Here is a 56,983-nt window from a genome sequence, read left to right as displayed (position 1 = left end):
GGCGAGCAACCCGGCCTGGGCCGTGCTCAACCCGAACTCGGCTTTGATCGAACCCAACAGGAAAGTCATCATCGCCAGGTCCATGGAGTCGAAGAAAAACGCCAGGGCAATGATGATGAAAATGATCCGGTGGTAACCGCTGATGGGCAACCGTTCCAGCCGTTCCGCTGCGCTATAGCCTTGCATACCCATGCCGCACCCCCTGTGTGAATTTTCCCCAGAGCGAGTGTGCGGCATCGTTTTGCGCGGTTATTGCTGGATGCGACCTGACTGAAACCGTGAACGACGCTGTCCTGGCTAAGCCTGCGCCGGCGCGGCCAGCCGGTTGATTTCCGCCAGCCCCGCCTCGGTCACCTGCAGCGCACGCGACTCATTGATCACGCTGATCCAGCCCGATTGCAAAAACAGTTGCAGCAACCCCGCGCCCAACGCACCGCCCAGGTGCGGCTGTTGCTGGCTCCAGTCGAAACAATCGCATACCAGCGGCGACGCCAGCGCCTGGGTAAAAATCCCCAGGCGCGCCAGGTGCCGCGCACCGCTGAGCGTGATATCGGTACGCTGCTCGCCACGCTCGAGCCAACCGCAGCCGACCATGCGCTGGTACAACCCGGCCGCCAGCTCACCGCCCAGGTGACCGTGGCACAACCGGGCGCAACGTAACGGCTGCGGCGCTGCCAGCGCGGGCGGTGAAACATCCGGCGAGCAACGCACCGCACTGGCCACGGTGGTGACAGCCAGCGCATCGATGGCGGCACTGACGTCAGTCGCCGCCACACGGAACAACCGCTTGCCGCGCCGCGCTTCGGTGCGCAACAAACCGCCGCCGGTCAGCCGCGCCAAATGCGCATTGGCCGAGGCCGACGACAGCCCCGTCAGCGTGGCCAGCTCTTCGCAGGACTTCGCCGACCCGTCCATCAAGGCCCAGAGCATGGCGGTGCGTTTGGGTTCGGCGAGCAAGTTGGCGATCTGGCTGATGCAAGGTGCTGCTTCCATGTATTCACTCCCTGTTGATCATTTGTCTGATGCGGTGTGCACCAAAGTATAGGGGCGCAAACGGCCGGTTCCGCGGCGTCTGACAGCGAGAACAGGGACAGGACCTGAGTGAAATTTCCGGCTTTTATGGAAGTTATTGCGGCGTGGGCATTCGCTCCGGCCAAAGCGCGGTCAACGTCGCACAACGGGACACGAGCATTTCCCGCAGCAGGTTGACGGGTTTACTCAGCTGCGCACGGTGCGCGCAGAGCAAATTGAGCGGTGTGCGCTCACCGCGCAGTTCCGGCAGGATCACCTGCAGGCGGCCCGCCAGCACGTCGGCACTCACATCCAGCCAGGACTTGTAGGCGATGCCCACACCGGCCACCGCCCAGCGCCGCACCACGTCGGCGTCGTCACTGAAACGGTCGCCCGTGACCGTGAGGCTGACCTCGCGTTTGCCGTCGTGAAAGCTCCAATGGTCATGCACCCGGCTGCCGAGCATGTACAGCAGGCAGTTGTGCTGGGCCAGTTGCTCCAGATGGCGCGGCTCGCCGTGTCGGGCGAGATAATCGGGAGCGGCGCACAACACGCGCAGATTGTCCGGGGCAATGGGCAGGGCGATCAGGCTGGAATCCTCCGGCTCGCCGTAGCGCAGGGCGATGTCCACGGGCTGGCGGAACAAGTCGGCGATCCGGTCGCCCAGCAGCAGGCGCACGCTCAACTGCGGGTGTTCATGCTGGAACTCATCCAGCCAGGGCAGCAGTTGGTTACGCCCGAAATCCGACGGCGCCGAGAGCTGCAACACACCGCTGACATGGTCCTGACCACTGGCCAACAGGCGCCGCCCTTCATCCAGCGAACTCAACGCGGCGCGGGCGTATTCCAGAAAGCCATCGCCTTCGGCGGTCAAACGCAGGCTGCGGGTGGAACGCGCCAGCAAACGCGTGCCCAGCTGTTGTTCGATGCGCTTGAGCGCCGCACTGGCCACAGCCGGCGACAGGTCCATCACCCGCGCGGCTGCCGACAAACTGCCCAGGTCGGCCGCGCGTACAAACAGCTGTAAATCGTCAAAACGCAGCACGTTGAACACCCATTATCAAAATTTTATTGAAACAGACCTCTGTTTTAGCCGGTTTTATCTTCGCGGGAAATAGCCAATCATCTGCCCATCCCGTTCATCACGTGTCAGGAGTTGAATATGTCCACTGCCTTTAACGTCATCGCCACGCTGATCGCCAAACCTGGCCAACAGGCCACCCTGGAAACCCTGCTGCGCGGCCTGCTGGAACCCACCCGCCTCGAAGCCGGTTGCGAGCAATACGACCTGCACCAGGACCTGCAACACCCCGAAACCTTCTACATGCTCGAACGCTGGAGCGACAACGCGGCCCTGGCCGACCACGACGCAAGCGCGCACATCCAGAGTTTCCGCGCCAAGGCCGCTGACGTACTCGAACACTTCGAACTCAAGCGCCTGAAGTTTCTCGCCTGATCAACGTCCTTTTTCCGGAGTTACCATGAAAGCCATTGCCTACTACGCCTCACTGCCGATCAACGATCCAAAATCCCTGCAGGACATCGAGCTGCCGGCACCGGTCGCCGGCCCGCGCGACTTGCTGGTGGAAGTCAAAGCCATCTCGGTCAACCCGGTGGACACCAAGGTGCGCCAGAACGTCGCCCCGGAAAACGGCGCCGCCAAAGTGCTGGGCTGGGACGTGGCCGGTGTGGTCAAGGCGGTTGGCAGCGACGTGACCCTGTTCAAGGCCGGTGACAATGTGTTCTACGCCGGCTCTCTCGTGCGCCCGGGCGGCAACAGCGAGTTGCACACCGTGGACGAACGCATCGTCGGCCATATGCCCAAAAGCCTGAGCTTCGCCGAAGCTGCCGCGTTGCCGCTGACGGCGATCACCGCGTGGGAACTGCTGTTCGAGCGCCTGCAAGTGCGTGAAGGCCAGGAAGAGGAAGGCCAGAGCCTGCTGATCGTCGGCGCTGCGGGTGGTGTGGGTTCGATCCTGACCCAACTGGCGAGCCGGCTCACCGCGCTGAAAGTCATCGGCACCGCTTCACGCCCGGAAACACAGGCATGGGCCAAGGCGCTGGGCGCCGACCTGGTGATCGACCACAGCCAGCCGTTGAGCGAAGCACTGAAAGCCGCCGGCCACGGCCAGGTGACCCACGTCGCCAGCCTGACCCAGACCGACCATCATCTGGACCAATTGGTCGAAGCCCTGCAGCCTCAAGGCAAGCTGGCGTTGATCGACGACCCCAAGGCACTGGACGTGAGCAAACTCAAGCGCAAGAGCCTGTCGCTGCACTGGGAGTTCATGTACACCCGCTCGATGTTCGAGACGCCGGACATGATCGAGCAGCACAACCTGCTCAACCGCGTGGCCGAACTGATCGACGCGGGCACCTTGAAAACCACCGTGGGCGAACACTTTGGCGTGATAAACGCCGAGAACCTGCGCCGCGCCCACACCCTGCTGGAAAGCGGCAAGGCCAAGGGCAAGATCGTGCTCGAAGGGTTCTGACAGACCAGGAACCGCCACGTCCCCTGTGGCGAGCGGGCTTGCCCCGCGTTGGGCTGCGCAGCGGCCCTAAAACCAGACGCCGCGTTCTTTCAGAAAGAATGCGGCGTTTTTATTGGGGCTGCTGCGCAGCCCAACGCGGGGCAAGCCCGCTCGCCACAGATACTGCTTTACACCCCCGAGTGCCATTAGTCCGACAATTGATCTTTGTCATATTTATAAGCGTATTCGGGTTTATATTGGCCGCCTTTGCCACGATTCTTTTACATGAGGAAGTCAGCAATGAAGATCCTGATAAAAGCGTTAGCAAAATCTCCAGGCCACAAATGGCAGGTCAGCCTCGACGGCGACGCCTTCACGTTTCGCAGTGAAGCCGAGGCCCGCGCCTTCGCCGATACCCTGCAAGCCCGCATCCAGGCACCGCACCGTTTTCCGCTCAGCCAGCAACGCTCCGCCGCCGGCTGATCCGCCTTTCAGACCTGCGCCTGCGCGGCCCTTGCTCGTTGCAGGCGTTGGGTCGACACCGCCACCGTCACCGCCAAAACACCGCACAAGCTGATGACCATGGCCATCGGCATTGCCGTGCCGTCGTGCAGCACGCCGACCAACGAGGCCGCCCCTGCCGCCACGCCGAACTGAATGCAGCCGAGCAGCGCCGACGCACTGCCCGCGCGGGCGCCCTGCCCGGCCATGGCGCAGGCCGAGGTGTTGGGCAAAATGCAGCCCAGGCTGGCGATGCAAATAAACAGCGGCACCAGCAGCGGCCACAGCGCATCCGTATGCAAGGCGGTAATGCCCAACAGCGTCAGCGCCGCCAGCACATAAACCCACACAGTGCGCGACAGCAGGAATGCCGGGCCGCGCTTGGACAGCAACCGCGCATTGAGCTGCGCCACCAGAATGAAGCCCGCCGCGTTGGAGCCGAACAGCCAGCCGTAATGCTCCGGCGCCACACCATAGAGTTTGATAAAGACGAACGGTGAACCGGCGATGTAGGCAAACATCCCGGCTATCGAGATGCCGCCCGTCAGGGCGTAGCCGAGGTAGACACGATCCGACAACAAACTGCCGTACCGGCGCACTGAACCGGACAACGGTTGGCGCGGCTTGTCGACCGGGAAGGTTTCCGGCAACCACAGCGCCACCGCGATGGCCGCCATCACGCTGAATGCCGACAGCGCGAGGAAGATCGACTGCCACCCCCACACGCCCACCATCACCCCACCCGCCAACGGCGCGAGGATCGGCGCCAGGCCGGTCACCAGCATCAATTGCGAATACACCTTGGCCGAGCCCACGGCATCACATTTGTCGCTGACCACCGCGCGGGAAATCACCATGCCTGCGCAACCGCCCAGGGCCTGCACAAAGCGCGCGCCGATCAGCCATTCAAGGGACGGCGCGTAGGCGCAAGCGAAGGAAGCCAGGGTAAACAGGGTCACCCCGCTGAGCAGCGGCCCGCGCCGACCGAAGCGGTCCGCCAGCGGGCCATAGATCAATTGGCCGATGGCCAGGCCTGCAAAGTACACGGCCAGGGTTAGCTGGATATGTTTTTCGTCGGTGGCAAACGCCGTGGCCATGGCCGGAAAGCCTGGCAGGTAAAAGTCGATCGCCAACGGCGCGAAGGCGCTCAAGGCGCCCAGAATCAGGATTATGCGGAGGTTCATCAGACACCCAAGTGAGACGGCAGCCCGACAGTCTAGCCGCGCTTGGGTGCCATGAACATTACGATAGCTCGCTAACTATCGGAAATGTCACGCGAGACGGGCGCTGTAGCCTTCTTCGGTGATCAGGCTGATGACCTGCTCGGCCGACAGGCGGCTTTGCACACCGACTTCCTTGGCCGCCAGGTCGACCTTCACGCTGGCCGCCGGGTCCTGGCTCTGCACTGCTTGGGTCACCGCGCGGACGCAATGGCCGCAGGTCATTCCTTCAACGCTGAATACTTGCATGTCATGACTCCTGTTGATGAGGTTGAGGCCAGTGTCGACCTTGCCATCATGGCAAGGTCAAGTTCTGAAAACATCGGCCGGGCTGGTATTCGGCCGCCGCCTCGGCCAAGCTTCATCCACCTCGATTTTTGAACCACGGAGCATTCGCCATGCGCTGGTCGTTTTTTGGCCTTGTCGGCCTGATGAGCTTGTCTGCCGTTGCGCCCCAGGCCAGTGCCGCCGAAGACTACGCGGTGCTGATCATCTCCCGTGAGCGCCTGGAGGTGCCCACCACCTGCGAGATTGGCGTGTACCTGAATGACCAGTTGGCCGACCGGGTGTTCCAGGAACAGTCCGTCTCCTTCAACCTGCCACCGGGCAATGTGTCGGTACGCCTCAAACTTCTGCCGGGTCAATCCCCTGGCTGCCAACCGGGAATGCTCGCGCCACCGGCCCAGAACATCAAGTTGAGGGCAAGCAGTGTGAACAAATATCGAATCGCTCTCGGGCAGGACGGCATCTATCTGAAACCGGCCGCGCTGGGGTACCCGTAAAGGCGCTTGACCTTACCCACAGGTCAAGGTTGATCCTAGGGGCAACTTCTCCTGGAGGACTGCCCCATGAACGGATCCACCACCTTTGACCTGCCCATCAGCGGCATGACCTGCGCCAGCTGTGCCGGCCGCGTCGAGCGTGCGCTGGGCAAGGTGCCGGGGGTGCAAAGCGTCAGCGTCAACCTGGCCAACGAGCGCGCCCATGTCGAAGTACAGGGCCAGATGGACCCCGGCGTGCTGATCGCCGCCGTCGACAAAGCCGGTTACACCGCCACCCTGCCGCAAAGCGAAACCACCACTGCCGCCAACCAGACCGAGCGCCTGCACCGCGAGCGCTGGGCGTTGCTGCTGGCAATCGCCTTGGCGTTGCCGCTGGTGCTGCCGATGCTGGTGGAGCCTTTCGGCCTGCACTGGATGCTGCCTGCCTGGGTGCAGTTCGCCCTGGCCACGCCCGTGCAATTCATCTTCGGCGCGCGTTTCTACATAGCCGCCTGGAAAGCCGTACGGGCCGGTGCGGGCAATATGGATTTGCTGGTCGCCATCGGCACCAGCGCTGGCTACGGCTTGAGTATCTATGAATGGCTGACCGCGCCGGTGGGCAGCATGCCGCATCTGTATTTCGAAGCGTCGGCGGTGGTAATTGCGCTGGTGTTGCTCGGCAAATACCTGGAAAGCCGCGCCAAACGCCAGACCGCCAGCGCCATTCGCGCCCTTGAAGCACTGCGCCCGGAGCGGGCGATTCGGGTGGTTGAGGGCCGTGAAGAAGACGTCGCCATCGCCGCCTTGAAGCTTGATGATCTGGTGCTGGTCAAACCCGGCGAGCGCTTCCCGGTCGACGGTGAAGTGGTGGACGGCCAAAGCCACGCCGACGAAGCCCTGATCAGCGGCGAAAGCCTGCCGGTGCCCAAACAGCCCGGCGACAAGGTCACCGGCGGTGCCATCAATGGCGAAGGCCGTTTGCTGCTGCGCACCCAGGCCCTCGGTGCTGAAAGCGTGCTGGCGCGGATCATCCGCCTGGTCGAAGACGCCCAGGCCGCCAAGGCGCCGATCCAGAAACTGGTGGATAAGGTCAGCCAGGTCTTCGTGCCGGCGGTGCTGGTGCTGGCATTGATCACACTGGTGGGTTGGTGGGTGTATGGCGCACCGCTGGAAACCGCGATCATCAACGCCGTCGCCGTGCTGGTGATTGCCTGCCCGTGCGCACTGGGGCTGGCCACACCCACCGCGATCATGGCCGGTACCGGCGTCGCCGCGCGCTACGGCATTCTGATCAAGGACGCTGAAGCCCTCGAGCGCGCCCATGAAGTGAGTGCCGTGGTGTTCGACAAGACCGGCACCCTCACCTCCGGCGCGCCAAAAATTGCGCACTTGGCGGCAGTGGACGGCAATGAAGCCCTGCTGCTGCAACAAGCCGGCGCGTTGCAACGTGGCAGCGAGCACCCGTTGGCCAGGGCCGTGCTTGATACATGTAGCGAACGCGGGTTGACCGTCGCGCAGGTGAGCGCCAGCCAATCCCTGACCGGGCGCGGCATCGCGGGCACGCTGGACGGTCGGCAACTGGCCCTGGGCAACCGGCGCATGCTGGAAGAAAGCGGCCTGAATGCGGGCGACCTCGCAGACTTGGCCACGGCTTGGGAAGCCGAAGGCCGCACGCTGTCCTGGCTGATCGAGAGCGGCTCGCAGCCGCGCGTGCTGGGATTGTTCGCCTTTGGCGACACCCTCAAGCCCGGCGCATTGCAGGCCGTGGAGCAGCTCAAGGCACAGCACATCAGCAGCCACTTGCTGACCGGTGACAATCGCGGCAGCGCCCGCGTGGTGGCTCAAGCGCTGGGTATCGACGACGTGCATGCCGAAGTGCTGCCCGCCGACAAAGCCGCTACCGTCGCCGAGCTTAAGAAAACCGGCGTGGTGGCCATGGTCGGCGACGGCATCAACGACGCGCCGGCGCTGGCCGCAGCAGACATCGGCATCGCCATGGGCGGCGGCACCGACGTGGCGATGCACGCGGCCGGTATCACCCTGATGCGCGGCGACCCGCGGCTGGTGCCGGCGGCGCTGGAGATCAGCCGCAAGACTTACGCGAAAATTCGCCAGAATCTGTTCTGGGCCTTTGTGTATAACTTGATCGGCATTCCACTGGCAGCTTTCGGCTTGCTCAACCCGGTACTGGCGGGCGCGGCGATGGCGCTGTCCAGCGTCAGTGTGGTGAGCAACGCCTTGTTGCTGAAAACCTGGAAACCCGAGGATTTGGAGGATCAACGCCCATGAACATCGGTCAGGCCGCCCGCCAGAGCGGGCTGAGCGCCAAGATGATTCGCTATTACGAATCCATCGGTTTGCTCAAAGCTGCGCACCGCACCGACAGCGGCTATCGCGTGTATGGCAGTGACGATTTGCACACGCTGGCGTTTATCAAGCGCTCGCGGGACCTGGGGTTTTCATTGGAGGAAGTCGGCAAGCTGCTGACTCTGTGGCAGGACCGGCAACGGGCCAGCGCCGACGTGAAAGCCCTGGCGCGCCAGCATATCGAGGAACTGAACCAGAAGATTCTGGAGCTGGGGCAGTTGCGCGATACGTTGCAGGACCTGGTGGAGCATTGCCAAGGTGATCACCGGCCGGACTGCCCGATTCTCAAGGAGTTGGCTGCCGGTAGCTGTTGCGCCTGAACCACTGTGGGAGCTGGCCAGCTCCCACAGGGTTACTGCATCCAGGGCGGCGGTGGTGGCTCGTCCGGTACTTTGCTCTGTGGCGCTTCATCCGCCGCACGAATTGCCTGACGACGCTCTTCATCCAGCCGCGCCGCTTCGATTTCGCGCATCACGCCGCCCACGTCCGCTAGTTCTTCCGGCTCGTCGAACTCGCCGGTCAATACACTGGCCGGGTGCAAGGTGCCGGCTTCGTAAAGCGCCCACATTTCCTTGGCGTACTTGGTTTTCTTCAACTCCGGGGCAAAGCGCCCGAAGTAGGAAGCCATGTTGCCCACGTCGCGCTCCAGCATGTTGAACGCGTGGTTGTTACCCGCCGCATCCACCGCCTGGGGCAGGTCGATAATCACCGGGCCGGTCGGGGTCAACAGTACGTTGAACTCGGACAAGTCACCGTGCACCAGGCCGGTACACAGCATCAGCACGATCTGGGAAATCAGGAAGGCGTGGTATTCGCGCGCCTGATCCGGCTCCAGCACCACGTCGTTCAAACGCGGCGCCGCATCGCCGTACTCGTCGGCCACCAACTCCATCAGCAGCACGCCCTCAAGGAAATCGTACGGCTGCGGCACGCGTACACCTGCACCGGCCAGGCGGAACAACGCCGCCACTTCGGCGTTCTGCCAGGCATCTTCGGTTTCTTTCTTGCCGAACTTGGAGCCCTTGGCCATGGCGCGGGCCTGGCGGCTGTTACGGACCTTACGGCCTTCCTGGTACTCGGACGCCTGACGAAAACTTCGTTTATTTGCCTCCTTGTAAACCTTGGCGCAACGCAATTCATTGCCGCAGCGCACCACATAAACAGCTGCTTCTTTACCACTCATCAGTGGGCGCAGCACTTCGTCGACCAGACCATCTTCGATCAGGGGTTCAATGCGTTTAGGAGTCTTCATCAGCTTTTATTGTGGGTCCTGTATTACCAAACACGCGTGTGGCACTCGTTATACGGCAATCGGCTCGCCGGTGGGAGGGGCTGCCGACCGCTGATCACTTAAGAATGCATCCAATATGCCAGTTTCACCGCTCGACAATCGCTGTAACGCCTTGCCCGCCAGCGGCGCAGATCGAAATCAGCCCCCGGCCCTTGCCCGCCGCATCCAGCAATTTCGCCAGATTGGCCACGATGCGCCCGCCGGTGGCGGCAAACGGGTGGCCCGCCGCCAGCGAGCTGCCTTTGACATTCAACCGGCTGCGGTCGATGGAACCCAACGGTGCGTCCAGCCCCAGACGCGTCTTGCAATAGTCGGCGTCTTCCCAGGCCTTGAGCGTGCACAACACTTGGGCAGCGAAGGCTTCGTGGATCTCGTAGTAGTCAAAATCCTGCAGCGTCAGGCCATTTCTGGCCAGCAAGCGCGGCACGGCATACACCGGCGCCATCAACAGTTCTTCGGCACCGTTGACGAAATCTACAGCCGCCGCCTCGCCATCGCGCAAATATGCCAGGATCGGCAAGCCGCGCTCCTTGGCCCAGGCTTCACTGCCCAGCAGCACCAATGACGCACCGTCGGTAAGCGGCGTGGAGTTGCCGGCGGTCAGGGTGCCCTTTTCGCTGCGCTCGAATACCGGTTTGAGGCTGGCAAGTTTTTCCAGGGTCAGGTCGGGGCGCAGGTTGTTGTCGCGGGTCAGGCCAAGGAACGGCGTGAGCAAATCGTTGTGCCAGCCTTCGGCGTAGGACGCGGCCATTTTCTGATGGCTTTCCAGGGCGAGTTGATCCTGCTCGGCACGGGGAATCTGCCAGGTTTGCGCCATCAGCTCGCAATGCTGACCCATGGATAACCCGGTGCGTGGCTCGCCGTTGCGCGGCAGCTCGGGCTTGAGGTGATGAGGACGAAGTTGTAACAGGACTTTTAATTTATCCGCCATGGATTTGCTGCGGTTGGCCTGCAGCAAGATTTTGCGCAGGCCCTCGTTCACACCGATTGGCGCGTCGGACGTGGTGTCCACGCCGCCGGCAACCCCGCATTCAATCTGGCCCATGGCTATCTTGTTGGCCACCAGCAGCGCGGCCTCAAGGCCGGTGCCACAGGCTTGCTGGATATCGTAGGCCGGGGTTTGCGGCGACAGGCGCGAGCCGAGCACGCATTCGCGGGTGAGGTTGAAGTCGCGCGAGTGCTTGAGCACTGCGCCGGCGGCCACTTCGCCCAGGCGCAGGCCGTGCAGGTTGTAGCGTTCGATCAAGCCTTCCAGGGCTGCGGTGAGCATGGCCTGGTTGCTCGCCGTGGCGTAAGGGCCATTGGAGCGGGCGAAAGGAATGCGGTTACCGCCAATGATCGCTACACGGCGCAATTGAGTCATGGAAAGCTCCCTGTCAGATGTGGGCTGGATCTCTCAGCCTAGCCTAGGCTGATCGAACGACTACCGCCCCGGGGTGGTCAACCTTTTGAACCCCAGCCTTCGGAGAGCGTTCCATGTCTGACCGTTATATCGACTTCGCCAACTCAAGCCTCGGCCATCGCCTGGTCGCCGCCATTGGCCTGCCGTCACCGGTACGCCTGGAACGCTGGCAAGCCGGGCGCCTGCGCCCGGTCGAAGGGGCGCTGCTGCTCGGCGGCGGCGCGCTCACCGCCAACGTGCAGGCCTTTGCCCACAAACTCACCGACGCGACTTACAGTTACGGCACCGAAAACTCGACATGGATTCCCGGCCACGGCCCCAAGCTCAAGGCGGTGGTGTTCGATGCCAGTGAGTTGCAGCACACCGACCAGCTCAAGCAACTGCGCGAGTTCTTTCAGCCGCTGCTGAAAAACCTGGATAACAGCGCGCACCTGGTGATTCTGGGCCGCGCACCGGAAAGCCTTACGGACCCGTTTGCCGCCAGTGCGCAACGTGCACTTGAAGGTTTCAGCCGCTCCCTCGCCAAAGAATTGCGCAATGGCGGCGTGCTGCAACTGCTCTACGTCGGCGACGGCGCTGAAGACCAGTTGGAGGGCGCGCTGCGGTTTTTCCTGTCGCCCAAAAGCGCCTATATCTCCGGCCAGGTCATTCGTCTTGAAGCCTGCGACACGCCGGTCGAGGATTGGACGCGCCCGCTCGCCGGGCGCAAGGCGCTGGTCACCGGGGCCGCCCGCGGCATTGGCGCGTCCATCGCCGAAACCCTCGCCCGCGACGGCGCCGAGGTGATCCTGCTCGACGTGCCCCAGGCCAAGGCCGACCTTGAAGCCCTCGCCGCGCGCCTGGGTGCGCGTACCGTGGTGCTGGATATCTGCGCCGAAGACGCGGCCACGCAGTTGATCGAAAACCTGCCGGGCGGCCTCGACATTCTGGTGCACAACGCCGGTATCACCCGCGACAAAACCCTGGCCAACATGACCCCGGAATACTGGGACGCGGTGCTGGCGGTGAACCTCAATGCGCCGCAAGTGCTGACCAAGGCCCTGCTCGACAGCGGCACCCTGCACGACAACGCCCGCGTGGTGTTGCTGGCGTCCATCAGTGGTATCGCCGGCAACCGTGGGCAAACCAATTACGCCGCGAGCAAGGCCGGGTTGATCGGCCTCGCGCAAGCCTGGGCGCCGCTGCTCAAGGCGCGTGGCATCAGCATCAATGCCGTGGCGCCGGGGTTTATCGAAACCCAAATGACCGCGCATATTCCCTTTGCCCTGCGTGAAGCCGGGCGGCGCATGAGTTCGCTGGGCCAGGGTGGCCTGCCGCAAGACGTCGCCGAAGCCGTGGCGTGGCTCGGCCAACCCGGCACCGGCGCGGTCAGCGGCCAGGCGCTGCGCGTGTGCGGGCAAAGCCTGCTGGGAGCGTAAACATGGAATGGACAACCTTAGGCAACGCGCCGTTTTTGCCGCCGTTGTACTGGCGCGCGGCGCTCAAGCGCAAGATCACCGGTAGCACCTTGCCCGAACAGGGGTTGCGCTGCCGGGTCCGAGTTAACCCCAAGGAGGTGGCGGCCTATCGGAAGGTGTGTGGTTTTGCCGAGAGCCCGATGCTGCCGGCGACTTATCCGCATATCCTGGCGTTCGGGTTGCAGATGCAGTTGCTGACCGCAAAGCGTTTCCCGTTTCCGCTGTTGGGGTTGATTCACCTGAGCAACCGTATCCGCATCCACCGGCCAATGGGTGCAGTCAGCGACCTGAGCGTGGCGGTGCACACACACAACCTCAAGCCCCACGCCAAGGGTGCAACCTTTGATTTGGTGACCACCGTCGAGGATTCTCTCGGCCTGCTCTGGGAAGCCGAAAGCCGGATGCTCTGCCGGGGCGTGAAACTCGAAGGCGAGCCGGTGGATGAGGCAATGCCCGGCCCCACCCAGGTCAGCGAACTGACCCGCTGGAAAGCCCCCGCCGACATCGGCCGCCGTTACGCGCGGGTGTCGGGCGATTACAACCCGATCCACTTGAGCGCGCTGACCGCCAAGCTGTTCGGCTTCCCCCAGGCCATCGCCCACGGTCTGTGGAACAAGGCGCATACCCTCGCCGCCCTGGGCGAACACCTGCCGGCCGCCAATATCGAGATCGTGGTGGAGTTCAAGAAGCCGGTTCGCCTGCCCGGTGAAGTGATCCTGTTAACCAGCGCTGCCGGCTCCAGCGGCGAGTTGCAGTTAAAAGGCACGGGCGACATTGAAAACATGGTCGGCAAGTGGCAGCCGATTGCCTGAATACACTGATAAATTGTATATATACAACTTAAGTTATAGCGGGCGTTAATTAGCCCGCTATCTTGTTTAACCACATGATTTTTCTAACATATATTTCTTGATACACCTTCTCCTCCCTCCCTTGGTATTAGTCGCTAAGCAGTGATACCCCTCCAGTATATAAATCGTTAATACCAAGTTGAGCATTGTGAGAAAGAGCACCCGGGTCTGTGATGACAACACGGACAAACGTATCGCTATCCCTAGAAATAACGAGCGTTTGAAAACAACAGACGTTGTACAGGTGCAAGGGAACTCAATCATGAAAACTCAAACTCAAGTAGTGCTTTGGAAGGCAAGTACCGCACTGGCCCTGATCATGGCGATGAGCCTCGGTGGCTGCAGCAGCGGTGGCGGCGGACATCACAGCAGCGTGGCGGCTTCATCCCCTGATGCAGGCGCGGGTGGCGGTACTGGCGGTGGCACCGGTGGCGGCACAGGTGGCGGAACCGATGGTGGTACTGGCGGCGGCACAGGTGGCGGCACTGGCGGCGGAACCGGTGGTGGCACTGGCGGCGGCACAGGTGGCGGAACCGGCGGTGGCACTGGTGGCGGAACCGGCGGTGGTACTGGCGGTGGCACAGGCGGCGGAACCGGCGGTGGCACTGGCGGTGGCACAGGCGGCGGAACCGGCGGTGGCACTGGCGGTGGCACCGGGTCGACCACTACACCACTGGTCACCGGCCAAATCGCCGGCACTCTGGGCACTACCGTCGGCAACGTAGGTGCGGCTGTCGGTGATCTGGGCTCGGCCTTGAACGGAGTTCCAGTGGTCGGGACGACCGCTGGCGGCCTGGTCACCTCCACCGGCAACGCGGTCACCAGCATTGGCAGCGGCGTCACCAACGGCCTGGGCTCGCTGGGAACCAACAGCAACTCCCTGGGCATCACGGTGGCCGGTGTAGGCGATGGCGTCTCGGACCTGGGCACCGGCGTATCGAACACCGGGAAATCCCTGGGCACTACCCTGGGCGGCATCCCGGTAGTCGGCGGCTTGACCGGCGGTGTTGGCGGCGCAGCGGGCGGCCTGGTGGATAAAGTCGGCCAAACCGTAACCATGCTCGGCGATACACTCAGCACCGCCAGCACCACCGGCCCGCTGGGTTCGCTGACCAACACGGTTGGCGGCAAAGTCCTGGTACCTGTGGTGTCGCTGGTTGAAAACACCACCGGCAACCTGGGCAAGGCTACCGGCCTGGGCAACCCGGTCAATGGCCTGCTGGATCAAGTCGGCTCCACCGTGAAAGGCCTTGGCGGTCAAGTCGCCAGTGCCGGCGGCAGCGGCAACCCAGTGACCACCGTGGTCGGGGGTGCGCTGACCGGAGTCGGCGGCGTGCTCGACAAATCCGGCGGCTACGTCGCACCTGCCGGTGGCGCTTCTGCGCCTGGCCTGCCTGAGTTGGTAGGGGGTCTGGTCGCTAACGTGGGCAACGGCCTGAACGCCGGCAACACCAACGGCACGGTCAGCGCAGCCGGTGTTACAGGTGGCGCACTGGGCAATACGGTTGCGTCCCTGGGCACCGTGATCGGCGGCACCGGCGTGGCCAACACCGCGGCGACTGCCCCGGTAGCAGGCCTGGCCACCAACGTCGGCGCAGCCCTTAACCCTGTGACCACCGGCGTGGCCACATTGACCCAAAACATAGGCACCACCACCGGGCTCGGCGCCCCCGTCAATGGCCTGGTGACTCAAGTCGGTGGCGCCGTCGCCGGCCTGGGTACCAACCTGACTGCGGCTAACGCCAACCCGATCACCAACGCCGTCGGCACCACCGTCACCACGGTGGGCAATACCGTAGGCTCGGTGGGTGGCCTGGTGACCGGCGGCACCACAGGCGGTGGCGGCTTGCTCGGTGGCTTGACGGTAGGCGCAGGTGCCAGCGCCTCGGCAAACGGCAGTGCCAGCACTGGCACAAGCGGCGGTCTGGGAGGTTTGCTCAACGGCCTGACCGGCAAAAAATAGAATTGCACCTGGCCGATTAGACGGCCTCCCCTACAGCGCCTACGCTTGGTTGAGACGAGAGACCCTTAATAAGTCTCTCGTCTTTTTTATGGGCGGGCCTGTATCAACAAGGCCTGGCTCTCCCGAACCGCGTCCCAGAACCCGGCGGGCCCGAAACGCTGCTGCAGTTTGACCATGGAGTGTCCTATGCGCGTGTTGACGCCGTTGTTATTGCTCACCCTCAGTGCCTACGTCCAGGCCGAGACCCTTCCCAGCTTCCTCAACAGCAACGACACCATCCGCACCCTGCCGGTGCCCAACCTGCCGGCGGACGCGTACCGCCCTGTCACGCCCCAGACCCAGGTGCCGGAAACCTCGCCCACACAAGGCCAACCCCTGTTGATGGACACCAAAGTCACCATCCGCAAATTGCAGATCGAGGGCGGCACCGTCTACCCGCTGGATGAGACCGCCAAGGCATTCGCGCCGCTGATTGGGCATGAGACCAACCTTGCGCAGCTGATCGAGGCAACCCGCAGCATCACCCGCCGCTACCAGGAAGACGGCTACCTGTTGTCCTACGCGTTTTTGCCACAGCAGAACTTCGAAAACGGCCTGGTGCGCGTGGTACTGGTAGAGGGTTACATCAAGGATTACCAACAGAACGGCGACATCGGATCGGTCTCCGCCTACGTCGACAAACTGGCGAACAAATTGCTCGGTGAACGCCCGCTCACACGCAAGACGTTCGAGCGCTACACCACCTTGATGGGGCGCATTCCGGGCGTGACCCTGCAAGCGCAAGTGCCGCCACCCGGCACCACCGACGGCGCCACGCACATGGTCATCCAGGCCAGCCGCAAACCGTTCACCACCAGCATGAGCCTGGTCGACGAAAACCGTGGCGGCCTGCAGGCCTTGCTCACGGCCACCAGCAATTCCCAGACGTCCGTGGGTGAACAGATCAACGTCAGTGGCCTGTTTCCGCCGGGCGACGACAAAGAGCATTACTACCGCGTAGGCTACAGCCAGTTCATCAATGCCGAAGGCACCCAGCTGGTGCTCGGTGCCGAGCGTTATCGCGCCGACCCCAGAAGCAACATCCAGCTCGACGGCGGCTTCGAGCTCAAACCGCACCAGTCCATCGACCGCTACACCCTCGGCCTCAGCCACCCCTTGATTGCCTCACCCAATGAGTCGCTGACCCTGGGCACGCGCCTGTATGCGGTGGACCAGACCACCCGTTATCAACTGGTCGGCTATCAGCCACGCTTCGACATCGAAACCAATCTGCGCGCGCTCGCCTTCGAAGGCGACTGGCGCAAATCCGACGCCCGTCAATTGCGCATTCTCAGTGCCGGCCTGTACCAGGGCATCAACGGCCTGGGCGCCAGAACCCACAGCGACCTCGGCACCGCAGAGCCTGACCTGGACTTCTTCCGTCTGCGCCTCTCCGGCGTGCAGAGCGACAAGTTCTTCGACAATTGGCAGGGCGTGTTGTCAGGCGCGTTTTACTGGAGCAACAACACCCTGCCCGACAGCGAACGCGCCACCTTCGGCGGGCAGAACTTCGGACGCGGCTACCCGGACGACCAGGGCTCGGGCGACAAGGGTTGGGGCGTGGCGTATGAGGTCAACTACAGCTTCAATCGCGCCGGCGACTGGGTGAAGGTGCTGCAGCCTTACGTGGTGCTCGACCGCGCCAAGACGTGGTTCAACGAGCTGCCGGTCAAGGGCAATGACATGTCATCGGCCGCCGTGGGCCTGCGCTTTGGCGACAACAAGTACTACAACATTGCACTGGAAGCGGCCAAGCCGATGTCGGACATCGCCCTGGACAGTTTCAACCGGCGGCCACGGTATACGCTGAGTTTCAGTTATCAGTTGTGAATAGGTCAGCAACCGAATGTGGGAGCTGGCTTGCCTGCGATAGCGGTATGGCAGACAACATCTGTATTGGCTGTGAGTCAGCTATCGCAGGCAAGCCAGCTCCCACATTTGGGCCCTGTTCTTGACCCGGGCTACGCGTACTACAGAGGGGTTTTACGCAGGGGAAACAGGCTGTTGAGGGTATCGATCAACCGCACCAGGTAGATGGGCTTGCGAAACAGATCCAGCACCTGCAAGCGCAGCATGTCGCTCACATCATCCATCTCGGCATGGCCCGACATCACGATCACCGGCAGGTGTTGGCGGTCGGTGTGTTCGCGCAGGCGTTTGATCAAAGAGATACCACTCTCCTCGGGCATGCGCAGGTCGGTGATGACCAGGGCAATGTCGGGGTTGAGGGTGAGTTCCTGCAACGCGAAGGTCACAGAGGAAGCGGTAAAACAAACGAAGCCCTCGTTCTCCAGCGACTCCGCCAGTTCAACGAGGGCATCTTCTTCGTCATCCACCAACAGGATTTGTTGGCGGTAAGGGGATGCAGCAGCATTCATGGGTACTACCTGGTGGTGCCGATCAATAACGAGAGTACTCACAGAGTGCCGATTGATGGTCAAGTTGGGGTAATGGCGGTGGTTATTTTGGTAAACAACGCACTGATCTGTGGCGACAGTGTAGTCCCGGCAGCCAGTATCACCAGCGCTACAATCGCAACCAGAATGAGGTATTCAATCGCCGTTGCGCCGTCTTTACGCCGAAAGAGCAACTGGAGTTGAACATGAAGTTTCATCAAGAGATCAAGGATCATGGTACTGCTCCTCGGCGACTCGGCGCCCGGCTATTCAGGTAGATACCGTCACACACTCACGTCGGGGTAATGGCAGTGGTGATTTTGGTGAAAAAGGCGGTGATCTGAGGCTTCAGGGTCGTCCCGGCGGCAAGTATCACCAACGCTACAATGGCCACAAGAATGAGGTACTCAATCGCCGTCGCGCCTTCTTTGCGATGAAAAAGCAACTGCAGTTGAACGTGAAGTTTTATCAAGAAATCAAGAATCATCGTACTTCTCCTCAGACGCCACGGCGCCCTGTTCCCGGTGTCGCACAATAATTGCGATGTGCCATCTGAGCATTGTCAACAAACCCTGCCCTCACAACTGTAAGAACGGATTAATCACAAAGTAGTGGGTGCTTTGCTGACGCCGTAAATCCGTGATTTCAAAGGTCGCTGCCTATATAGGAAAGAAATCTTTCTGTCAGTAATGGCATTTTGTCCTAGCTGAACTACCTTCAAATAGCGAAATAGTTAGTGAAATGTTCATAGCAGCCAGGTTGCGAATTTAGCCTGTTCGGATAGATGGGTATTGGTGCAACAGGAAAGGGAGAGCCGTCATGAACACGCGTCTCAGCATGGTATTGGCCGCAGTGTTATTGGTCGGCGCGCTGTTTGCCGGTTATTGGGGGTTAGTGCTCAGCCGCGACCCCGCACCGGCGCCACCGCCGCCGCCACAGGCTGCTCCTGTCGAAAAAGCCGTCGCCGCGGTGGAAGACCAGACCCGCCAACCGGTGGTCGTGCTGGCGCATGATGTCCCGCCCTTTGTCGCCCTGACCGCCGCCGACCTCACTGTGGAAAAACTGCGCACCGTCCCCGCCGGCAGCATGACCAGCGTCGACCAGGCCATCGGCCGCACGCCGTGGCGCGCCCTGAGTGCAGGCAGTTGGTTAAATGAAGAAAGTTTCACCCCGGGTGGTCCACTGGCGCGAATGATCCGTCCGGACGAGCGCGCCCTGGCCGTCGCCGTCGATGAAGTGATCGGCGCTGCCGGGCAATTGAGCCCCGGCGATTACGTCGACGTGCTGCTGTACCTGCGCCAGGACACCGCCAACCTCGAACAATCGGCCCAAGTGGTGATTCCCGCCCTGCGCCTGCTCAGTGTCGGCGACCAAATGGGCCTGACCAACGACGGCTCGCCCGCCTCCCCGCCGGCGATGACCGCCGAAGAAAAAGCCCAGCGTCGCGCCCCGTCTCGCACCGTGGTGCTTGCCGTGCCCGAGCCGCTGCTCAGCCGCCTGATGCTGGCCACCCAGGCCGGCACCTTGCGCCTGGCCGTGCGCAGCAGCGACGAACGCCTGCTCAGCCACTATTGGGCCGGTGAAAGCGACGCGCCGGCCAAAGTGCAAAGCGCCAACCGCGACCTCTACCAGTTCACTCAACTCGCCTTCGCCCCAGCCCCGAAAAAAATCGCCCAGGGCAGCCCGCGCCGCACGGGTGTCGAGGTGATACGCGGCAATCAAGCAACTCAACAAACGCCCGACTGAACAAGGATGCTGTGCATGAGCCGACGTTTCGTACCGGTGTTCACGCTGAAAATCGCCTGCGCCCTGCTGCTCTCAAACCTGTCTGTGGGCCTGGCGTTGGCCGCCACAGGCAATTGCGCCAGCCTGGGCCAACTGCCCGCCGCCCTTTCGGTGGGCGAAGGCCTGCAACAGGAACTGCAGTCGCCGGTGGCCATCACGCGCCTGGCGATTGGTGACCCCAAAGTGGCCGATGTGCACCTCAACGGTGACCGTGGCTTCCTGTTGACCGGCATCGCCTCCGGCACCACCACCCTGATGGTGTGGACCTCGTGCTCGACCACACCGCGCCAGAGCATGGTGTTCGTCAAGGGCAAGGCCACCTCGGCGCTGACCAGCCTGTCGCTGGCCCCGGCGGACGACCCTTCGCTGCCAAGCCAGGTGCAGACCGACATCCGCTTTGTGGAGGTCAGCCGCACCAAGCTCAAGGAAGCCAGTACCAAGATTCTGGGCATGGGTAAAAACTTTTTCGTCGGCAGCCCCAACCTGGTGTTCCCCACCCCCACCACCTTCAAGCTGCCGGTGAGCTCCGACAACTTCAACATCGGCTTCGGCGGCGGCCGGGTTGCGGCGATGATCAACGCCCTGGAAAGCAGCGGCTTTGCCTACACCCTGGCGCGCCCGAGCCTGGTGGCCATGAGTGGGCAAAGTGCGACCTTCCTGGCGGGTGGCGAAATTCCCATCCCGGTGCCCAGCAGCGGCAGCAACACCATCTCCATCGAATACAAGGAATTCGGGATTCGCCTGACGCTCACGCCGACGGTGATCGACCGCAACCGCATTTCCCTCAAGGTAGCGCCGGAGGTCAGCGAGCTGGATTACACCAACGCGCTGGTCATCGAAAGCATCAAGGTGCCCGCCCTGACCATCCGCCGCACCGACACCAGTGTGTCGCTGGCCGATGGCGAAAGCTTCGTGATCAGCGGCCTGATCAGCAGCAACAACACCACCAATATCAGCAAGTTTCCGGGCCTGGGTGACATTCCGATTCTGGGCGCGTTCTTCCGTGATTCCTCGGTCAACCGCCAGGACAAGGAACTGCTGATGATCGTCACGCCGCACCTGGTGCAGCCGCTGGCGGCCAACGCCCAGTTGCCGACGCTGCCGGGCGAAAACTATCGCAACTATGACCCGAACTGGTACCGCCTGTACTTCCTCGAAAACGGCAATTTCGACCGACTCAACGGGTTGTCACAATGAGCGATAGTCTGAGCCAGACCTTCCTGGCAATTACCCGCAACACGACCGACCTGGAGTGGCTCCAGGGCGCGCTGGCCCCCCTTGGCCAAGTGGTCAGCGCCGGCAGCGGCACCCTTGACGAGCTGCTGGCGCTGGTGGATGTGACCTTCGCCAACCTGGTATTTGTCGGCCTGGACCGCGAGCACGTGGTGGCTCAAAGCGCGCTGATCGAAGGCGCGCTGGAGGCCAAACCGATGCTGGCGATCGTCGCCCTCGGCGACGGCATGGACAACCAGTTGGTGCTGAACGCCATGCGTGCCGGGGCGCGGGATTTCGTCGCCTATGGCTCACGCTCCAGCGAAGTGGCCGGGCTGGTGCGACGCCTGAGCAAACGCCTGCCGCCCGTCACCACCAGCACCCAACTGGGCGGCCTGACGGTGCTGTACGGCACACAAGGCAATGCCGACGGCGCACTGCTGACCAGCCATCTGGCATTGGTGGTACAGAAGAGCGGCCAGCAAACCCTGCTGCTGGACCTGGGCCTGCCCCGTGGCGACAGCCTGGCGTTGCTGGGCCTGGAAAGCTCGTTCAATTTCGGCGATGCCCTGCGCCACCTGCGGCGGCTGGACAGCACGTTGATCAACAGCGCGTTCACTTCGGCTGAAGACGGCCTGCGCATTCTCGCCTACGCCCCCGGTGACGAACCGCTGGAACGCACCAGTGCCGCCGAGCTGTACATGTTGCTCAGCGCTCTGCGCCATCACTTCCAGCACATTGTGGTGAACCTCGCCGGCCAGCCGGACAGCGAAGCCCTGCGCACCTTTGTCAGCCACTGTGACAAGTTGTTGTGGTGCACCGACCAGAGCGTGCTGGACTGCCGTCGCAACCTCGCCGTGCTGAACCAGTGGCGCGAAAAGGGCATGAAACTCGAACACGCCAAGCTGTTGGTCGACCGTTTTATCAAAGGCTGCGCCCCCGATGCCGAGGCCCTGAGCAAAAGCTTTGGCCTGGAAGTGGTCGCCGTATTGCCGCTCAGCCCGGAAGTGCGCCTGAACGCGAAAAACCAGGGGCAAACCCTGTTCTCCCTGGCCCCGCGTGAAAACCTCACCCAAGGGTTGAAGACCCTCGGCGAGCGCCTGGCAAAACGTTCGGAAGGCATGACAAAACCCTCCTACAACTGGCTTGAACGCCTGCTGGGGACCAGCAAATGAACGGCGAAAAACTCTTCGGCGCACCCGCCCGCGGGCTCGGTGGCAACACCGACCACGACGGGCTGAAACTGGTGCTGCATCGCTACATCATCGATGCCATCGAAGAGTCGGGAAAGAACCTGCTGGAAGGTTCACGCCAACTGCTGGCGCAGTTTGTCATCGACAAAGTCGCCGAATACATCAACCGCATGCACCTGGCGATTTCCCGTTATGAAATGGAGCGCCTGGCTGAAGAAATCGTCGACGAACTGACCGGTTTCGGCCCGCTGGAAGTGCTGCTGCGAGACCCTTCCGTGACGGAAATCCTGGTCAACGGCCCGCACCGGGTGTTTATCGAGCGCGACGGTTTGCTGCACCAGAGTGACCTGCGATTTATCGACTCTCACCACGTGGAGCGCGTGATGCAACGCATCCTCGCGCCGCTGGGCAGGCGCTTGGACGAGTCGTCGCCGATGGTGGATGCACGCCTGCCCGATGGCAGCCGAGTCAACGCGATCATCCCGCCCATTGCGCTGGATGGGCCATGCCTGTCGATTCGAAAGTTTCGCAAGGACATGCTCAAGAGCAGTGACCTGGTGGCGATGCAGACCATCGACCAGAACATTTTCGACTTCTTCCAGGAAGCCGTGGGCAAGCGCTGCAACATCCTCATCAGCGGCGGTACCGGCACCGGCAAAACCACGCTGCTGAACATTCTCAGCCAGTTGATCAACCCCCACGAGCGCTTGGTGACCATCGAAGACGTGGCCGAATTGCAGCTGGGCCACCCCCACGTGGTACGCCTGGAAACCCGCCCGCCGAATGCCGAGGGCCATGGTGAGGTAAAGGCCAGCGACCTGATCCGCAACGCTCTGCGGATGCGCCCCGACCGCATCATTCTCGGCGAGATCCGCGGCGTGGAAGTGCTCGATGTACTCACCGCCATGAACACCGGCCACGACGGCTCCATGAGTACCGTGCACGCCAACAACGCCGCCGACGCCCTGCTGCGCCTGGAGACCCTGGTGGGCCTGACCGGCCGCGTGGTGGCGGAAAAAACCCTGCGCCAGATGATCTGCGCGGCCCTCGACGTGGTGATCCAGTTGACCCGCCTGCCCGACGGCCGCCGTTGCGTCAGCGAAGTGGTCGAAGTGGTGGGCATACGCGAAGACGTGTACGTGACCAACACCCTGTTCCGCCACGACCGGCGCACCGGGTTCGGCTTCCTGCGTGAAGCGGTCAACCCTGCCGGCGAGAAACTGCGCCGCGAACCGGCCTAGCCTTGAAAGGAACGCGACCATGACCGGGGCCATTCTGTTACTGATTTGTCTGATCCTGATCGGCCTGTCGATCCGCTCCTTTCAGAACGGCTTGCGTCGCGCCCAGACCGAGCGCGTGCTGGGCCGCCTCGCCGAAGGCCAGCCCCAGCTCACCGAAGAAGCCAGCCAATGGAGCGGCGTGGAGCGCATGTTCCTGCGCGCAGGCCTGGGCAAACCGAGCGACAACCTAGGCCTGTGGCTGGCCATGTGGGCACTGGGCGCCGTGCTTGGACTGCTGGTGGCCGGCTGGGTCGGTTTGCTGGTGATGCTGGCGCTGCCGCCTTTACTGCTGCGCCTGTACATTGCCTGGCGCTATCAGCGGCGCATCCGGCGCATGATCGAACAACTGCCGCAACTGCTCGACCACACCGTGCGCAGCCTCAAGGCCGGACGCACCCTCGCCGACGCCGTGCTGGGTGGCATCGACGTGGTCGAAGACCCGCTCAAGCAAGCCATGGGGCGTGTGCAACGCAACGTACAGTTGGGCGTCAGCCTGCCGGAGTCCGCCCACGACTTTGCCGAGTTCTATGAGCGCGACGAGTTTCGCCTGTTCGCCTTGGGTTTGAAGGTCAACCATCGCTACGGCGGCAACGCCAGCGAACTACTGGAAAACCTGATCAAAATGATCCGCGAGCGTGAACAGGCGGCCCGCCAACTGCGCGCCCTGACCGGGGAAACCCGGGTGACCGCCTATGTTCTGACCGCCCTGCCGATCTCAATGGTCGGCTACTTCCTGGCCGTGAACCCCCAATACTTGGGGACCATGTGGAACGACGGCACCGGCCGCATTCTGTTGTTCGTAGCGCTGGCCATGCAGCTAATGGGCTGCTTCACCCTGTGGCGCATGTTTCGGAGCGTATGAGATGGGTATCGCCCTGCTGATCAGCGCTGTGTTGTTCCTTGCCGCCCTGGGCCTGGTGGTCGCCAACCTGCTCAAGCATCGGCGTGGCCAGCGCCTGGTTGCCCAGCGCCTGCAAGGCCAGATGGGCCGCGAGAACACGTTCGGCACGGTGATGCGGCAATTGGGCAACAGCCCGATCGCGCAGCGCTCGGTCAGCCTGGACAACGAAACCCAACTGCTGCTCAACCGGGTCGGCTGGCGCAAATCCAGCCAACGTTCCATGTTCGCCGCCTTCCAGATCGGCACGCCGCTGGTACTCGGCGCGGTGGTACTGCTCACCCAGCAAGTGCTGTTTCCCAATACCGGCGCACCATGGCTGATGCCCTTGATCGGGCTGGGCATCGGCTACCTGTTGCCCAAACGCATCCTGGCCAGGGCCGCCAAGGCGCGCCAGCAGCAGATCTCCCGCGAGGTATCGACCTTCATTCCGCTGCTGCGCATCCTGTTCGAGTCGGGCATGGCCGTCGAACAGGCCCTGCGCGTGATGAGCATTGAAGCGCAGCGCCTGCTGCCGGCCCTCACCCATGAACTGCGCCTGATCCTGGCGCGGGTCGATTCGGGCCTGGAGCTGAGCGAAGAGCTGGGCAAGACCTCCACACTGCTGGCGGTGGACGAATTCACCGACACCTGCATCATCCTGCAGCAACTGGTTCAGCAAGGCGGCGGCGCGATGAAATCGCTGCTGTCGCTCAAGCAATTGCTGGATGACCGGCGCCTGACGCGCATCCAGGAGTTCGTCTCCAAGATGTCGGCGAAGATGTCGGTGGTGATGATGGTGTTTTTGTTTCCTGCCCTTTTGATCGTGCTCGGGGGGCCGGCATTTATCGGTATCACCCGCGCCCTGAGTAACCTGTGAGGAATGCCCGATGAAAGCCTTGATAGCCGGTTTGAGCCTGTTGCTGCTCGGGGGGTGCGCCACCAATGGCCAGACCCCGTGGGGCGCCCTCACCGCCGGCGGCAGCTGCCCCAAACCCGGCTCCGACCAGGAACTGGCACTGAACCTGGCCGATGAAATGGCCAACGACGGCAAGCTGCACGCCAGCCTCGCCAACCTGCAAAGCCTGCCGACGAATTTGCCGCAAGTGCGCCTGCGCCAGGCCAAGGCCTATCGACTGCTCGGGCGCAGCGAGGCGGAGCCGTTGTACCGCAGCCTGATCGGCAGCTGCATGGCGGCCGAAGGCGAACACGGGCTGGGGCAACTGGCCTCGGCCAAAGGTGACAACGGCCTGGCCATGGCTCACCTGCAACGCGCGGCACGCCTGGCGCCGACCGATGAAAAGATCCGCAATGACTTGGGCGTGGTGTACCTCAACCAGTTGCGCATGGAAGACGCCCGTTTCGAATTCATGACCGCCATGGAGCTCAAACAAAGCGACCCGCTGGCGGCGATCAACCTGGTGACCTTGCTGATTTATCAAGATAACTGGAAACAGGCGGCCCAGGTGGTCAGCCAGATCGGCCTCACCCCCGAGCAAGTCACTGAAGCCCAGGCACGCGCCGAAAAACTCAAGGGTTCCGTCACTCCGGCCACCAAGGCCAAAGACCAGATAGCCACGGTCAGCGACGTACCCGGCACTCCGAGGAATTGATGATGAAAGCAGCGTATCTCGCAAGCCTGGCAGTGCTGGCACTGCCTTTGAGTGTCATGGCCATCGAGCCTGGCCCGTCGTCGCCGCAACAGGCCGTCACCGAGAGCTGGCTGACGCTGCAACCGAGCGGCAAGGCCTCGTCAACCACCCAACAGAAAGCCGCCGCGGCCGAGCGCGATCAAGCCAACCAGCGCTGGCTGGAAAGCTTCAAGCACCCGATTCCGGAGTATTTTGACCAGAAGGTCGGCGGGAAAACCCAGGGCAGCAACTGAGAAATTAATGTGGGAGCTGGCTTGCCTGCGATGCAGACACCTCGGTCTTTCAGGAGCCTGCGGTGGATGCCATCGCAGGCAGGCCAGCTCCCACAGGTTTGGCCGCCATCAATGCGCGGTCACCCGCTGACGCAACGCCGAATTATTCGGCGACAACGCCAGCGCCAACTGCGTGCGGTTATGCATGTGGGTCAGGCGCAACACCTGCGACACATACAGCTTCACCGTGTTTTCAGTGATGCCCAATTCGCAGGCGATCTGATAATTGGTCTGGCCCTTGCCCACCAGCCGCGCGACGTCCAATTGGCGAGGTGACAGCTGGTTGAAGATCGCCGGAATTTCCAGCGGCCCCGCGTCCTCGGCCGTCGCCTCTTCACTGTCCTGCACGGGCGGGCTGCGGCGTACCTTGTCGAGGTCCTGGTACAGGTCGTTGATCGACTCGGAAAGGAACTGCAATTTCTGGTTCAGATTGCCCAGTTGCAGGTCTTTTTTGCGCTCTTCCAGGGCAGCTTCCTGACGCTGCAGGCCCTCGAGCAGTTCTTCCAGGTTGATCGGCTTCTGGTAATAGTCCGCAATCCCGGCGCGCAGGGCCTTGATCACGTCCTGCTTGTCAGCGCGGCCGGTCAGCATGATGGCTTCGAAAGCGCGTTGTTTGCCGGCCACTTTCTGCAGTGCCTGGACCAGCTCGATACCGTCCATGTCCGGCATATGCAGATCACACAGCACCAGGCCGATCTCGGCGTCTTCAGTGAAACGCTTCAACGCCTGCTGGCTGGACTCACACGGGACACAGCGGAAGCCACTGCTTTCAAGAAACTCACAGAGCTCTTCCACGATGAGGGGCTGGTCATCGACGACGATCACCTTTACTGCTGAGGTAAGCTTGTTCACATGCAACTCCATGCCCTGGAAAGCCAAAAGATTGACCCATTCCCTACGACGAATATTCCTGTACAACTTCTTATTAAACGTAGACCTACTTTCCGACTATGTACATAGCGTTAATCACCTCGGACGATTAATGGATCCAAAACCGGATAACCACGAATCCCACCAATAAAAACGGGGCGAACGGTAGTTTTCTTGACGGATCAGGCGCCAAGAAACCCATAGCTTTTTTAAGTCGTTGACTCATAAGCGGCCATAGTTTTGGCGCGAGCAAAACCCACAGCACATTGGCGGCCGCAGCGCCAATAAATGCCCCCAGCAAGTGATGTGAATCCGAAACCAGTGCGAAGGCGGCCAGCAGCTTTACATCCCCCGCGCCCAGGCGGCCCAGGGCGTAGCCGGGCAACGTCAGCAATAATGAAAGACAAAAGGCCCAAAGCCCCTCCCCGGCCGTGGCGCCGAGCCAGGTGGTGCCCGTCCACAGCAGATAAATCAACGCCAACAGGGCTACGCCGAGCGTCAGGCGATTGGCGAGCAACCGCTGCCGCACGTCCTGCACCGCACACGCCACCAACCACACCAAAACAACTGCACCGTGGATCACTAAAAAACATCCCTTTTCGCCGATTGATTCTATGCTGATATCAAGTAGTAGCCGTCAGGGTAGACGCGGTGATGAAAACAGGCCTCCCCGGAAAACAAAAAGGCACGGCAGCGATCGAGTTCATTGGCGTGTTCGTGATTTTTTTCGCCGTGTTCTACGGGATGGTCAGCTATAGCCTGCCGTTGCTGTTAATGCAGTCGTTCACCCAGGCAACCGCCGAAGCCGTGCGCCAGAGCGTGGGGCTTGACCCGAGCATGCCGGGGTACAACGCCGCTGTGCAAAACACCGCGAAAACGGCGGTGGCTCAACGGTTGGGGTGGATCCCCGCGCTCTATAAGTTCGACGCGGCTACCCAGGTCACCACCACTTTCACTCCTGCCGGCCTGCTCTCGGTAAAAATCAGTTACCCCTCGGCCAACCTTCAGTCGGTAATGCCGTTCATCGTGTTGCCCGGGATCGGCACCGTGCCGCAGTTGCCGGTGACGCTGCAGGCCCAGTCGAGCCTGCAATTTTGACCTCCGGCGACAAACTCCTCGGGCGCCTGCTCGGCCGCAGCAGCGCGTTGGCTATCGAGCCCGCCGCGCCACCTGTCGCGGGCCTGCACGTGCTTATGGATGCCCAGGGCCGCGTACTTGAGGTCAGCGGCACGCTGCTTTCGCAACTGGCCAAGCACGCGCCGTCACCTCAATTGCATGAATTGCTCTGTGCCCACAGCGTGGTGGCGGTTGAAGGCGTGCCTGCCGACTGGCAGCGCCACAGCCTCGACCTCGACTTCCAGGGCATCGCCGGGCAAACCCTGCACACCCGCGGCACCCTGGAACCCCACGATAACGGCTGGCTGCTGCACGCCGTGGACATCGGCGACCTGCTCGGCGGCCGGCAATTGGCCGAGCAACGCGAACAGAACCAACAGCTGGCGAGCCTGGTCAGCGAGCAATTGCGCGTGTGCAGCCTCAGCCGGTTGCCCGACGTGTTCAACGAACAACTCAGCAGCGTGGCGCAGCGCTGGCGCATTCCGTGCGTGGCCCTTGCCTTGCTGGATCAGGAAGACCAGAGCTGGTCGATCTACAGCCAGTACGCCAACCACGACGCCCCGCTGTTCTGGCACACCGGGCAGCGCCTCGGCACCTGCCTGGACAGCCTCGACGGCACCACCCCGCTGAGCCTGAAAGCACCGTACGGGCGCGGTGACCACCCGCGCTTGCACAGCGTATTCGGCAACGCCGATGGCTTCCTCGTGCCCTATCGCGACGGCCAGGGCGTGGCCGCATGGTTGCTGTGCGGCGCCTACAGCGGCCAACCCCATACCCGCGACCGCGACTGGCTGAACCTCACCGCCGCCCTTGCCGCGCCGTTGCTCAGTCGCCTGCGCGAGCATCGCCACCACCAGCAACTCGAACGCCTGGAAGCCCTGCAGGGCCTGCTCGGCACCGGTTGGTGGGAACTGCTGCCCGCCAGCGGGGAAATCCAGCTCGCGCCCCAATTGCTGCGCAACCTCGACCCCGAGGACGGCCCGACTCGCCAGGCGCTCGACACCTGGCTGAACCTGATCCACCCCGCCGATCGCCAGGAGCTGCACAGCCGCCTGCGTGACCTGCAAACCCTCGGCAAGCCCCTGCTGGCCAGCGTGCGCCTCAACCGCGGCGACCCCCATCAGGCGCCGATCTGGTACCGCGTGCAGGGCCAGGTGCTCGGCGCGGGTGAACAACGGCGCTGCATCGGTTTCATGCTCGACATCAGCGACATCAAAAACCAGCAACTGGAAGCCGCCGCCGCCCACGCGCGTCTGGACAATGTGATCGCCAGCTCACCGGCGGTGATCTACGTGCAGCGCTATGTGAACGGCGCCTTGCAGCCGGTGTTTTTCAGCGACAGTTTGTTGCCCCTGCTCGGCCGCACCCTCGCCGAATGCACCCACGACAGCCTGGTGCAATGGGTACACCCCGATGACCGTGATTTGTATTTCCAGCGTACCCGCCAACTGCTGCGCGAAGGCAGCACCCGCAGCCGGTATCGCGTGCAGGACACACACGGCGATTACCACTGGTTGCTCGATGAAGCCAAGTTGCTGCGCGATGACCTTGGCGTGCCGGTAGAAGCCGTCGGCCTGTGGCTGGACGTCACCGACGCAACCCTGGCCGCGCAGCAAATCAAGGACAGCGAAGAGCGCTACCGCATTCTGGTGGAAGACTCCCCGGCGATGATCTGCCGCTACCGGCCGGACCTGACCCTGACCTTCGGTAACACGCCGCTGGCCAATTACCTGGAATGCCTGCCGGGCCAATTGCGCGGGGTAAACCTTGGGGATTGGTTGTCGGCCGAACAGCGCGAGGCGTTTGTGCAGCGCATCCGGCAACTGACGCCGGAGTTTCCGGTGAGCACTGCCGAAATCAGCCTGCAGTTGCCCGGCCGCGAACATGCCTGGTGGGTGTGGTCGGACCGCGGGGTGTTCGATGAGCAAGGTGCGTTGGTGGAAGTGCAGGCCGTGGGCCGCGACAACACGGAAGTGCGCCGCTCCCAGCAACAACTGACCCAAAGCGCGAAAATGGCCACCCTCGGCGAAATGGCCACGGGCCTGGCCCACGAGATCAACCAGCCGCTGAACGTGATGCGCATGGCCATCGTCAACGTGCTTAAACGCCTGGACAGCGGCACTGTACAAATCGACTACCTCACCGAAAAGCTCCAGCGCATCGACGCCCAGGTGCAGCGCGCCGCGCGGGTGGTGGACCATATGCGCGTGTTCGGCCGCCGCTCGGAAGTCGAACAACAACCCTTCGACCCGGCGCAGGCGGTCGAGGGCACGCTGTCTTTGCTCAGCGAAGGCTTGCGCGGCAAAGGTGTGGAGGTGCGCCTGACCCAGGAAGAGATTCCGGTGCAGGTCAAAGGCTATGTCGACCAGCTGGAGCAAGTGCTGATCAACCTGATGGTCAATGCCCGCGACGCCTTGCTGAGCCAGCGCGAGAAAAACCCGGAGCTGCGCCCGTGGATTGCCGTGCACACCGAACATGACAGCCGCCATGTACGGATCTGGGTCGAAGACAACGGCGGCGGTATTGACCCACGCTTGCTGGAGCGGATTTTCGAGCCGTTCTTCACCACCAAGCCGATTGGCGTGGGCACCGGGCTGGGCCTGTCGGTGAGCTACGGCATTGTGGAAAACATGGGTGGGCGTCTGAGCGTCAGCAACGGCGAGCATGGCGCACGGTTCTGCGTGGAGCTGCCCAGGGCCACCGACGCTTAAATCACCAGGTAGGCTTCGCCGGTCTGGCCGCACGTCAGGTTGGCGCCGACGTTCACATTCGCCAGGCTGATGCCCAGCATGTTCAGCAGGTTGTTGAGGATCGGGTTGAGCAACGGGCCGAGCAGATTGTCCACCACAGGGGTGACGATGTTGCTGACGCCGCCGATCAGCGCTGCAACGGTCGGCGCCAATATGCCCAATGGGTTATTGCCCACCGGTTGATAAGCCGTGATGCTCACGCCGTTCAGTGCCGTGGAGAGCCCGCTGATCAGGTTGGTGGCCGGCGCCGCGGGTTGGTAGGTCGGCGCAAGCCCTACGTTGGGCGGCGTTGCAAATGGTGTGGAGCTGGAAAACACCAGGTTCTGCGTGCTGTTGCTTCCCGCGATAGTGCTTTGCACCTGGATTGCAATACCGCCAGCGCCAAACGGCACGCGAGGATCACACGAGCCGATGCCCAGAATTTTGTGACAGGTCTTGATACCGAGGTCAATCAGAGGCAGAGGCGCCACCGTCATCGGTTGCGTGGTGGAAAACGCATTGGTGATTTTGCCCACATTCAGCGAAGCCAATGAAGTGGTGGTAAACGCCGTCAGGCTTTTGGTCCCTGCTCCGCCTGTGGGGCAACTGAACGCGGTGACATAACTGCTGGCGCCGCCGGCATCCAGCACGATATTGAGCGGCAGGTTGCCCGGCAGCACCAGCAGGTCCAGTTGCTGGCAGCCCGCGCCCAGCAGGCAGAATGCCGAGTTGATGGTGTCGACTAGGTTCAGGCTCAACAGGCTGCCGAGCACGGGTGTCAGCGGCCCGACCAGGTTGTTCACGGCCGTGCTCAACCCCGACAGGCTGCTCAACACCGGCAGACTGATGGTGACCTCGGTGCGCACCTGGGCGGTACGCACGTAGATTTTGTTCGGCCCCAACGGGTTGGCCACCGCCAGCACCGGGTTGCCGATGGCCGACAATTGCGGCGGTTCGATAATCTTCACCTGCGTCGTAATGTTCGCAAGGCCCAACAGGCTTATCGGCAACGTTGCCGCTGCAGCGGCTTGGTTACCGGCCAGTTGCACCACCCCCTGAATCAGCTGAAACACCTGAAGATTGGCATTGAGCGCCGCCGCGGTCGTCCCCGTCTGCAATTGCAGGATTTTGCCGACTGTCAGGGGAGTATTGTTGATCGCGGCAACTTTCAGGCTGCCCAGAGCGGTCAGCACATCCGCCGTCGCGCCGTTGTTGGAAAGCACCGTGATCGCGGCCTGAATCAGCTGCGAGGCGGTGACGTTGGTCGCCAGTAACTGGGTGTAGTTACCGGCCGTTACATTCAGGTCAATCGCGAGCTGGTTGAGGTAACTGAGCAAGTTGATATTGGTGTTGATCAAGCCGTTCCAGCCCGCGAGCGTAAGGTTGACATTGCCGCCTAGAAACGCGGAGAACACCGGGCCGAGCAGGCTGGCGCTGGCGCTGTCGACGCTGGCCAGGGTGCTGTTGATGGTCAGCTGAGCCAAGGTGGGCGTGGGCATCGCCGCCACCGCCGTCGCGCTCAATACCGTGTTTAAACTGACCTTGCCGCCGGACACCAGCGCCCACACCCCACCGGCAAAGCTGGTGGTCACGGTTTTGTTAACCACTACCTGAATTGCCGACGACACCGCCGGGTTCGCCGTGAACACCCGACGCCCCGAAGCCGCCGTGGTGACCGCGCCGCAGGTGGTTACCAACGTATTGCCGTTACCCACCACAAAACTGTTACGCGCCACGCTTTGCCCGGCATAAGCGGCCGCCGTCAGCCCGGCCAGGCAGGTGCCATTGCGGCTGACAGCCTCCAGCGCGGCCGTGTCCGCCACGCCTTGCAGCTTGCGTTTTTCCAGGTACAAGCGGCCGCTGTCGACCACCAGCAGCGTGCACATCAGGACAAACGCCAGCACGCCAACGGCCATCAAGCCAATGGCGCCGCGTTGCTGGTGAAAAAAGTGGGGAGACATCGAGCACTCCTGTGCCGGCCAGTTGCCGAGCGCTTACTCTCCTTGGGTATTGAAGAGTGTAGACAAGCGCTGATGATGTCGAAGATCAAATAATGTGGGAGCGGGCTTGCCCGCGATGGGGGTGAATCAGTCAATAAATCAGCGACTGTCAGACCGCTATCGCGGGCAAGCCCGCTCCCACAGGGGTTCTATGGTGTGTTTTAGCGGGGCGGGTAGTTGCTGAGGATCTTGGTCACGGTGGTGCGAATGGCGGTGTCACGGTCCTGAGGGTTCGGCGAGCTGGCCATCATTTGCTCATCACTGCCGCGCCACACCAGTTTGCCGTCCTTGCCGTCGAGCAGGTCGATCTGGATGGTCGCCACTTTGTAGGTGATGTTGCGCGTTTCGTTGTACATCGGCGCGCCCCAATAGCCATTCCACGGGCCGCCCCAGGCGCCGCCGTAGTTGGTCGTCACTTGTTGCTGGCGGTCTTCGACGATCAGGTAGGCCTGCACATTCAGGTCAGCCTTGGCCCCCGGCGCGGCCGGGCGCAGGCCGCGTTGGTCGAGTTGCTCACCCACTGCCTGGCGAATGCGCTGCTCGGTGAGGTCACTCTTGATGCGCGGATCATCCGGGCGGTATTGCAGCGCCGGGTCTTTCCAGGCCCAGTTGCGATAGGCGCCAAAATCGCGGCTGGCGTCAAAGTCGTGGTTGACCTGACTGGTCTGGCAGCCGCCCAGCAATACAACAACAGCAAGTGCAGCAATGCGACGAAGCATGGTGTTTCTCCAAAAAGGACGAACCGTTCTTCAGATGAGAATAGCTGTTAACTGGGCGGGTAGGCCGTCATGGCTTTCTGCATCGCCTCGCGCAAGGCATCGGCCTTTTCGCTCAGGCTGCCCTGGCTGGCGGTCTCGGCGCTGGTGCTCCAGACCGGCTGGCGGGTACGGCCATCGAACAGGCTGATGCGCGCCACGGCGACCGTCACTTCATAGGTGCGTACCACCGGCACCGTGTTGTACATGCCGTAGCCGTTGCCATAGCGGTTATAGCCGCCATAGCCGTAGCCATAGTCGTCCTGGACCTGGCGCAGGCGTTTTTCCAGGCGCACATCGGCGCTGACCAGCAGGTCGGGGGCACGGTTGTCATGCAACGGGCGCAAGCCACGCTGGTCCAGCGCGCCACTGACCGCCTCGGCAATCTGCGCCGAATCGGCCCAGGCCGAACCTGCCGGTAGCTGGCCGTTGAGCCAGCCCCAACTGCGATAGGCGCCGTAGTCACGCACCGGCGCGGGATAGGCGCTGGCATCAAAGGTGTTCGCCGCCCGGGCCGGAGCCGGCGGCATCGGGGCCGAAGCGGCCACGTAAGGATTGGGCGTGGAGCACGCACCCAAGCCGAGGGACAACAGGATCAAACAGAGACGGCGCATTTCGACCTCCGCAGACTGGGCCGCTTAAACCGGACGGCAAATCCAGTGCAAATAACGCCCAAGTCCGGCAAAGCTTGGGTGACGACGGTGAGCGAGTTCCATCTCCAACAGGTCCTGTAAATCGGCGCGGGCCTGGAATTCCACCGGCATATAGTCGTGGAACACCCGCACGCCACTTTGGCTTTCGACCTGCCAAAGCCCCTCTAGTTGCGCCGCCAGCTCACGTGGGTCGAGCGGTTGTTGCGGCGTGAGGCTCTGTTTTTCGCCGGCCATGTCGTTCTTGCGCATTTTGCGGAAGTGGCCTTTGAGCAGGTTGCGGTAAATCAGTGCGTCGCGGTTGTAAAACGCCAGCGACAACAGGCCGCCGGGCACCGTGAGCGGGTGCAGCACCGGCAGGATCGCATGGGGTTCGGCCAGCCATTCCAGCACGGCGTGGCACAGCACCAGGTCGTAAGGTTCGGTGAGCTGGCCGGGCAGGTCCTGCCACGGCGCATGAATGAAGGTGGCGGTCTGGCCGGCGTCGGCAAAGCGCTGGCGGGCGCCCTCGAGCATCGGCTCGGCGGGCTCGGCGAGGGTCACCTGATGGCCTTGCTCGGCCAGCCACAACGACATATGGCCCAGGCCCGCGCCGATATCCAGCACGCGCAAAGGGCGTTGCGGCAGCGCTTCGGTCAGGTCGGCCTGCAGCACCGCCAGGCGAATCGCGCCCTTGGCGCCACCGTAGATTTTCTCTGCAAAACGCGTGGCCAACTGGTCGAAATGACGATCACTCATGGGCGAACCGCCGTTCGCTGTCGGCCAGCTTGGCGCGCACAACTTCGTTCATGTCCAGCCCCAACTCACTGCACAGCAACAGCAGGTACAACACGATATCACCGACTTCCTGCCCGGCATGGGCGAGTGTGTCGGCGGGCAACTGGCGCGACTGGTCTTCGGTCAGCCACTGGAAAATTTCCACCAGTTCGGCCATTTCCACACTGGCGGCCATGGCCAGGTTTTTCGGGCTGTGGAACTGCTTCCAGTCATTGGTATCGCGGATGCGGTGCAGGCGTTCGGTGAGGTGTTCAAGGTTCATGCGGGGGCTCCTGAAGGTGTATAGCTTCGGGGGGATCAGCCTTGAAGGCAAGTGAACCTTTAGGCCGCTATCGCGGGCAAGCCCGCTCCCACACGTTGATGCGTGACTACCTGAAAATGTGGGAGCGGGCTTGCCCGCGATAACGGTCTAATCGACGACGCTGAACTCCAGCCGTGCCGTTTGACCCGCCTCATCCAAGACACTCAACTCATAGCGACCCAGCCGCTCAAAGCTGGCATTAATGAAATCCTGATTGGCACTGTCACCCAACGGCGCACCATTGAGAAACCACCAACGCCGGCCACTGCCGCCCAGCGCGGAGAGTTTGAGGCGCAACGCCTGTTGGCTGCCCGCCGGCAGGCGCAACTGATCACCCTCGCGTACGCCGACAATCGATAACGGCGACGCCGCCGCCAACGCCGGTGGCGGGCAGTCCGGGTCCGCCGGCGGGATCCGCGCCTCACGGCGCTCCACTCGCGGCAGCCACGGCTCCAGCGGCGCGGGCCACAGCGCGATATGTTTGGCGACCGCGCCCGGGCAGTGGGCATCAACCCGCAAGCCCTCGGCATTGACCCACACGCTTTCCATCAAACCGACGCTCAAGGGTTGATCCAATGCCTGCAAGGTCGGCGGCGTGGTGTTGTCCAGCGTCCAGGCAAAACGCTGGCGGCGACAATTGGGATCCACGCGACTCATGGGCTGGCCCAGCGGCCAACAGATCGCCGCCACGCCGACATTGGCCGGCACCGGTTTGACCGGCGCGCTGATGCCGCGCTGGCTGTCGCGGTTGGTCAGCACGTCGTGCACTTGCAGCATCAGCGGCGCCGCTGACGCCAGGCCGAACTGGCCCGGGACCGGCGTGCCGTCGGGGCGGCCGATCCACACGCCGATCAAGTACCGCGGCCCCACGCCGATCGCCCAGGCATCGCGAAAGCCGTAGCTGGTGCCGGTTTTCCAGGCCAGTACCGGGCGCTGCACCAGCTCGGCACGCGGGTCGCGGTCCGGCCGCGCCTGACCACTGAGGATGCGGCGCACAATCCAGGCGGCGCCTGGCGACAGCAAGGGTCGCTCTCTGAGTACGTCATCCGGTTGCAGTCGAATAGTGGCGCTGCGGCCATCGCGGGCGAAGGCACTGTAGCCGCTGACCAGGTCCTCCAGGCGGCTGCCAGCGCCGCCCAGAATCAGTGCCAGGTTGGGTTCGGCCAACGCCGGCAAGGCCAGAGGCACGCCGCCGATGCGCATCTGCGCAGCAAACCGCTTCGGCCCGTAAGCCTCGAGCAATTGCACGGCGGGCAAGTTGAGTGAACTGGACAGCGCCGTACTCGCCGGCACCGCGCCGGTAAAGCCCATGGAGAAGTTGCCCGGGCGGTAATCGCCATAGCGCCGGGGCACGTCCTGCAACAGGGATTCGGAATGGATCAACCCGTCATCGAGGGCCATGCCGTAGAGGAAAGGTTTCAAGGTAGAACCCGGTGAACGCAACGCGCTGACCATGTCCACATGGCCAAAGCGCTTGGCGTCATTGATATCCACCGAGCCGAGGTAGGCGCGCACGGCCATGCTTTCTTCTTCCACCACCAGAATCGCGGCAGACGTGTGTTCCGGCAGGCGTGCGCGCCAGCCGAGCAGCAAGTCTTCGAGACGCCGTTGCAGGGTCGCGTCCAGCGTGGTGCGGATCAGTGGCGGGCTGTCGGGGCGGTTCAGGCGCCGTGCCAGCAACGGCGCCAGGCTCGGTTCCAGACGCGGCGCGAGCAGCAGCGGTTCTTCGAGGGCTTCATCGACGGCCGATTGCGGCCACATCTGGAACTCGGCGAGGCGGTGCAGCACCTTGTCGCGGGCTTCCTGGGCACGCTGCGGGTGGCGGTCCGGGCGCAAGCGGCTCGGCGCCTGGGGCAATACCGCGAGCAAGGCCGCTTCGGCATGGGTCAATTGCGCCGGGGATTTGCCCAGGTACGCCCAGCTGGCTGCCGCCACGCCTTGCAACGTGCCGCCGAATGGCGCGCGGTTCAGGTACAGGTTGAGGATTTCCTCCTTGGACAGGTGCCACTCCAGCTGCGCGGTGCGCCACAACTGGCGCAATTTGCCGTGGAAGGTGCGCGAATGTGGATCCAGCAAACGCGCTACCTGCATCGACAAGGTGCTGCCACCCGACACCACCCGCGCGCCCGTGAGGTTCTGCCATGTCGCCCGCACCAGCGCCAGGGGGTTCACCCCAGGGTGCTGATAAAACCAGCGGTCTTCGTAGGTGAGCAGCGCGTCGAGGTAATACGGCGAGACGTCATTCGTTTGAATTGGGTAGCGCCACACGCCGTTGGCATCGGCAAAGCGCCAGAGGGGTGTGCCGTCTTCGGCGAGGACGACGCGTGCCAGATCATCCTTGGGCAACGGCAGTGGCCAGAGCCGATCAGCCAACCACAACAGCGCCAACAGCAACACCACAAACTCCAGGCTCCAACGCAATAACTGTGGGAGCTGGCTTGCCGGCGATAGTGGTGGATCAGTCAGCATGTTTTTCACAGACCCACCGCGATCGCCGGAAAGCCGGCTCCCACATGGGAGTGTGTGTATCCGTTACCAAGCAAACCCATTATTTAACCTGCAAACCTCTATGCTTATAGGGAACTAGCCTTGCGCAATCACAACCAAAGGCAAACACACGCCCACCTTCTCATCAGGACACACACATGCAGGTAGAAAGCTTCTTCGAATGGTTGGGCCAGGCGCTCGGTTCCGTCATCCGCTTTATCGTCGACGGGCTCAGCGGGTTGTTCGGTGCCCTGACCCACGCCGGCGGCAACTTCGTCGAAGGTTTGTCGCGCACTCTGGGCATGGACACCTCGATTATCAGCATCCTCACGCTGATCGTTGGCTTGCTGTTTCTGTATTCGGCAGTGCGGGCGTTTATGCGAGCGTCGATCATCTTCGGGATTATCTGGTTGATGCTGGGGCTATGGTTGCTGAGCTGGGTCGTGCACTAATTCCAGTAACAACTCATATCCTCTGTGGGAGCAAGCCTGCTCCCACATTCAGGCCCTGTTTCAAGTTGAGATTTCAGCGGCCTTTAATCACCAGATCCGCCGGGGTTTCGCCCACCGCCTGCCAGTTCGGCCGGTACATCGACTCCACCTGCGGCGGCGGCACTCGATAAGTGCCCGGCGTCACAGCCCGCGCCAGGTACAGCAGGTGCGTGGTGCCAGAGCCGTCCAGGTTCATCGCCGCCACATAACGGTCATCGCGAAACTCCTGATGCTTGAGGGACGCGTTCTGCATCGACTCACGCCATTCCTTCACCTGGCTGCTGGCGTTTTCCAGGCTGGCCGCGCTTTGCGCCAGGTTCTGGTTTTCCAGTTCCAGGCCGGCGGGCAACAGGTCCACCACCAGGGCATCCGGCACGCGCTGTTTGGCGCTCACCGCCAGGTGCACCAGCACCAGATCGCCACTGTTGAGGTTACGCAGGTTCAGCGGCTGGCCGTTCATGCCCAGGTATTCGCGGCGAATGCTCAGGTTGTCGCCACCCGGCGCCGGTGGCACCTGTGGATAACCTGAAATCGTCAGTTGCTGATACACCGGTGGCTCGCCCTGATTGCTCAAGGTCAGGTCGCTGGACAACAACTTGCCTTCGAGTTCCAGCGTCGAGTGCTGATTGTTCAATGCCTGCACCCCGCCACTGCCGGTCAGCGACACCTGCCAGTTCGTCTCGGGCTGCGAGAACCCCAGGCGCCCGGCGAGGAACAGCGAATTGCGCTCCTGAGTCGACAGGTAAGGGCTGGCCGCCAACTGATCCGACAGCGTAAACAAACGCTCCTCGCGCTTGCCTTTGGCCAGGTCGTTTTCCTCCAGCAACGCCAGGATCATCGCCTGATCCCGCAGCGGGCTGCCGTAATCGGCCAACCATTCATTGGCATTGCGCTGCGCCGCCAGACCGGCGAGCAAGGCTTGATCAGCACGCGGCTGGTCGCCCATTTTCTGCAGGGCGATGGACAGTTGCACCAGCGGCAACCCGGAACGCGCATCGCTGCGACGCTCGAAGATACTGCGAAGCGCGCCCAGCGGCGCCTGCTGACTGCGCGCCAGCACCATGCCGGCGTAGGCCTGTACGGCGAAGCGGGTATGGTCGGCGTTGTCGCTGTAATCCACGTCTATCAGGTTGCGTTCCTGCACATACCGCAGCAGGCGCTCGCTGGCTTTCTTCAAGGCTTCGGGTGGCACGGCAAAGCCTTGATCACGGGCGCGCAGCAGAAAGTCGGTGACGTAAGCGGTCAGCCAGTACTCCTCTTCACCGTCGGCGCCCCACAAACCAAAACTGCCGTTGTAGCGCTGCATGCCCAGCAGGCGTTCGATACCCAGCTCGATCTTGCGTTTGCGCGCCGCATCCGGCTCGCCCTTGACGCCCAGGCGTTTGAGCAAGGCATCGTCGGCATACAGCGACGGGTACAAACCGCTCGCCGTCTGTTCCAGGCAGCCGTAGGGGTAGGCCTTGAGCGCACTGATCTGCGCGCCGAGGTTCAGTGGCGGTCGGCTCGACAGGCTCAACAGTGCTTCGCGCCCCGACGCATCGAATTGATCCAGTGCGCCGGCAGGCAGGCTCCACGGCTGATCCTTGAGCACCGCGCGGTAATGCTTGAGCAGCGCCGGGTACGCCGGGCGCACGCCCAAGGTCCACTCGCGGCTGAACGGCGGCAGGTTTTCACCCGGCAGGTCGAGGCCGTTCACCGTCACCTTGACCTTGCCCTGCCCCAGCCCGCCCCAGGCTTTCACCGGGATACGCAGCGTGGTGCGCTGGCCTTGCTTGAGTTCAACAGTTTGTCCGCTGGTGTTGGCCAGCTCCAGTTGCCCTTCGGCAGTCAATTGCACGTCGAGTTTCTGTGCCTTGCCCGACAGATTTGAGAGGTCGAGCGCCAGGGTAGTCTGGTCGCCACCGGCGAGGAAGCGTGGCGCCGACAGTTCGGCAATCAACGGCGCGGCGATCACTGTTTTGGCTTCGGCCATGCCGTAGCGGTCATCGCTCCAGGCCTGGGCCATCAGGCGCAGCTCGCCGTTAAAGTCGGGAATATTGACGCTGACTTCGCCCTCGCCCTGTTCATTCAACGTGACGGGTGCGCTTTGCAGCGCAACGATGGTCACGCTGGTGTCCGGGCGCTTGCCGCCCTTGGCCAGTGCAGCGTCGCCGCCAAAAGCCAGGCTGGCCAGGCGGCCCTGTCCGGCTTCGATCAACTGGCCGTAAATGTCGAACTGATCCACGCCGTAGGCTTTGCGCCCGAACAGGCTGGAGTACGGATCGGGCGTCGGGTATTCGGTGATATTCAGGATGCCCACGTCCACTGCCGCCACCAACACATGCACCTGTTTGGGCACACTGCCGTCGGCATTTTTCGCGGCAATTTTCACCGTCAGTGGTTGTTTGGGGCGCATTTTTTCCGGCGCGGTGAGGGTCACGCCCAGTTTGCGCTGGGTGCGGTCCAGCGGCAGGTGCAACAGGCCGACCGCGCGCTTGGGAGTGATGTTGGCTTTGCGTTCGCCGGGGCGAATCACCAGGGCGCTGACGTAAAGGTCATGACGCGCCCATTTGGGATCGAGCTTCACGGCGAAGCTTTTGCCCTCGGCCGGCACGTCGATTTCCTGCCACCACAGGGGGCCTTCGGCGGACTCCACCAGCAGGTAGCCCTTGCCCGCAGCCGGAGGCGTCACGGTGACGTTGGCGGTGTCACCGTCGCCATACGCCGGTTTATCCAGCGCCAGCTTGACCTGATCCGGGCGCACAGCACCGCCTTCGGTATTGTCCTGGGCCTGGTAGCCCGCCCAGAAACGCAGGCTGCTGATCAAACCGGTTTGCGGGTCTTCGACTTCGACGCGGTACGGGCCCCACTCTACCTGGAAGCTGACCTTGGCCGTGTCGCCGGCCTTGATGTTCAGGGTTTGCTCGTCGAGGTTGAGGAATTTCTCGTTGAAGTGGTAACTCCAGCCATCGCTCTCGGAGTAGTTCCAGTAGTAGTCGCGGCGCTCACGCACCAGGCGCACCTTGAGGTTCTGCGCGGCGAGCTTTTGTCCGTCCTGGTTGGCCACCAGCACTTCGAATTCCGCCGGGCCGTCGCCATCGGTTTCCTTGCCGTCAAACAAGCCACGCAGGCCCGGCAATTGCTCGGCCGGCCAGATCGGCTGCACCAACCGCCGTGTGATGGGCCGCCCGCCCGACTCCTGCAGGCTGGCCTGCACGATCAATTGCAGGGGCGACTTGGCGTCGGCCCATTTGCTTTCCAGGGTCAGCGCTTCCTGGCCCTTGGCGTCGAGCACACTCTCGTCCAGTTCAAAATCCTGGCTCAGTTCTTCTTCGGTGACGGAGCCGAACTGGTAACCGGGCAGCGACTTGACCGCCTCGCGCAGTGGCCGCACATAGACTTGCCCGCTGACCCGGTTGCCCGAGGCCGGCGCGCCATACAGGTAGCGACCGTTAACCTGAATCACCGGGTTGTCCGCCGGGCTCAAGGCCGTATCACTGCCTTTGAGTTCCAGCGCCAGGCGTTCAGGCAGGAAGTCTTCAACCAGGAATTCATACAGCTGCGGTTTGCCATCGCCCAGGTCGAACACCAACTGCCAGCGCCCGGTCGGCGCTTCAGCGGCCAGTTGCAGTGAGTATTGATAGAGGCCGGACGCATCGGCGTCCCACACAAACTTGCGGCTGACCTGCTCATCCGGGCGGCGGACTTCGACGCTCACCGGCTGCGGCTTGACGGCATTGCCGTCTTTGTCGCGCAGCAGAGCGTTGAGCAGTACGGTTTCGCCGGGGCGATACAAGTCGCGCGGGCCAAACACAAAGAACTGCAACGGGTGGGACGGCTGGCCGCCGATGTCGAACTCGGCCAGGTCCAGTGCGGCGCTGTCGAGGCGCAGCAGGCTGGTTTGCTCGCCCTGTTTGGCCAGCAGCACCTGGGCTTTTTTCGGCAGCGGCAACTCGGCGTGACCGCCCTTCTCGGTTTTGCCCTGGCCGAGCACACGGCCTTCAGCATCGAGCACTTCGAGGTCGACGCCGTCCAGTGCCTTGCCGCCTTCCAGCGCCTGGGTGAACACGTCCAGGCGATTGGCGTAGCGGTGCACCGACAGGCCGATATCACTCAAGGTAAACAGCGTGGCCGGTTGCGAATAGTTGTAGGTGCCCGAAGCCCGCATCACCGCCAGGTACACGCCCGGTTGCTGCAATTGCTTGAGGCCGGCAATCGGCAGCAACAGGGTTTCACGGGTGTTGCGCGCCGGGTTCAGGTCGAAACGGCCGCCGTAGACCAGGTCGGCCATGGGCAGCAGCTCGCGGGACTCGTAGCTTTGCAGGCTGGTATTGCGGCCCCATTGGGCCAGGAACGACGGCAGGGATTCAGGTTTGATGCGGAAGAATTCAACATCGACTTTGTCGACGTTCAGCGCGATCACCGGTAACCCCTCGGCCAGGCGGGTCGGCAGCAAAGTGCCACGGCTGGCGAAGCCGACGGTGGCTTGCAGGTCACGGGTTTCCAGGCGGGCGCTGTACTCGGCAGCGAGCTTGTTGTCGTTCAACGCTTTCACGCCGGCATCGACCGTCAGCACCAGCTTGCGCTGTGGTTCCAGATGGCGCAGGCGCAATTCCATCAGGTTGTCGGAGATTTCCCAGGCGCCATCGACCTTGCCGGACTTGCTGTCGACCAGGTGCAGTTTGTCGGCGAATTTCTGCTCGGGGTCCAGCGGAATGGAAAAACTCACGGAAAGCGTGCTGGCGCCGTCGAGTTGCACTTCGGACACATCCACCACACTCAACTCACGCCCGGCATAACGCTGTTTCAGCGCGGCCACGTCCACCGCCGCTTTCGCAGGCTGGGGCGCAGCCGTTGCCGCTGCGGACGCGGAGGCCGTCGGGGCAGCCGGTTTGTCGGAGGAATCGCAGGCGCTCAGCAGGGCCAGCGCGCAGGCCAGGAACAGTCCTTTGTTAAGCATGAGGCACTCTTATTGAGAGGGGTCCGAGGGGTGAACTATATAACAGCCCGGGTAGGGCGGATGTGGTGCTGGTCACATTGACCGACGGAGGGTGGTCTGGTTCTTTACAAGACGTAAGGCCAGGCCAAATCCCACACACACTGAAGAACCCTGTGGGAGCTGGCTTGCCTGCGATTGCGGTGTGCCAGGCAACAACGTTTGCACTGTTACACCGCCATCGCGGGCAGGCCCGGCTCCCACATTGGTCCTGCAGTGGCATAGAGGGATGGTTACAATGCCGCTCCTCCAAGGAGCCTCCATGAATTCCCTGCTCACCGACTGGCGCCACCGCCCCACCCACCGCCGCGTTTGGGCGCTGGCCGCGCCGATGATCCTGTCGAACATTTCGGTGCCGCTGGTGGCGCTGGTCGACAGCATGGTCATCGGCCACTTGCCTCACGCCCACCAGTTGGGTGCTGTGGCTGTCGGCGCCAGCCTGTATACCTTCCTCGCCTGGGCCATGGGTTTTCTGCGCATGGGCTCCACCGGTTTCGCCGCCCAGGCTGCCGGGCGCAATGATGGTGCGGCGTTGCGGCAAATCCTGTTGCAGGGCTTGCTGCTCGCCGTGGGCCTGGCGGCGCTGCTCGGCACGGTGGGTATTCCGCTAAGCCACTTGGCCCTGGAATGGATGCAGCCGTCACCCGAGCTGAACCAGCTGACCCAGGAATTTTTCCACACACGATTGCTTGGCCTGCCCGCCGCGCTCGCCAGCTATGCCTTGGTCGGCTGGTTCCTCGGCACACAAAACGCGCGGGCGCCGCTGGCAATTTTACTGACGACGAACCTGGTCAATATCGCCCTTAACCTGTGGTTCGTCCTCGGACTGGACTGGGGCGTCGCCGGTTCGGCCCGTGCCTCCGTGGTGGCGGAATGGACCGGCGCCCTGCTCGGCCTGGCGCTCACGCAAAAAGCCCTGCGCGCCTACCCCGGGCACATCGCCTGGGCAGCCTTGAAACGGTGGGAAAGCTGGCGTCCGCTGCTGGCGGTCAACCGCGACATCTTTATCCGCAGCCTCGCCCTGCAATCGGTGTTTTTCATGATCACGGTGCAAGGCGCACGCTTGGGCGATGCGACTGTCGCGGCCAACGCCCTGCTGCTCAACGGGCTGCTGTTGACCGCCCACGCGCTGGACGGCCTGGCCCACGCCGTCGAAGCCCTGTGCGGCCACGCCATCGGCGCCCATGACCGCCAGGCGCTGCGCCGCTCTTTGGTGGTGGCCGGCGGCTGGTCGTTGATCGCCAGCATTGGCTTCGCCCTGCTGTTCACGGTTGTCGGGCATTTATTTATCGCGATGCAAACCGACATTTCGAGCGTGCGCGAAACCGCCGACCTCTACCTGCCCTATCTGGCGGTACTGCCGTTGATTGCCGTCTGGAGCTACCTGCTCGACGGCCTGTTCATCGGCGCCACCCGCGCCACGGAAATGCGCAATGGCATGCTGCTCACCGTGCTGCTGACGCTGCCGGTCGCCTGGGCGTTGCAAGGGCTGGGCAACCACGGGCTGTGGCTGACCTTCCTGTTGTTCATGGCCTTGCGCAGCCTGACGCTGTGGGCAATCGCCTGGCGCTTGAACAGGGATAACCAATGGCTGAGATGATGTGACCTGTTAATGTTGACAGGTTACATAGCCGCATTTGCGGCGTTGAATAGAGGTCGCGACTGGAGCCCCCTCAGTTTCAGGCTGCGACCTTCTTTCAATTCAGGGACGAGCCAACATGAGCAACAGCACCTACATCATCATCGGCGTATTGATTGTGGTCGCCCTGATAGCCGTGGCGTTGAGCCGCAAGTCCAAGTCTAAAAAGCCCGCGCCAGCCAGCGAACCGGTCGCCCCGCCACCCGCCGAGACGCCGCAAATCACACCGGGCATTGTCACCTCGCCTTTCACTCCCGGCCCTTCCACGAGCCTGCCGGAGCCAAACAATGGCGCAATGGTGGAGGTCTGGAACCAGACACGTTTCCCGGTGGTGGTGACTCAACAAGAACTGCAAACGACGCTGTCCGCTCAAGACCGGGTGCACATGGATAGCCGTTTTCCACTGACCGCCACTCCCGAGAACCCGGGCGACGCGCCCCACGGCGTGTCAGTAGAGAGTGGCGACACACCTGAGCGTCTGATCATCAGGGCTAACAAAAGTCCTGAATAAGCCGAGCCCCCAGGTTACCGGGCAGGGCTGGAGGGAAGAATAAAGGCAGTTACTCGATCTAACACCGGCGCGAGCCAGCGCAGCGGTTTGGCGAGCGATGCCACCAATGTCGCGTGGCTGGTTTTGCTGAAGTAGAACGTTTCGACCGGCACGCCCGCAGCCCGCAACCTGTTCGCCAGCCCACCGGTATTGCGTGTGGGGTTGACCAGGTTGTCGTCTGTCGAAGCGATCAACAGGCTGGGCGGCGCACTGGCGCTGACGTGGTTGATCGGCTGGGAATCCGGTGGCGAGTCGGGAAAGAAAAACACTGGCTGCACGTCGCGATTTTCAATCGGCAGGAAATCATACGGCCCGGCCAGGCCGATCCAGCCCTTGAAGATCGAAGGCGACAAACCCACCTCGTTCAACCAGCGCGGATCCAGCGCCAGCATCGATGCGTTATAGGCGCCGGAGCTGTGACCCATCACATACATCCGCTTGGGGTCGGCGCCGTAGTCGGCGCTGTGTTCATGTGCCCAGGCCACGGCTTTGGCACCGTCCTGGAGAAAAGCGGGGTAACGCACTTGGGGGTAAAGCCGATAATCGGCGATCACCACCACCATGCCGCGCGAAGCGAGGGCCTCACCGACGAAACCGTAGTCATCTTTGGAACCGCTGTTCCAGCTGCCGCCGTAGAAAAACACCACCACCGGGGCGTTGGACACGGCCGGAAACGGGCGGTAGAGATCGAGTTTTTGCCGAGGGTCATCACCGTAGGCGATGGATGATGTTTTGGTGAAGGTACTGGAAGGGGTGAATGCGTTGAGCACTTTGATGGGGGAGCAGGCCACGAGGAGTGCGGCGAATGCCAGGGTGAACGCTTGCAACAGTTTGCTCGACATCGCCCAGCCCTCACACAGAAGCTACTGCCAAACGAAGATCCAGCTGTGGGAGCTGGCTTGCCTGCGATGGCGGTGTGTCAGGCAAAAAACTCTGCACTGATACACCGCCATCGCGGGCAAGCCCGCTCCCACATGGGATTTGTACTAGCCCGACTTACGAGGACAGGTAAGACGAACGGGTCAGGCCCAGGCGCAGCGCGTCGAGGAACTGGGTGCGCTCACTGGCGCTGATCTTCGCGCTCGCGCACTTGTCGCGGTAGTGGGTCATCAACTCCTCCGGCGACAGGTGCACGTAACGCAGCATGTCTTCGATGGTGTCGTGGGTCTCGATACCGGCGCTGTACACCGAACCGTCTTCACGCTGGTAGATGTTCACCGAGTCGGTGTCACCGAACAGGTTGTGCATGTCGCCGAGAATTTCCTGGTAGGCGCCCACCAGGAAAATGCCCAGCAAGTAGTCTTCGCCTTCGTTCAGCGCGTGCACCGGCAGGCTGGTTTCGATGGACTGCTCGTCGACGTACTGCTTGATCTTGCCGTCGGAGTCACAGGTCAAATCCTGCAATACCGCACGGCGCAGCGGCTCTTCGTCGAGGCGGTGCAGCGGCAGGATCGGCAGGACCTGGCCGATGGCCCAGGTGTCCGGCAGGCTCTGGAACACCGAGAAGTTGCAGATGTACTTGTCAGCCAGCTTGTCATTCAACTCGTCCAGCACCTGACGGTGCGAACGCTGACGGGCTTTGAGCGAGTCGTGCAGCCGGCGGCATACGGCGAAGTAGCATTGCTCAGCCAGGGCTTTTTCGGCCAGGGTGATCTTGCCGTCGGCGTATTGGGCGGCCACGTCACTCATGTAGTGGGTGGCGCGCCAGTAGGTTTCGGTGACCATTTCAATGTCGGTCGGGCCCAGCAGGTCCACCAGCCATTGCACGGTTTCCGGCAGGCTTTCCTTGTTTTCGATGGTCGGGATTTCGTCGTTGTGTTTCTCGACGTCAGTCACCTGCACCACCAGCATGGCGTGGTGAGCGGTCAGGGAACGGCCGCTTTCGGAGAAAATGTTCGGGTGCGGCAAGCTCTGCGCGTCACAGAACTCCTTGAGCATGCCCACGACCACACCGGCGTAGTCATCCATGTCGTAGTTGATCGAGCTGGCGTTACGCGAGTGGGTACCGTCGTAGTCCACGCCCAGGCCGCCGCCGACGTCGATGTGATCCACCGGCAGGCCGAGGTTGCGCAGTTCGCCGTAGTAACGAATGGCTTCCTTGAAACCGTGCTGGTAGTCCGCCAGGTTGGCGATCTGCGAGCCCATGTGGAAGTGCAGCAGGCGGATGCCCTGGTCCAGGCCCGCCGCGCGGAAGCGCTCGACCACCGACAGCAACTGCGCCGCCGACAAGCCGAACTTGGATTTCTCGCCACCGGTGTCCGCCCACTTGCTCGACGCCAGGGAAGACAAGCGCACGCGCAAGCCAACCTGCGGTTTGACCTTGAGGCTGGCGGCCTCTTCGATCACCAGGCCGACTTCGGATTCTTTCTCGATCACGATAAACACGTTGTGACCGAGTTTCTGGCCCATCAGCGCCAGGCGGATGAACTCACGGTCCTTGTAGCCGTTGCACACGATGGTGCCGCCCTTCGGCGCCAGGGCCAGCACCGCCAGCAGCTCGGGCTTGGAACCGGCTTCCAGGCCGATGGACACGTTCTGGGTGGCGATGATGTTTTCGATCACCGCTTCCTGCTGGTTCACCTTGATCGGGTACAGCGCGGTGTACTTGCTCTGGTATTCCAGGCGCTCGATGTTGGCGTCGAAGGCGCCGGTCAGCTGGCGCACGCGGTCTTGCAGGATGTCGGGGAAACGCACCAGCAAGGGCAAGGACAGGCCGCTTTTGCGCAACTCGTCGACTTGTTCGTACAGATCAACCGGCGTGCTGTTCGGGCCGTTCGGACGGACTTCAACGCGACCGGCATCATTGATCGCGAAATACCCGGCCCCCCAATGGCGAATCCCGTAAACACTGCGGCTGTCCGCAACTGTCCATTGGCTGCCATCGTCTTTGCGTGTGCGTCGTACGGACATCGAAGTCCCCTATAAATGAAGTCGAAGGCGCCGCCCCTCGTAAAGGCTGGCGCAGTCTAAAGAATGAAAATGACGATTTGCCTGTAAGAGAGGTAGACCCCGCTCGCAGGACAGAGTTTAGACACCGGTCAGGAACAGGCTCTGTGAAAACCATGGAGACGACAGTGTGCGTTCAGCAAACCGGCGATCGGGGTGGGTTTCACAGAGGCTGCTAGCCGCCGGATTTCTTCGCCTTGTAACCCAGCTTGATCAGCTCGGCCAACAGCAACTCGACGTGATCGCCCTGGATCTCGATGACGCCGTCTTTCAACGCGCCACCGGTGCCACAACGTTTTTTAAGCGAGGTGGCGAGTGCCTTCAGGGGTTCTTCGGCCAGAGGCACGCCGGTGATGGTGGTCACCGTCTTGCCGCCACGGCCTTTGCTCTCGCGTCGCACGCGGGCAATGCCGTCGCCTTCGGGGATCAGGGTCTGTTTGCAGGTACACGAATCCACGGGCTGACGACAGTCCGGGCAGTGTCGACCTGCGTCGGTGGAAAATACCAGGCCACCAAGGGCGGCGAAGGATGCGGCTTTTTTGGCCACCGGCAATCCTCTTGGGAGGACAAAGACTGATCGGCACCTGCAAATAGGTTGCCGACCGCGAAGCCCCACTCAGGCAGGGGCAGCGCTACCGAACCGCGGTGCTCCTAACAGCAGGGTGGTTCGGGTGAAAAGTCGCGCAGTGTAACGGCAAAAAGCCGACTTGCTAAGAGCCAAATCGCGCCAATTTCTGCAACTTTAGCGACGTGAGGCCAGATAGCGGCGCAAGCCCTCTTGTGCGTCCGGGCAGTACGGCTTTTGCTCAGCTTCCTGCAACACAACGTCGAGAGGTAGAAAGCGCGCTTCCATGACTTCTTCGGGCTGCAGTTGCAGGGGCCCGTCCCACACGGCCGAGTAGGATTTGCACCAGAGCCTGCTGCCGCCGTCTTCAAAATAGAAATGGTCGTGTTCGACCAACTCCACGCCGCTGACCCCCAGCTCCTCTTCCAGCTCGCGGGCGGCCGACAAGGCGTAAGTTTCGCCCGCCGCCACCATGCCGCCTGCCGCCGTGTCCCAGAACCCCGGGTACATGGCTTTGCTCAGGGTGCGCCGGTGCACGCAGAGTTCACCGGCGGAGTTGAACAGGAAGATAAAGGTGCAACGGCCGATCAGGCCGCGTTGGCGCAGGTCGGACCTGACCAGGGCGCCGAGCAGGTTGTCGCGCTCGTCGACCCAACAGATCAGCTCGGCATCGGAGGCCGCGCGGTGGGCGGCCTCCTTTTGGGTAGCATCCATCATCAACCCTGGTTGAGGAGCTGACGCAAGTCGATCACTGCAGCGTTTGCCCGGGAAATATAATTGGCCATGACCAGTGAGTGGTTGGCGAGAATGCCAAAACCGCTGCCGTTAAGAATCATGGGGCTCCAAACCGGTTCCTGCGAGGCCTCCAGCTCACGAATGATCTGGCGCACGCTGACGGTGGCGTTTTTCTTGGCCAGCACGTCGGCGAAGTCGACTTCGATGGCGCGCAGCAGATGGGACAAGGCCCACGCCTGACCACGGGCTTCGTAGAATACGTTGTCGATCTGCATCCACGGGGTTTCCACCACCTCTTCGTCAACCTGCGGCACTTCGCCCGGCGCCAGCGCCTCGGTTTTCAAAGCGGTGTTCAGCTTGACCCGGCCGACGCTGGCCGACAGGCGTTGCGACAGCGAACCCAAACGGGTGGCCACGTCGCCCAGCCAGTTGTTGAGGTTGTCGGCACGCGCGTAGAACAGCGCGCCCTTCTGGTTTGGGTCGGACAGGCGGGCTTCGTAGCGGCTCAGGGAATTGATGCCTTCCTGATATTCCGACTCACTGGACGGCAGCACCCAGCTCTTGTTGTCGAAGTTGAAACGCGGCTCGGCCTTGGCCAGGTCCGCGTCTTCAGCCGACTGCGACTGGGAGCGCGCAAAGTCCTTGCGCAGGGCGCGGGTGAGGTCGCGCACCTGTACCAGCACGCCGTATTCCCAGCTCGGCATGTTGTCCATCCACAGGCCTGGCGGGAAACGGTCATTGGAAATGTAACCGCCTGGCTTGTTCAGCAGCGTGCCGACCACTGTTTTGAGGGTTTCGACGGTGGTGAAGCCCACCACCATCTGCTTGCCGTCCTTTTCTGCGGCAAGCTGGGCATTTTGCTGGACCGGGAACAGTGCCGGCTCTTCGCTCCAGTACCAGCCGAGGGCGCCGGTGACCAACAGGTACAAGCCCAGCACGCTGAGCACGGCGCGGCTCATCAGCAGGTTGCGAAAGTAGCCGCGGTTGGCCGACTTGGGCTCAGGGGCAGGGCCTTTGGCGCTGCCTGCACGGTTTTTCCAGTCCAGCATGGCGATATCCTTTCAATCACTTGAGTTCATGCACGTCAATGGTCCGGGTGCGTTCAAACACTCCGACCACAACCCTACCCCATCGTGCCCGTGGATGCGGGGCTTTTAACCGAAAGTGGCAGGTGCGCGAGGTTCAACTATAAAGGATGCACGTTTTTTACGCTGCGCGACCAACAGGTCGGTAACTGAATGCTCAAGACCTGTACTTAATTGACGTATGACACTCATGTAATGGAAAAGAGGTGCTAGCATAGAGCCATCAGTCGACCTCAGCATGCGCCCTAACTAGTAGTCAGGATATGACCGAGCCAGAAGACCCCAGCCGTGAGCGTCTCAAGCACCATTTTGCCCAGCGGGTAATTCATCAGGCACGTCAAATTCTTGAGATCTGGCAGCGCCTGCAACGCAGCGAATGGTCGAACGCCGATTTCTCCGAACTCAGCGAGGCCAACCTGCGCCTGCTGCGTTTTGCCGAGCGCTTCGAACAGCCGGAGCACGGCCAATTGGCGCGGCATATCGGCGAATCCCTCAAGGCCGTGGACGACAATCGCGGCCGCCTGAGCAGCCAACTGATCACCGAACTCAACCGCCTGATGCAGCGCCTGTCCCGCACCGGCCTGCGCCAGGGCGACCAGCTGGAACAAACCTTCCTGCCGCCCATGCGCAAGCCGATCTACGTGATGCTGGCCGACCACGACCGCGCCGAGCGCCTGGCCAAGCAGCTGGAATTCTTTGGTTTGAGCGCCCAGTCCCTGGACAGCGTGGCGGCGTTTCGCGCGTCGATGGCCGAGCGCCTGCCGTCGGCCATCGTGATGGACGTGGATTTCTGCGGCGCCGGCCTTGGCCTCAAGCTCGCCGCCGAAGCCCAGGAAGGCCTGGAGCAAAAGCTGCCGCTGCTGTTTTTCAGCCTGCACGAAACCGACACCCCCACCCGCCTCGCCGCCGTGCGCGCCGGTGGACAGGAATTCCTCACCGGCACCCTGGAAGCCTCCAGCCTGCTGGAAAAAATCGAAGTGCTGACCTGCGTCGCCCAGTACGAACCTTATAAAGTGCTGATCATCGACGACTCGCGCGCCCAGGCGCTGCACACCGAGCGCCTGCTCAACAGCGCCGGCATCGTCACCCGCACCTTGATCGAGCCGATCCAGGCCATGGCCGAGCTGGCGGATTTCCAGCCGGACCTGATCATTCTCGACATGTACATGCCAGCCTGTACCGGTACCGAACTGGCCAAGGTCATTCGCCACAACGACCGTTATGTCAGCGTGCCGATCATCTACCTGTCGGCCGAAGACGACCTGGACAAACAGCTGGACGCCATGAGCGAAGGCGGCGACGACTTCCTCACCAAGCCGATCAAACCGCGCCACCTGATCACCACCGTGCGCAACCGCGCCGCGCGCGCGCGCAATTTGAAAGCGCGCATGGTCCGCGACAGCCTGACCGGCCTGTACAACCACACCCATATCTTGCAATTGCTCGAAGACTGCAGCTTCCGCGCGCGCCGCGAGAACAAGCCGCTGAGCTTTGCCATGCTCGACATCGACCACTTCAAGCGGGTCAACGACAGCCACGGCCACCCAATGGGCGACCGCGTGATCAAGAGCCTGGCGCTGTTTCTCAAGCAGCGTTTGCGCAAGACCGACTTTATCGGGCGCTACGGCGGCGAAGAGTTCGCCATCGTGATGCCCGACACCGACCTGGAATCGGCCTGCAAGGTGCTGGACGAAATTCGCGGGCGCTTTGCCGAAATCCACTACCCTGCCCAACCGCAGGATTTGTGGTGCACCTTCAGCGCCGGGCTGGTGGAGCTGTGCGAAGGTTCCGACAGCCTGATGATGGCGGCCCAGGCCGATGAGGCGCTGTACCGTGCCAAGGATGCCGGGCGCAACCGCGTACAGGCTGCGCGCACGTCAAAGCAAAGTGCCATCTTTTCACCGGAATCCAGCGATTCCGTCATAACTCTGTAATGGAAACGCAATAACTTCAGGCACTTATCTTTTGCTGTCGGTTGAAACCACGCATGCGCCTGAAGCTGCTGACCAATCTCAATACCCTCCTGTTGGTGGCCGTGTGCCTGGCACTTGGGGCGACGCTGTGGTGGTCGCAACGTGCATTGGAGCGGCCTTACCTGCTGATGGAGCGCTACCTCGGGCTGTCACAGACCTTCCAGAATCAGGCCGCGCGCAATATCGACGACTACCTGGGCAGCGGCGACGCCCTGCGCTTGAGCAGTGCCAGCCAAAGCCTGGAAAGCCTGTTGCAGCATCTGGATGAATTGCCCGCCGACCTCGCGCAAAACCTGCGCCCGAGCCTGACCGAACTGGACACGTTCAGCAAAACCGACCTGTTGGCCGCCGGCAAACTGGCCGGCGACCCACAAGCCTTGCTGCTGCAAGCCGAACGTGAGCTGGGGGCAAATCTGGAGCAACTGAGCCAGTACGCCATGGGCGTGAATTCGCCGGATGCCGCCCGCTATCTGCCGCCATTGCTGGCGGCGTCCCAACACCTCGGCAAACTGTCCCTGGCGCGCGACAAATTGGTAAGTAGCGGCCGCGCAGAATTGGCCGATGATGTAGAGCGCGAAATCGCCAGCATCCGCAGCCAGGCCGACCTGCTGGCGCAACTGCCCTTGCTGGGCGTGAAGGCCAGCAATGAATCCAGTGCCGATGATTTTTCCGCAATGATGGGCCTGGAAAACAGCGAAAAGACCGAAGTGCAAGACACCGGCGTCGACCTCAAGCGCGAGCTCAACAGCCTGCTGACCCGCTACCCCGCCGAACTCAAACGCACCCGCGAGCAGATCCAGCGGCGCGCCGACCTCGCCACCGGCACCCACCTGAAAATCGCCGCCGTGCAGCAAGCCATCGCCGGTCTGGAGCCGGTGGTGCGCGCGCAACACGGCAAGATCCAGGGCGAGGTGCGCCTTATGCAGGGCGTGATGATCGGCCTGATTTTGTTGATCGCACTGCTGATCGACACCCTGCAACGCCGTCTGGCGCGGGTGCTGACCAACCTGGCACCGGCCCTGTCGACGTGGGCCGAAGGTGATTTCAGCCAGTCGATTGCCCTCGGCAAGACCAACCGCGAGCTGCACGACATCGAAGCGTCGCTGAACCGCCTGCGCGCGTATCTGGTGGACCTGGTGGGCACCATCCGCGGCAATGCCGAGGAAGTGGCCGGCAGCAGCCGGGCCCTCGCCGAGTTGAGCAGCGGGTTGCATGACGGCGCAGAGCGCCAGGCCGGTGACACCGGGCAAATCCGTGATTCTCTGGGCGAACTCGAAGCGACGATCCAGCAAGTGGCCGGCGACGCCAGCCAGGCAGCCAGCGCCAGCCGCAGCGCGGGCCAGGCGGTGGAGCAAGGCCAGCGGGTGATTGGTTTGAGCCTGACGGGCTTGCACGCGTTGGTCGGTGAAGTGCAGCAAAATGCGCAAATGATCGAAAAACTTGCCGAAGAGTCCGCCACCATCGGCGGCGTGCTGACAGTGATTCGCTCAATTGCCGACCAAACCAACTTGCTGGCGCTCAACGCCGCCATCGAGGCCGCGCGGGCAGGTGAAGCCGGTCGCGGGTTTGCCGTGGTCGCCGACGAAGTTCGCTCGCTGGCGCAGCGTACCGCAGGCGCCACCGCCGAAATCCAGGGCTTGATCGCCGGCCTGCAAACCGCCGCGCATCAATCGGTTGAAGGTATGCGCGCCCAGGTCGAGCATGCCGAGTCCACCGCCCGGCAAGCCCAGGCGGCGGACGGCGCGCTGGATGAGATTGTCGGGGCGATCCGTACCATCTCCGAAACCGCCGTGCGCATCGCCGATGTGACCGCGCAGCAAAGTGGCGCCGTCAGTGAGATTCGCGACAACAGTGAGCGGATTCACCAGCTGGGCGAGGACAATTTGCTGCGTATTGGACAAGGGCGCAGCCAGGGTGAGCATTTGCTGGTGCTGGGCGGGCAGCTCAATACTGCCGTGCAGGCGTTTCGCGTGTGACCCAATCCATTGCCAAGTGAAGATCAAAATGTGGGAGCTGGCTTGCCTGCGATAGGGGTGGGTCAGCACCTTATTGTCAACTGACACACCGCTATCGCAGGCAAGCCAGCTCCCACACTGACCAAATTCAGCCTCACAGTCACAAATTTTGCGCAATCCTCGCTAATCGTGCCGCCTACTGCATAGAACTGGACAGTCACAAAGGCTTTGCGGCATAGTCGCCGGGTTCTGCCGTACCCACATCAATAACAAGGAACAGCCGATGGCGACCTTACTGGTTCTTCACGGACCCAACCTGAACCTGCTCGGCACCCGTGAACCGGGCGTCTACGGGGCAGTGACCCTGGACCAGATCAACCTCGATCTTGAGCGCAGGGCACGTGAAGCCGGCCACCATCTGCTCTACCTGCAAAGCAATGCCGAGTACGAATTGATTGATCGCATCCATGCCGCGCGCGGCGAAGGCGTGGACTTTATTCTGATCAACCCCGCCGCTTTTACGCACACAAGTGTTGCATTACGTGACGCGCTGCTGGCGGTGAGCATCCCATTCATCGAAGTGCATTTGTCGAACGTGCACAAACGCGAAGCTTTCCGCCATCACTCCTACTTCTCCGACGTAGCGGTAGGTGTGATCTGCGGCCTTGGCGCCAGCGGTTACCGACTGGCCCTGGAGGCCGCCCTGGAACACATTGAACAACCGGCCAAGCGCCCCTGACCGACCCTTGGGAGTTGATGATTCATGGATATCCGTAAAGTCAAGAAACTGATCGAACTGCTGGAAGAATCCGGTATCGACGAGCTGGAAATCAAGGAAGGCGAAGAATCCGTACGGATCAGCCGTCACAGTAAGACCCCGGCCCAACAGTTCTACGCACCACAAATGCAGGCTCCGGCTCCAGCCGCTGCTGCCCCGGCCGCCGCGCCTGCTGCCGCCGCCGCTGCTCCTGCCGCCCCGGCCGCGCCTGCGCTGAACGGCTTTGTGGTCAAGTCGCCGATGGTCGGTACTTTCTACCGCACCCCGGCACCGACCTCGCCAGCCTTCGTTGAAGTCGGCAAGACCGTGAAAGTGGGCGACACCATCTGCATCGTTGAAGCGATGAAGATGATGAACCACATCACCGCTGAAAAAGCCGGCGTCATCGAATCCATCCTGGTAGAAAACGGTCAGCCGGTTGAGTACGACCAGCCGCTGTTCACCATCGTTTGAACCGCGGAGCGCCTTCGATGTTGAAACCTGCGAAGAAACTGCAAAAAGTCCTGATCGCCAACCGCGGCGAGATCGCGCTGCGTATCCTGCGCGCCTGTAAGGAAGAGGGCATCAAGACCGTCGCTGTTTACTCGACGGCCGACACCGAATTGATGCACGTGAAGCTGGCGGACGAAAGCATCTGCATCGGCCCGCCACTGGCCACGAACTCGTACCTGAAAGTCTCGAACATCATTGCCGCTGCGGAAGTGACCGGCGCTGATGGCATCCACCCGGGCTACGGCTTCCTCGCGGAAAACGCCGACTTCGCCGAACAGGTGGAGAAATCCGGGTTTGCCTTCATCGGCCCGAAAGCCGAAACCATTCGCCTGATGGGCGACAAGGTTTCAGCCAAGGAAGCCATGATCGCAGCCGGCGTGCCAACCGTTCCCGGCTCCGACGGCCCGCTGCCTGAAGACGAAGAAACCGCTCTGCGCATCGGTCGCGAAGTCGGTTACCCGGTGATCATCAAGGCCGCCGGTGGCGGTGGTGGTCGCGGCATGCGCGTGGTGCACAAGGAAGAAGACCTGATCGAAGCTGCCAAGCAGACCCGTTCCGAAGCGGGCGCCTGGTTCGGCAACTCGATGGTTTATCTGGAGAAGTACCTGACCAACCCGCGTCACGTGGAAGTGCAGGTACTGTCCGACGGCCAAGGCCACGCCATCCACCTGGGCGACCGCGATTGCTCGCTGCAACGCCGTCACCAGAAGGTGCTGGAAGAAGCCCCGGCACCGGGCCTGGACGAAAAGGCTCGCCAGGAAGTACTGGCTCGCTGCGTCAAGGCGTGCATCGACATCAACTACCGTGGCGCCGGCACCTTCGAGTTCCTCTACGAGAACGGCCGTTTCTACTTCATCGAGATGAACACTCGCGTGCAGGTAGAGCACCCGGTATCGGAGATGGTCACCGGTATCGACATCGTCAAGGAGATGCTGAGCATCGCCGCCGGCAACGTGCTGTCCTTCACCCAGGACGACGTGAAGATCCACGGCCACTCCCTGGAGTGCCGGATCAACGCCGAAGACCCGAAAACCTTTATCCCGAGTCCAGGCCTGGTCAAGCATTTCCATGCGCCAGGCGGCAACGGCGTTCGCGTCGATTCGCACCTGT

General features: G+C 62.4%; 52 protein-coding genes (2 of these 52 cut by a window edge). 28 read left to right on the top strand and 24 right to left on the bottom strand.

What is annotated here, in order from left to right; translation table 11 throughout:
- The 3 genes from ATI14_RS10530 to ATI14_RS10520 form a co-directional block, all read right to left on the bottom strand.
- Positions 1-192: the beginning of an MFS transporter gene (locus tag ATI14_RS10530; RefSeq protein ID WP_016969357.1), read on the bottom strand. Its footprint begins 1,179 nt before the window's first position; the window shows 192 of its 1,371 coding nt (coding positions 1-192); its start codon is at positions 190-192; the stop codon falls past the left edge of the window.
- A gap of 105 nt (positions 193-297) precedes the next feature.
- Positions 298-993: an ArsR/SmtB family transcription factor gene (locus ATI14_RS10525; RefSeq protein ID WP_080520016.1), complete on the bottom strand. Its 696-nt coding sequence runs from the start codon at positions 991-993 to the stop codon at positions 298-300.
- Positions 994-1,126: 133 nt separating this feature from the next.
- The gene (locus tag ATI14_RS10520) at positions 1,127-2,056 is read right to left on the bottom strand and encodes a LysR family transcriptional regulator (RefSeq protein WP_026083191.1); all 930 of its coding nucleotides are present in this window, start codon (positions 2,054-2,056) and stop codon (positions 1,127-1,129) included.
- Between the two features lie 117 nt (positions 2,057-2,173).
- Between ATI14_RS10520 and ATI14_RS10515 the strand changes: the two genes are divergently transcribed.
- The 3 genes from ATI14_RS10515 (at position 2,174) to ATI14_RS10505 (ending at position 3,968) form a co-directional block, all read left to right on the top strand.
- Positions 2,174-2,467, top strand: coding sequence for a putative quinol monooxygenase (locus ATI14_RS10515; protein ID WP_016969354.1), 294 nt, complete (start codon positions 2,174-2,176; stop codon positions 2,465-2,467).
- 25 nt (positions 2,468-2,492) lie between these two features.
- The gene (locus tag ATI14_RS10510; RefSeq protein WP_016969353.1) at positions 2,493-3,506 is read left to right on the top strand and encodes a zinc-binding alcohol dehydrogenase family protein; all 1,014 of its coding nucleotides are present in this window, start codon (positions 2,493-2,495) and stop codon (positions 3,504-3,506) included.
- Positions 3,507-3,785: 279 nt separating this feature from the next.
- On the top strand, positions 3,786-3,968 hold the full coding sequence (locus tag ATI14_RS10505; RefSeq protein ID WP_016972470.1) for a hypothetical protein: 183 nt from the start codon (positions 3,786-3,788) through the stop codon (positions 3,966-3,968).
- An 8-nt stretch (positions 3,969-3,976) separates the two neighbouring features.
- Here ATI14_RS10505 and ATI14_RS10500 read toward each other — a convergent pair whose 3' ends face one another.
- Together ATI14_RS10500 and ATI14_RS10495 are read right to left on the bottom strand one after the other, a co-directional pair.
- Positions 3,977-5,170 carry a Bcr/CflA family multidrug efflux MFS transporter gene (locus ATI14_RS10500; RefSeq protein WP_016972471.1) on the bottom strand — a complete coding sequence of 398 codons (1,194 nt, stop codon included), beginning with the start codon at positions 5,168-5,170 and terminating at the stop codon, positions 3,977-3,979.
- 87 nt (positions 5,171-5,257) lie between these two features.
- Positions 5,258-5,455 (bottom strand): heavy-metal-associated domain-containing protein, encoded by a 198-nt coding sequence (locus ATI14_RS10495; RefSeq protein WP_017256272.1) that lies wholly within the window; start codon positions 5,453-5,455, stop codon positions 5,258-5,260.
- A gap of 149 nt (positions 5,456-5,604) precedes the next feature.
- Here ATI14_RS10495 and ATI14_RS10490 point away from each other — a divergent pair, with 149 nt between their 5' ends.
- The 3 genes from ATI14_RS10490 (at position 5,605) to cueR (ending at position 8,654) form a co-directional block, all read left to right on the top strand.
- Positions 5,605-5,988: a hypothetical protein gene (locus ATI14_RS10490; protein ID WP_016972473.1), complete on the top strand. Its 384-nt coding sequence runs from the start codon at positions 5,605-5,607 to the stop codon at positions 5,986-5,988.
- Between the two features lie 66 nt (positions 5,989-6,054).
- Complete coding sequence (locus tag ATI14_RS10485; protein ID WP_080520620.1) at positions 6,055-8,256, top strand: heavy metal translocating P-type ATPase; 2,202 nt, start codon at positions 6,055-6,057, stop codon at positions 8,254-8,256.
- Positions 8,253-8,654, top strand: coding sequence for a Cu(I)-responsive transcriptional regulator (gene cueR, locus ATI14_RS10480; protein WP_016972474.1), 402 nt, complete (start codon positions 8,253-8,255; stop codon positions 8,652-8,654). Before ATI14_RS10485 ends, cueR begins: the two co-directional genes overlap by 4 nt.
- A 32-nt stretch (positions 8,655-8,686) precedes the next feature.
- On the opposite strand, the gene ATI14_RS10475 is transcribed toward cueR, so the two are convergent.
- Complete coding sequence (locus ATI14_RS10475; RefSeq protein ID WP_016972475.1) at positions 8,687-9,586, bottom strand: PA4780 family RIO1-like protein kinase; 900 nt, start codon at positions 9,584-9,586, stop codon at positions 8,687-8,689.
- Positions 9,587-9,710: 124 nt separating this feature from the next.
- On the bottom strand, positions 9,711-10,988 hold the full coding sequence (locus ATI14_RS10470; protein WP_080520621.1) for an acetyl-CoA C-acetyltransferase: 1,278 nt from the start codon (positions 10,986-10,988) through the stop codon (positions 9,711-9,713).
- 113 nt (positions 10,989-11,101) lie between these two features.
- On the opposite strand from ATI14_RS10470, the gene ATI14_RS10465 reads away from it, so the two are divergent.
- The 4 genes from ATI14_RS10465 (at position 11,102) to ATI14_RS10450 (ending at position 17,167) form a co-directional block, all read left to right on the top strand.
- Entirely contained in the window at positions 11,102-12,445 is a 1,344-nt protein-coding gene (locus tag ATI14_RS10465) for a 3-oxoacyl-ACP reductase (RefSeq protein ID WP_016972477.1), read from the top strand.
- Positions 12,446-12,447: 2 nt separating this feature from the next.
- The gene (locus tag ATI14_RS10460) at positions 12,448-13,296 is read left to right on the top strand and encodes a MaoC family dehydratase (protein ID WP_016972478.1); all 849 of its coding nucleotides are present in this window, start codon (positions 12,448-12,450) and stop codon (positions 13,294-13,296) included.
- 301 nt (positions 13,297-13,597) lie between these two features.
- Positions 13,598-15,298 (top strand): collagen-like triple helix repeat-containing protein, encoded by a 1,701-nt coding sequence (locus ATI14_RS10455; protein ID WP_231124376.1) that lies wholly within the window; start codon positions 13,598-13,600, stop codon positions 15,296-15,298.
- Positions 15,299-15,484: 186 nt separating this feature from the next.
- Positions 15,485-17,167, top strand: a complete 1,683-nt coding sequence (locus tag ATI14_RS10450) for a ShlB/FhaC/HecB family hemolysin secretion/activation protein (RefSeq protein ID WP_031320106.1) — start codon at positions 15,485-15,487, stop codon at positions 17,165-17,167.
- A gap of 140 nt (positions 17,168-17,307) precedes the next feature.
- Here the strand turns inward: ATI14_RS10450 and ATI14_RS10445 are convergent, their stop codons facing one another.
- Genes ATI14_RS10445 through ATI14_RS10435 form a run of 3 tightly spaced genes read right to left on the bottom strand, consistent with a single transcriptional unit; the run spans position 17,308 to position 18,220 of the window.
- Positions 17,308-17,715, bottom strand: coding sequence for a response regulator (locus ATI14_RS10445; RefSeq protein ID WP_016972483.1), 408 nt, complete (start codon positions 17,713-17,715; stop codon positions 17,308-17,310).
- A 59-nt stretch (positions 17,716-17,774) separates the two neighbouring features.
- The gene (locus ATI14_RS10440; RefSeq protein ID WP_016972484.1) at positions 17,775-17,969 is read right to left on the bottom strand and encodes a Flp family type IVb pilin; all 195 of its coding nucleotides are present in this window, start codon (positions 17,967-17,969) and stop codon (positions 17,775-17,777) included.
- A gap of 56 nt (positions 17,970-18,025) precedes the next feature.
- Entirely contained in the window at positions 18,026-18,220 is a 195-nt protein-coding gene (locus ATI14_RS10435) for a Flp family type IVb pilin (protein ID WP_016972485.1), read from the bottom strand.
- Positions 18,221-18,552: 332 nt separating this feature from the next.
- Between ATI14_RS10435 and cpaB the strand changes: the two genes are divergently transcribed.
- From cpaB to ATI14_RS10395, 8 genes are read left to right on the top strand one after another with little or no spacing between them, the layout of a single operon-like run.
- Positions 18,553-19,479: a Flp pilus assembly protein CpaB gene (gene cpaB / locus ATI14_RS10430; protein WP_016972486.1), complete on the top strand. Its 927-nt coding sequence runs from the start codon at positions 18,553-18,555 to the stop codon at positions 19,477-19,479.
- A 15-nt stretch (positions 19,480-19,494) separates the two neighbouring features.
- Positions 19,495-20,715: a type II and III secretion system protein family protein gene (locus ATI14_RS10425; RefSeq protein WP_016972487.1), complete on the top strand. Its 1,221-nt coding sequence runs from the start codon at positions 19,495-19,497 to the stop codon at positions 20,713-20,715.
- Entirely contained in the window at positions 20,712-21,905 is a 1,194-nt protein-coding gene (locus tag ATI14_RS10420; protein WP_016972488.1) for a CpaE/TadZ family protein, read from the top strand. Before ATI14_RS10425 ends, ATI14_RS10420 begins: the two co-directional genes overlap by 4 nt.
- Positions 21,902-23,164, top strand: coding sequence for a TadA family conjugal transfer-associated ATPase (locus ATI14_RS10415; RefSeq protein ID WP_016972489.1), 1,263 nt, complete (start codon positions 21,902-21,904; stop codon positions 23,162-23,164). Before ATI14_RS10420 ends, ATI14_RS10415 begins: the two co-directional genes overlap by 4 nt.
- 19 nt (positions 23,165-23,183) lie before the next feature.
- A complete protein-coding gene (locus ATI14_RS10410; protein ID WP_016972490.1) occupies positions 23,184-24,065 on the top strand; it encodes a type II secretion system F family protein in 882 nt (293 codons plus the stop codon).
- 1 nt (position 24,066) lies between these two features.
- Positions 24,067-24,960, top strand: coding sequence for a type II secretion system F family protein (locus ATI14_RS10405; protein ID WP_016972491.1), 894 nt, complete (start codon positions 24,067-24,069; stop codon positions 24,958-24,960).
- A 10-nt stretch (positions 24,961-24,970) separates the two neighbouring features.
- Positions 24,971-25,693 (top strand): tetratricopeptide repeat protein, encoded by a 723-nt coding sequence (locus ATI14_RS10400; RefSeq protein ID WP_016972492.1) that lies wholly within the window; start codon positions 24,971-24,973, stop codon positions 25,691-25,693.
- A 2-nt stretch (positions 25,694-25,695) separates the two neighbouring features.
- Positions 25,696-25,965, top strand: a complete 270-nt coding sequence (locus ATI14_RS10395; protein WP_016972493.1) for a DUF3613 domain-containing protein — start codon at positions 25,696-25,698, stop codon at positions 25,963-25,965.
- Positions 25,966-26,073: 108 nt separating this feature from the next.
- Here the strand turns inward: ATI14_RS10395 and ATI14_RS10390 are convergent, their stop codons facing one another.
- Both ATI14_RS10390 and ATI14_RS10385 read right to left on the bottom strand, forming a co-directional pair.
- On the bottom strand, positions 26,074-26,856 hold the full coding sequence (locus tag ATI14_RS10390; RefSeq protein WP_026083254.1) for a response regulator transcription factor: 783 nt from the start codon (positions 26,854-26,856) through the stop codon (positions 26,074-26,076).
- A gap of 127 nt (positions 26,857-26,983) precedes the next feature.
- Positions 26,984-27,457 (bottom strand): prepilin peptidase, encoded by a 474-nt coding sequence (locus ATI14_RS10385; protein WP_016972495.1) that lies wholly within the window; start codon positions 27,455-27,457, stop codon positions 26,984-26,986.
- A 71-nt stretch (positions 27,458-27,528) separates the two neighbouring features.
- On the opposite strand from ATI14_RS10385, the gene ATI14_RS10380 reads away from it, so the two are divergent.
- A complete protein-coding gene (locus ATI14_RS10380; protein ID WP_016972496.1) occupies positions 27,529-27,972 on the top strand; it encodes a TadE family protein in 444 nt (147 codons plus the stop codon).
- The gene (locus ATI14_RS10375; protein WP_016972497.1) at positions 27,969-30,701 is read left to right on the top strand and encodes a PAS domain-containing sensor histidine kinase; all 2,733 of its coding nucleotides are present in this window, start codon (positions 27,969-27,971) and stop codon (positions 30,699-30,701) included. Before ATI14_RS10380 ends, ATI14_RS10375 begins: the two co-directional genes overlap by 4 nt.
- On the opposite strand, the gene ATI14_RS10370 is transcribed toward ATI14_RS10375, so the two are convergent.
- The 6 genes from ATI14_RS10370 to pbpC all read right to left on the bottom strand — a co-directional run bounded on the left by ATI14_RS10370 (position 30,698) and on the right by pbpC (position 37,671).
- On the bottom strand, positions 30,698-32,680 hold the full coding sequence (locus ATI14_RS10370; protein WP_016972498.1) for a pilus assembly protein TadG-related protein: 1,983 nt from the start codon (positions 32,678-32,680) through the stop codon (positions 30,698-30,700). The genes ATI14_RS10375 and ATI14_RS10370 overlap by 4 nt on opposite strands.
- Before the next feature lie 200 nt (positions 32,681-32,880).
- Positions 32,881-33,438 carry a DUF4136 domain-containing protein gene (locus tag ATI14_RS10365; protein ID WP_016972499.1) on the bottom strand — a complete coding sequence of 186 codons (558 nt, stop codon included), beginning with the start codon at positions 33,436-33,438 and terminating at the stop codon, positions 32,881-32,883.
- Between the two features lie 47 nt (positions 33,439-33,485).
- Positions 33,486-34,088, bottom strand: coding sequence for a DUF4136 domain-containing protein (locus ATI14_RS10360; protein WP_016972500.1), 603 nt, complete (start codon positions 34,086-34,088; stop codon positions 33,486-33,488).
- Positions 34,089-34,112: 24 nt separating this feature from the next.
- On the bottom strand, positions 34,113-34,862 hold the full coding sequence (locus tag ATI14_RS10355) for a methyltransferase (RefSeq protein WP_016972501.1): 750 nt from the start codon (positions 34,860-34,862) through the stop codon (positions 34,113-34,115).
- The gene (locus tag ATI14_RS10350) at positions 34,855-35,163 is read right to left on the bottom strand and encodes a MazG-like family protein (RefSeq protein WP_016972502.1); all 309 of its coding nucleotides are present in this window, start codon (positions 35,161-35,163) and stop codon (positions 34,855-34,857) included. The genes ATI14_RS10355 and ATI14_RS10350 overlap by 8 nt, the downstream gene beginning before the upstream one ends.
- A 147-nt stretch (positions 35,164-35,310) precedes the next feature.
- Positions 35,311-37,671 carry a peptidoglycan glycosyltransferase PbpC gene (gene pbpC / locus ATI14_RS10345; protein WP_222997226.1) on the bottom strand — a complete coding sequence of 787 codons (2,361 nt, stop codon included), beginning with the start codon at positions 37,669-37,671 and terminating at the stop codon, positions 35,311-35,313.
- A gap of 176 nt (positions 37,672-37,847) precedes the next feature.
- Between pbpC and ATI14_RS10340 the strand changes: the two genes are divergently transcribed.
- On the top strand, positions 37,848-38,141 hold the full coding sequence (locus ATI14_RS10340) for a hypothetical protein (protein ID WP_016972504.1): 294 nt from the start codon (positions 37,848-37,850) through the stop codon (positions 38,139-38,141).
- 73 nt (positions 38,142-38,214) lie between these two features.
- Here the strand turns inward: ATI14_RS10340 and ATI14_RS10335 are convergent, their stop codons facing one another.
- Positions 38,215-43,119, bottom strand: a complete 4,905-nt coding sequence (locus ATI14_RS10335) for an alpha-2-macroglobulin family protein (RefSeq protein WP_080520623.1) — start codon at positions 43,117-43,119, stop codon at positions 38,215-38,217.
- A gap of 298 nt (positions 43,120-43,417) precedes the next feature.
- Here ATI14_RS10335 and ATI14_RS10330 point away from each other — a divergent pair, with 298 nt between their 5' ends.
- Both ATI14_RS10330 and ATI14_RS10325 read left to right on the top strand, forming a co-directional pair.
- Positions 43,418-44,755 (top strand): MATE family efflux transporter, encoded by a 1,338-nt coding sequence (locus ATI14_RS10330; RefSeq protein WP_080520624.1) that lies wholly within the window; start codon positions 43,418-43,420, stop codon positions 44,753-44,755.
- Between the two features lie 118 nt (positions 44,756-44,873).
- Positions 44,874-45,305, top strand: a complete 432-nt coding sequence (locus tag ATI14_RS10325) for a hypothetical protein (RefSeq protein ID WP_016972508.1) — start codon at positions 44,874-44,876, stop codon at positions 45,303-45,305.
- A gap of 14 nt (positions 45,306-45,319) precedes the next feature.
- On the opposite strand, the gene ATI14_RS10320 is transcribed toward ATI14_RS10325, so the two are convergent.
- The 5 genes from ATI14_RS10320 to ATI14_RS10300 form a co-directional block, all read right to left on the bottom strand.
- Positions 45,320-46,186 (bottom strand): alpha/beta hydrolase, encoded by an 867-nt coding sequence (locus tag ATI14_RS10320; RefSeq protein ID WP_016972509.1) that lies wholly within the window; start codon positions 46,184-46,186, stop codon positions 45,320-45,322.
- A gap of 154 nt (positions 46,187-46,340) precedes the next feature.
- A complete protein-coding gene (gene speA, locus ATI14_RS10315) occupies positions 46,341-48,254 on the bottom strand; it encodes an arginine decarboxylase (RefSeq protein WP_016972510.1) in 1,914 nt (637 codons plus the stop codon).
- 211 nt (positions 48,255-48,465) lie between these two features.
- Positions 48,466-48,837, bottom strand: a complete 372-nt coding sequence (locus ATI14_RS10310; protein ID WP_016972511.1) for a translation initiation factor Sui1 — start codon at positions 48,835-48,837, stop codon at positions 48,466-48,468.
- Positions 48,838-49,032: 195 nt separating this feature from the next.
- Positions 49,033-49,569, bottom strand: coding sequence for an NUDIX hydrolase (locus ATI14_RS10305; protein WP_031320109.1), 537 nt, complete (start codon positions 49,567-49,569; stop codon positions 49,033-49,035).
- Between the two features lie 2 nt (positions 49,570-49,571).
- Complete coding sequence (locus tag ATI14_RS10300; protein WP_370589148.1) at positions 49,572-50,549, bottom strand: DUF2333 family protein; 978 nt, start codon at positions 50,547-50,549, stop codon at positions 49,572-49,574.
- A 389-nt stretch (positions 50,550-50,938) separates the two neighbouring features.
- Here ATI14_RS10300 and ATI14_RS10295 point away from each other — a divergent pair, with 389 nt between their 5' ends.
- From ATI14_RS10295 to accC, 5 genes are all read left to right on the top strand, one after another.
- Complete coding sequence (locus tag ATI14_RS10295; protein ID WP_016972514.1) at positions 50,939-52,609, top strand: response regulator; 1,671 nt, start codon at positions 50,939-50,941, stop codon at positions 52,607-52,609.
- Positions 52,610-52,662: 53 nt separating this feature from the next.
- Positions 52,663-54,624: a methyl-accepting chemotaxis protein gene (locus ATI14_RS10290; protein WP_016972515.1), complete on the top strand. Its 1,962-nt coding sequence runs from the start codon at positions 52,663-52,665 to the stop codon at positions 54,622-54,624.
- A 262-nt stretch (positions 54,625-54,886) separates the two neighbouring features.
- Entirely contained in the window at positions 54,887-55,342 is a 456-nt protein-coding gene (aroQ, locus tag ATI14_RS10285) for a type II 3-dehydroquinate dehydratase (RefSeq protein ID WP_016972516.1), read from the top strand.
- A 24-nt stretch (positions 55,343-55,366) separates the two neighbouring features.
- Entirely contained in the window at positions 55,367-55,834 is a 468-nt protein-coding gene (gene accB / locus ATI14_RS10280; protein ID WP_016972517.1) for an acetyl-CoA carboxylase biotin carboxyl carrier protein, read from the top strand.
- Between the two features lie 17 nt (positions 55,835-55,851).
- Positions 55,852-56,983: the 5' portion of an acetyl-CoA carboxylase biotin carboxylase subunit gene (gene accC, locus ATI14_RS10275; protein WP_017253856.1), read on the top strand. 230 nt of this gene lie beyond the right edge of the window; the window shows 1,132 of its 1,362 coding nt (coding positions 1-1,132); it begins with the start codon at positions 55,852-55,854; the stop codon falls past the right edge of the window.

The sequence above is a fragment of the Pseudomonas tolaasii NCPPB 2192 genome, from assembly GCF_002813445.1.
In the GTDB taxonomy this organism is placed as follows: Bacteria; Pseudomonadota; Gammaproteobacteria; order Pseudomonadales; family Pseudomonadaceae; genus Aquipseudomonas; species Aquipseudomonas tolaasii.
This window is presented reverse-complemented; position numbering and strand designations above follow the sequence as displayed.

Bases quoted from the DNA above. Each gene is read 5' to 3' on its own strand.
- ATI14_RS10525 (WP_080520016.1), bottom strand. From the start codon at position 993: ATGGAAGCAGCACCTTGCATCAGCCAGATCGCCAACTTGCTCGCCGAA.
- ATI14_RS10515 (WP_016969354.1), top strand. From the start codon at position 2,174: ATGTCCACTGCCTTTAACGTCATCGCCACGCTGATCGCCAAACCTGGC.
- ATI14_RS10510 (WP_016969353.1), top strand. From the start codon at position 2,493: ATGAAAGCCATTGCCTACTACGCCTCACTGCCGATCAACGATCCAAAA.
- ATI14_RS10505 (WP_016972470.1), top strand. From the start codon at position 3,786: ATGAAGATCCTGATAAAAGCGTTAGCAAAATCTCCAGGCCACAAATGG.
- ATI14_RS10500 (WP_016972471.1), bottom strand. From the start codon at position 5,170: ATGAACCTCCGCATAATCCTGATTCTGGGCGCCTTGAGCGCCTTCGCG.
- ATI14_RS10495 (WP_017256272.1), bottom strand. From the start codon at position 5,455: ATGCAAGTATTCAGCGTTGAAGGAATGACCTGCGGCCATTGCGTCCGC.
- ATI14_RS10490 (WP_016972473.1), top strand. From the start codon at position 5,605: ATGCGCTGGTCGTTTTTTGGCCTTGTCGGCCTGATGAGCTTGTCTGCC.
- ATI14_RS10485 (WP_080520620.1), top strand. From the start codon at position 6,055: ATGAACGGATCCACCACCTTTGACCTGCCCATCAGCGGCATGACCTGC.
- cueR (WP_016972474.1), top strand. From the start codon at position 8,253: ATGAACATCGGTCAGGCCGCCCGCCAGAGCGGGCTGAGCGCCAAGATG.
- ATI14_RS10475 (WP_016972475.1), bottom strand. From the start codon at position 9,586: ATGAAGACTCCTAAACGCATTGAACCCCTGATCGAAGATGGTCTGGTC.
- ATI14_RS10470 (WP_080520621.1), bottom strand. From the start codon at position 10,988: ATGACTCAATTGCGCCGTGTAGCGATCATTGGCGGTAACCGCATTCCT.
- ATI14_RS10465 (WP_016972477.1), top strand. From the start codon at position 11,102: ATGTCTGACCGTTATATCGACTTCGCCAACTCAAGCCTCGGCCATCGC.
- ATI14_RS10460 (WP_016972478.1), top strand. From the start codon at position 12,448: ATGGAATGGACAACCTTAGGCAACGCGCCGTTTTTGCCGCCGTTGTAC.
- ATI14_RS10455 (WP_231124376.1), top strand. From the start codon at position 13,598: ATGAAAACTCAAACTCAAGTAGTGCTTTGGAAGGCAAGTACCGCACTG.
- ATI14_RS10450 (WP_031320106.1), top strand. From the start codon at position 15,485: ATGCGCGTGTTGACGCCGTTGTTATTGCTCACCCTCAGTGCCTACGTC.
- ATI14_RS10445 (WP_016972483.1), bottom strand. From the start codon at position 17,715: ATGAATGCTGCTGCATCCCCTTACCGCCAACAAATCCTGTTGGTGGAT.
- ATI14_RS10440 (WP_016972484.1), bottom strand. From the start codon at position 17,969: ATGATCCTTGATCTCTTGATGAAACTTCATGTTCAACTCCAGTTGCTC.
- ATI14_RS10435 (WP_016972485.1), bottom strand. From the start codon at position 18,220: ATGATTCTTGATTTCTTGATAAAACTTCACGTTCAACTGCAGTTGCTT.
- cpaB (WP_016972486.1), top strand. From the start codon at position 18,553: ATGAACACGCGTCTCAGCATGGTATTGGCCGCAGTGTTATTGGTCGGC.
- ATI14_RS10425 (WP_016972487.1), top strand. From the start codon at position 19,495: ATGAGCCGACGTTTCGTACCGGTGTTCACGCTGAAAATCGCCTGCGCC.
- ATI14_RS10420 (WP_016972488.1), top strand. From the start codon at position 20,712: ATGAGCGATAGTCTGAGCCAGACCTTCCTGGCAATTACCCGCAACACG.
- ATI14_RS10415 (WP_016972489.1), top strand. From the start codon at position 21,902: ATGAACGGCGAAAAACTCTTCGGCGCACCCGCCCGCGGGCTCGGTGGC.
- ATI14_RS10410 (WP_016972490.1), top strand. From the start codon at position 23,184: ATGACCGGGGCCATTCTGTTACTGATTTGTCTGATCCTGATCGGCCTG.
- ATI14_RS10405 (WP_016972491.1), top strand. From the start codon at position 24,067: ATGGGTATCGCCCTGCTGATCAGCGCTGTGTTGTTCCTTGCCGCCCTG.
- ATI14_RS10400 (WP_016972492.1), top strand. From the start codon at position 24,971: ATGAAAGCCTTGATAGCCGGTTTGAGCCTGTTGCTGCTCGGGGGGTGC.
- ATI14_RS10395 (WP_016972493.1), top strand. From the start codon at position 25,696: ATGAAAGCAGCGTATCTCGCAAGCCTGGCAGTGCTGGCACTGCCTTTG.
- ATI14_RS10380 (WP_016972496.1), top strand. From the start codon at position 27,529: ATGAAAACAGGCCTCCCCGGAAAACAAAAAGGCACGGCAGCGATCGAG.
- ATI14_RS10370 (WP_016972498.1), bottom strand. From the start codon at position 32,680: ATGTCTCCCCACTTTTTTCACCAGCAACGCGGCGCCATTGGCTTGATG.
- ATI14_RS10365 (WP_016972499.1), bottom strand. From the start codon at position 33,438: ATGCTTCGTCGCATTGCTGCACTTGCTGTTGTTGTATTGCTGGGCGGC.
- ATI14_RS10360 (WP_016972500.1), bottom strand. From the start codon at position 34,088: ATGCGCCGTCTCTGTTTGATCCTGTTGTCCCTCGGCTTGGGTGCGTGC.
- ATI14_RS10355 (WP_016972501.1), bottom strand. From the start codon at position 34,862: ATGAGTGATCGTCATTTCGACCAGTTGGCCACGCGTTTTGCAGAGAAA.
- ATI14_RS10350 (WP_016972502.1), bottom strand. From the start codon at position 35,163: ATGAACCTTGAACACCTCACCGAACGCCTGCACCGCATCCGCGATACC.
- pbpC (WP_222997226.1), bottom strand. From the start codon at position 37,671: ATGCTGACTGATCCACCACTATCGCCGGCAAGCCAGCTCCCACAGTTA.
- ATI14_RS10340 (WP_016972504.1), top strand. From the start codon at position 37,848: ATGCAGGTAGAAAGCTTCTTCGAATGGTTGGGCCAGGCGCTCGGTTCC.
- ATI14_RS10335 (WP_080520623.1), bottom strand. From the start codon at position 43,119: ATGCTTAACAAAGGACTGTTCCTGGCCTGCGCGCTGGCCCTGCTGAGC.
- ATI14_RS10330 (WP_080520624.1), top strand. From the start codon at position 43,418: ATGAATTCCCTGCTCACCGACTGGCGCCACCGCCCCACCCACCGCCGC.
- ATI14_RS10325 (WP_016972508.1), top strand. From the start codon at position 44,874: ATGAGCAACAGCACCTACATCATCATCGGCGTATTGATTGTGGTCGCC.
- ATI14_RS10320 (WP_016972509.1), bottom strand. From the start codon at position 46,186: ATGTCGAGCAAACTGTTGCAAGCGTTCACCCTGGCATTCGCCGCACTC.
- speA (WP_016972510.1), bottom strand. From the start codon at position 48,254: ATGTCCGTACGACGCACACGCAAAGACGATGGCAGCCAATGGACAGTT.
- ATI14_RS10305 (WP_031320109.1), bottom strand. From the start codon at position 49,569: ATGGATGCTACCCAAAAGGAGGCCGCCCACCGCGCGGCCTCCGATGCC.
- ATI14_RS10300 (WP_370589148.1), bottom strand. From the start codon at position 50,549: ATGAGCCGCGCCGTGCTCAGCGTGCTGGGCTTGTACCTGTTGGTCACC.
- ATI14_RS10295 (WP_016972514.1), top strand. From the start codon at position 50,939: ATGACCGAGCCAGAAGACCCCAGCCGTGAGCGTCTCAAGCACCATTTT.
- ATI14_RS10290 (WP_016972515.1), top strand. From the start codon at position 52,663: ATGCGCCTGAAGCTGCTGACCAATCTCAATACCCTCCTGTTGGTGGCC.
- aroQ (WP_016972516.1), top strand. From the start codon at position 54,887: ATGGCGACCTTACTGGTTCTTCACGGACCCAACCTGAACCTGCTCGGC.
- accB (WP_016972517.1), top strand. From the start codon at position 55,367: ATGGATATCCGTAAAGTCAAGAAACTGATCGAACTGCTGGAAGAATCC.